51 protein-coding genes and 4 pseudogenes (1 of these 55 only partly in view) are annotated in these 57,671 nt (G+C 53.7%); 9 read left to right on the forward strand and 46 right to left on the reverse strand.

Translation table 11 applies throughout. From position 1 onward, the window contains the following. The first annotated feature begins 372 nt into the window (after nucleotides 1–372). The 6 genes from OCV80_RS11540 (at nucleotide 373) to OCV80_RS11565 (ending at nucleotide 6,492) form a co-directional block, all read left to right on the forward strand. Entirely contained in the window at nucleotides 373–741 is a 369-nt protein-coding gene (locus tag OCV80_RS11540; protein ID WP_136891421.1) for a helix-turn-helix transcriptional regulator, read from the forward strand. 244 nt (nucleotides 742–985) lie between these two features. Then, the gene (locus tag OCV80_RS11545) at nucleotides 986–1,315 is read left to right on the forward strand and encodes a plasmid mobilization protein (protein ID WP_136891420.1); all 330 of its coding nucleotides are present in this window, start codon (nucleotides 986–988) and stop codon (nucleotides 1,313–1,315) included. Further along, complete coding sequence (locus OCV80_RS11550) at nucleotides 1,276–2,616, forward strand: relaxase/mobilization nuclease domain-containing protein (RefSeq protein WP_136891419.1); 1,341 nt, start codon at nucleotides 1,276–1,278, stop codon at nucleotides 2,614–2,616. Before OCV80_RS11545 ends, OCV80_RS11550 begins: the two co-directional genes overlap by 40 nt. Before the next feature lie 69 nt (nucleotides 2,617–2,685). Continuing rightward, nucleotides 2,686–2,898: a helix-turn-helix domain-containing protein gene (locus OCV80_RS11555; protein WP_136891418.1), complete on the forward strand. Its 213-nt coding sequence runs from the start codon at nucleotides 2,686–2,688 to the stop codon at nucleotides 2,896–2,898. A gap of 45 nt (nucleotides 2,899–2,943) precedes the next feature. Beyond that, on the forward strand, nucleotides 2,944–3,939 hold the full coding sequence (locus OCV80_RS11560; protein ID WP_136891417.1) for an AAA family ATPase: 996 nt from the start codon (nucleotides 2,944–2,946) through the stop codon (nucleotides 3,937–3,939). A gap of 18 nt (nucleotides 3,940–3,957) precedes the next feature. Further along, on the forward strand, nucleotides 3,958–6,492 hold the full coding sequence (locus tag OCV80_RS11565; protein WP_136891416.1) for a S8 family peptidase: 2,535 nt from the start codon (nucleotides 3,958–3,960) through the stop codon (nucleotides 6,490–6,492). A 346-nt stretch (nucleotides 6,493–6,838) separates the two neighbouring features. Here OCV80_RS11565 and OCV80_RS11570 read toward each other — a convergent pair whose 3' ends face one another. The 39 genes and pseudogenes from OCV80_RS11570 to OCV80_RS11755 all read right to left on the reverse strand — a co-directional run bounded on the left by OCV80_RS11570 (nucleotide 6,839) and on the right by OCV80_RS11755 (nucleotide 42,651). Further along, on the reverse strand, nucleotides 6,839–8,698 hold the full coding sequence (locus tag OCV80_RS11570; RefSeq protein WP_136891415.1) for an antirestriction protein ArdA: 1,860 nt from the start codon (nucleotides 8,696–8,698) through the stop codon (nucleotides 6,839–6,841). Nucleotides 8,699–8,710: 12 nt separating this feature from the next. Continuing rightward, nucleotides 8,711–9,247, reverse strand: a complete 537-nt coding sequence (locus OCV80_RS11575; RefSeq protein ID WP_249390910.1) for a hypothetical protein — start codon at nucleotides 9,245–9,247, stop codon at nucleotides 8,711–8,713. A gap of 99 nt (nucleotides 9,248–9,346) precedes the next feature. Then, nucleotides 9,347–9,670 (reverse strand): DUF3795 domain-containing protein, encoded by a 324-nt coding sequence (locus OCV80_RS11580; RefSeq protein WP_346730096.1) that lies wholly within the window; start codon nucleotides 9,668–9,670, stop codon nucleotides 9,347–9,349. Between the two features lie 97 nt (nucleotides 9,671–9,767). Further along, nucleotides 9,768–11,837 carry a DNA topoisomerase 3 gene (locus OCV80_RS11585; RefSeq protein WP_136891413.1) on the reverse strand — a complete coding sequence of 690 codons (2,070 nt, stop codon included), beginning with the start codon at nucleotides 11,835–11,837 and terminating at the stop codon, nucleotides 9,768–9,770. Further along, complete coding sequence (locus OCV80_RS11590; RefSeq protein WP_136891412.1) at nucleotides 11,834–12,565, reverse strand: DUF4366 domain-containing protein; 732 nt, start codon at nucleotides 12,563–12,565, stop codon at nucleotides 11,834–11,836. The genes OCV80_RS11585 and OCV80_RS11590 overlap by 4 nt, the downstream gene beginning before the upstream one ends. Next, nucleotides 12,555–12,845 (reverse strand): DUF4315 family protein, encoded by a 291-nt coding sequence (locus OCV80_RS11595; protein ID WP_136891411.1) that lies wholly within the window; start codon nucleotides 12,843–12,845, stop codon nucleotides 12,555–12,557. The genes OCV80_RS11590 and OCV80_RS11595 overlap by 11 nt, the downstream gene beginning before the upstream one ends. Next, nucleotides 12,832–13,572, reverse strand: coding sequence for an adenine nucleotide alpha hydrolase family protein (locus OCV80_RS11600; RefSeq protein WP_136891410.1), 741 nt, complete (start codon nucleotides 13,570–13,572; stop codon nucleotides 12,832–12,834). Before OCV80_RS11600 ends, OCV80_RS11595 begins: the two co-directional genes overlap by 14 nt. Before the next feature lie 15 nt (nucleotides 13,573–13,587). Then, the gene (locus tag OCV80_RS11605) at nucleotides 13,588–15,477 is read right to left on the reverse strand and encodes a C40 family peptidase (protein WP_249390667.1); all 1,890 of its coding nucleotides are present in this window, start codon (nucleotides 15,475–15,477) and stop codon (nucleotides 13,588–13,590) included. Continuing rightward, entirely contained in the window at nucleotides 15,474–15,632 is a 159-nt protein-coding gene (locus tag OCV80_RS16680) for a hypothetical protein (protein WP_243423658.1), read from the reverse strand. The genes OCV80_RS11605 and OCV80_RS16680 overlap by 4 nt, the downstream gene beginning before the upstream one ends. Nucleotides 15,633–16,049: 417 nt before the next feature. Continuing rightward, nucleotides 16,050–16,532: pseudogene (locus tag OCV80_RS16685) on the reverse strand (DNA cytosine methyltransferase); the annotation flags it as partial. Then, nucleotides 16,492–16,815 carry a hypothetical protein gene (locus tag OCV80_RS11615; protein ID WP_136891408.1) on the reverse strand — a complete coding sequence of 108 codons (324 nt, stop codon included), beginning with the start codon at nucleotides 16,813–16,815 and terminating at the stop codon, nucleotides 16,492–16,494. The gene OCV80_RS11615 and the pseudogene OCV80_RS16685, both read right to left, overlap by 41 nt. Nucleotides 16,816–16,819: 4 nt before the next feature. Next, the gene (locus OCV80_RS11620) at nucleotides 16,820–19,222 is read right to left on the reverse strand and encodes a VirB4-like conjugal transfer ATPase, CD1110 family (RefSeq protein ID WP_136891407.1); all 2,403 of its coding nucleotides are present in this window, start codon (nucleotides 19,220–19,222) and stop codon (nucleotides 16,820–16,822) included. Further along, entirely contained in the window at nucleotides 19,188–19,574 is a 387-nt protein-coding gene (locus OCV80_RS11625) for a PrgI family protein (RefSeq protein WP_136891406.1), read from the reverse strand. The genes OCV80_RS11620 and OCV80_RS11625 overlap by 35 nt, the downstream gene beginning before the upstream one ends. 15 nt (nucleotides 19,575–19,589) lie before the next feature. After that, entirely contained in the window at nucleotides 19,590–20,444 is an 855-nt protein-coding gene (locus OCV80_RS11630; protein ID WP_136891797.1) for a VirB6/TrbL-like conjugal transfer protein, CD1112 family, read from the reverse strand. Nucleotides 20,445–20,523: 79 nt separating this feature from the next. Then, nucleotides 20,524–20,625 (reverse strand): annotated as a pseudogene (locus tag OCV80_RS16450) (Maff2 family mobile element protein); the annotation flags it as partial. An 87-nt stretch (nucleotides 20,626–20,712) separates the two neighbouring features. Beyond that, complete coding sequence (locus tag OCV80_RS11640) at nucleotides 20,713–22,320, reverse strand: recombinase family protein (protein ID WP_005933734.1); 1,608 nt, start codon at nucleotides 22,318–22,320, stop codon at nucleotides 20,713–20,715. 136 nt (nucleotides 22,321–22,456) lie between these two features. After that, nucleotides 22,457–22,648, reverse strand: coding sequence for a transposon-encoded TnpW family protein (locus tag OCV80_RS11645; RefSeq protein WP_005932101.1), 192 nt, complete (start codon nucleotides 22,646–22,648; stop codon nucleotides 22,457–22,459). 12 nt (nucleotides 22,649–22,660) lie between these two features. Then, the gene (locus OCV80_RS11650; protein WP_267288413.1) at nucleotides 22,661–23,500 is read right to left on the reverse strand and encodes an ATP-binding protein; all 840 of its coding nucleotides are present in this window, start codon (nucleotides 23,498–23,500) and stop codon (nucleotides 22,661–22,663) included. Next, entirely contained in the window at nucleotides 23,497–24,237 is a 741-nt protein-coding gene (locus tag OCV80_RS11655) for a phage replisome organizer N-terminal domain-containing protein (RefSeq protein WP_005933730.1), read from the reverse strand. The genes OCV80_RS11650 and OCV80_RS11655 overlap by 4 nt, the downstream gene beginning before the upstream one ends. Next, a complete protein-coding gene (locus OCV80_RS11660; protein ID WP_006573562.1) occupies nucleotides 24,227–24,421 on the reverse strand; it encodes a hypothetical protein in 195 nt (64 codons plus the stop codon). Before OCV80_RS11660 ends, OCV80_RS11655 begins: the two co-directional genes overlap by 11 nt. Nucleotides 24,422–24,595: 174 nt before the next feature. Continuing rightward, the gene (locus tag OCV80_RS11665) at nucleotides 24,596–26,215 is read right to left on the reverse strand and encodes a relaxase/mobilization nuclease domain-containing protein (protein WP_055155943.1); all 1,620 of its coding nucleotides are present in this window, start codon (nucleotides 26,213–26,215) and stop codon (nucleotides 24,596–24,598) included. Continuing rightward, nucleotides 26,187–26,585, reverse strand: coding sequence for a plasmid mobilization protein (locus OCV80_RS11670; protein WP_008818019.1), 399 nt, complete (start codon nucleotides 26,583–26,585; stop codon nucleotides 26,187–26,189). Before OCV80_RS11670 ends, OCV80_RS11665 begins: the two co-directional genes overlap by 29 nt. A 440-nt stretch (nucleotides 26,586–27,025) precedes the next feature. Then, nucleotides 27,026–27,451 carry a hypothetical protein gene (locus OCV80_RS11675; protein WP_055155944.1) on the reverse strand — a complete coding sequence of 142 codons (426 nt, stop codon included), beginning with the start codon at nucleotides 27,449–27,451 and terminating at the stop codon, nucleotides 27,026–27,028. A 42-nt stretch (nucleotides 27,452–27,493) separates the two neighbouring features. Next, nucleotides 27,494–27,691, reverse strand: a complete 198-nt coding sequence (locus OCV80_RS11680) for a helix-turn-helix domain-containing protein (protein ID WP_005946132.1) — start codon at nucleotides 27,689–27,691, stop codon at nucleotides 27,494–27,496. Then, nucleotides 27,669–28,127 (reverse strand): RNA polymerase sigma factor, encoded by a 459-nt coding sequence (locus tag OCV80_RS11685; RefSeq protein ID WP_023921375.1) that lies wholly within the window; start codon nucleotides 28,125–28,127, stop codon nucleotides 27,669–27,671. The genes OCV80_RS11680 and OCV80_RS11685 overlap by 23 nt, the downstream gene beginning before the upstream one ends. A gap of 158 nt (nucleotides 28,128–28,285) precedes the next feature. Then, entirely contained in the window at nucleotides 28,286–28,990 is a 705-nt protein-coding gene (locus OCV80_RS11690; protein ID WP_054324686.1) for a zf-HC2 domain-containing protein, read from the reverse strand. Then, nucleotides 28,983–29,495 (reverse strand): RNA polymerase sigma factor, encoded by a 513-nt coding sequence (locus OCV80_RS11695; protein ID WP_003533443.1) that lies wholly within the window; start codon nucleotides 29,493–29,495, stop codon nucleotides 28,983–28,985. Before OCV80_RS11695 ends, OCV80_RS11690 begins: the two co-directional genes overlap by 8 nt. 257 nt (nucleotides 29,496–29,752) lie before the next feature. Next, nucleotides 29,753–29,881: pseudogene (locus tag OCV80_RS11700) on the reverse strand (Maff2 family mobile element protein); the annotation flags it as partial. Nucleotides 29,882–29,883: 2 nt separating this feature from the next. Next, nucleotides 29,884–30,735 (reverse strand): annotated as a pseudogene (locus tag OCV80_RS11705) (VirD4-like conjugal transfer protein, CD1115 family); the annotation flags it as partial. Between the two features lie 41 nt (nucleotides 30,736–30,776). Next, a complete protein-coding gene (locus OCV80_RS11710; RefSeq protein WP_002593332.1) occupies nucleotides 30,777–30,935 on the reverse strand; it encodes a transposon-encoded TnpW family protein in 159 nt (52 codons plus the stop codon). 142 nt (nucleotides 30,936–31,077) lie between these two features. Beyond that, nucleotides 31,078–32,949, reverse strand: coding sequence for an AAA family ATPase (locus tag OCV80_RS11715; RefSeq protein ID WP_267288414.1), 1,872 nt, complete (start codon nucleotides 32,947–32,949; stop codon nucleotides 31,078–31,080). After that, entirely contained in the window at nucleotides 32,946–34,442 is a 1,497-nt protein-coding gene (mobQ, locus tag OCV80_RS11720; RefSeq protein ID WP_267288415.1) for a MobQ family relaxase, read from the reverse strand. Before mobQ ends, OCV80_RS11715 begins: the two co-directional genes overlap by 4 nt. Then, the gene (locus tag OCV80_RS11725) at nucleotides 34,408–34,767 is read right to left on the reverse strand and encodes a DUF3847 domain-containing protein (protein WP_002593329.1); all 360 of its coding nucleotides are present in this window, start codon (nucleotides 34,765–34,767) and stop codon (nucleotides 34,408–34,410) included. The genes mobQ and OCV80_RS11725 overlap by 35 nt, the downstream gene beginning before the upstream one ends. Nucleotides 34,768–35,149: 382 nt before the next feature. After that, complete coding sequence (locus OCV80_RS11730) at nucleotides 35,150–35,758, reverse strand: ATP-binding cassette domain-containing protein (RefSeq protein WP_002593328.1); 609 nt, start codon at nucleotides 35,756–35,758, stop codon at nucleotides 35,150–35,152. Next, nucleotides 35,755–37,719, reverse strand: a complete 1,965-nt coding sequence (locus OCV80_RS11735) for a DUF1430 domain-containing protein (RefSeq protein ID WP_002593327.1) — start codon at nucleotides 37,717–37,719, stop codon at nucleotides 35,755–35,757. Before OCV80_RS11735 ends, OCV80_RS11730 begins: the two co-directional genes overlap by 4 nt. Before the next feature lie 215 nt (nucleotides 37,720–37,934). Further along, nucleotides 37,935–38,279, reverse strand: a complete 345-nt coding sequence (locus OCV80_RS11740) for a TnpV protein (protein ID WP_267288416.1) — start codon at nucleotides 38,277–38,279, stop codon at nucleotides 37,935–37,937. Further along, entirely contained in the window at nucleotides 38,276–41,266 is a 2,991-nt protein-coding gene (locus OCV80_RS16690; RefSeq protein WP_267288417.1) for a DUF4368 domain-containing protein, read from the reverse strand. Before OCV80_RS16690 ends, OCV80_RS11740 begins: the two co-directional genes overlap by 4 nt. Next, a complete protein-coding gene (locus OCV80_RS11750) occupies nucleotides 41,263–41,751 on the reverse strand; it encodes a PcfB family protein (RefSeq protein WP_080906131.1) in 489 nt (162 codons plus the stop codon). The genes OCV80_RS16690 and OCV80_RS11750 overlap by 4 nt, the downstream gene beginning before the upstream one ends. A gap of 6 nt (nucleotides 41,752–41,757) precedes the next feature. Next, a complete protein-coding gene (locus OCV80_RS11755; RefSeq protein WP_136891396.1) occupies nucleotides 41,758–42,651 on the reverse strand; it encodes a DUF6017 domain-containing protein in 894 nt (297 codons plus the stop codon). A 698-nt stretch (nucleotides 42,652–43,349) separates the two neighbouring features. On the opposite strand from OCV80_RS11755, the gene OCV80_RS11760 reads away from it, so the two are divergent. Continuing rightward, nucleotides 43,350–45,233, forward strand: coding sequence for a coiled-coil domain-containing protein (locus OCV80_RS11760; protein WP_136891395.1), 1,884 nt, complete (start codon nucleotides 43,350–43,352; stop codon nucleotides 45,231–45,233). 72 nt (nucleotides 45,234–45,305) lie between these two features. On the opposite strand, the gene OCV80_RS11765 is transcribed toward OCV80_RS11760, so the two are convergent. The 7 genes from OCV80_RS11765 to OCV80_RS11795 form a co-directional block, all read right to left on the reverse strand. After that, nucleotides 45,306–45,515 carry a helix-turn-helix domain-containing protein gene (locus OCV80_RS11765; RefSeq protein WP_136891394.1) on the reverse strand — a complete coding sequence of 70 codons (210 nt, stop codon included), beginning with the start codon at nucleotides 45,513–45,515 and terminating at the stop codon, nucleotides 45,306–45,308. A gap of 580 nt (nucleotides 45,516–46,095) precedes the next feature. Further along, a complete protein-coding gene (locus tag OCV80_RS11770; protein WP_021751364.1) occupies nucleotides 46,096–47,352 on the reverse strand; it encodes an acetyl-CoA C-acetyltransferase in 1,257 nt (418 codons plus the stop codon). Between the two features lie 292 nt (nucleotides 47,353–47,644). Next, the gene (locus OCV80_RS11775; protein WP_119310449.1) at nucleotides 47,645–48,724 is read right to left on the reverse strand and encodes a peptidylprolyl isomerase; all 1,080 of its coding nucleotides are present in this window, start codon (nucleotides 48,722–48,724) and stop codon (nucleotides 47,645–47,647) included. 115 nt (nucleotides 48,725–48,839) lie between these two features. Further along, entirely contained in the window at nucleotides 48,840–52,364 is a 3,525-nt protein-coding gene (gene mfd / locus OCV80_RS11780) for a transcription-repair coupling factor (protein ID WP_267288418.1), read from the reverse strand. A gap of 268 nt (nucleotides 52,365–52,632) precedes the next feature. Then, entirely contained in the window at nucleotides 52,633–53,220 is a 588-nt protein-coding gene (gene pth, locus OCV80_RS11785) for an aminoacyl-tRNA hydrolase (protein WP_136891393.1), read from the reverse strand. Nucleotides 53,221–53,322: 102 nt separating this feature from the next. Continuing rightward, on the reverse strand, nucleotides 53,323–54,282 hold the full coding sequence (locus tag OCV80_RS11790) for a ribose-phosphate pyrophosphokinase (protein WP_021748686.1): 960 nt from the start codon (nucleotides 54,280–54,282) through the stop codon (nucleotides 53,323–53,325). Between the two features lie 73 nt (nucleotides 54,283–54,355). Further along, on the reverse strand, nucleotides 54,356–55,483 hold the full coding sequence (locus OCV80_RS11795) for a glucosamine-1-phosphate N-acetyltransferase (RefSeq protein ID WP_267288419.1): 1,128 nt from the start codon (nucleotides 55,481–55,483) through the stop codon (nucleotides 54,356–54,358). 314 nt (nucleotides 55,484–55,797) lie between these two features. Between OCV80_RS11795 and OCV80_RS11800 the strand changes: the two genes are divergently transcribed. Both OCV80_RS11800 and OCV80_RS11805 read left to right on the forward strand, forming a co-directional pair. After that, nucleotides 55,798–56,289 (forward strand): tRNA (cytidine(34)-2'-O)-methyltransferase, encoded by a 492-nt coding sequence (locus OCV80_RS11800; protein WP_119310447.1) that lies wholly within the window; start codon nucleotides 55,798–55,800, stop codon nucleotides 56,287–56,289. Nucleotides 56,290–56,516: 227 nt separating this feature from the next. Continuing rightward, nucleotides 56,517–57,671: the 5' portion of a phosphoglycerate kinase gene (locus OCV80_RS11805; RefSeq protein WP_119310446.1), read on the forward strand. Its footprint extends 39 nt past the window's final position; 1,155 of the gene's 1,194 nt are visible here — the first part of the coding sequence; the start codon lies at nucleotides 56,517–56,519; the stop codon falls past the right edge of the window.

Consider the following 57,671-nt stretch of genomic DNA (forward strand, 5'->3'; position numbering starts at 1 on the left):
ACATAAAGATAGCCCCCTTGCACATAGCTTTGCAACTCCTTGACTAGCGCATCGGGAAGAAGATCTTTTGCATTGATGTATTTCATGCAGGCTTCCTCCTTGAGATGATTGTCAAGTAGCAAAGCCAGCATATTCATTTTGCGACAATTTTTACTCCATGCAAATGTCGCAATCTACTGGCTTTGCATGGAGCCATTCTTCGTTGAGCTTTGTCATTAATACCACTTCTTTCCGCTCTTAAACATTGTAATTATATCATAGCGCTTGCCCATGTGCAAGAAATGAGTATGAAAAATAAAATGTAGTAATAAAGCATATAGCAACATTCCACAGACAAAATATGAAATATACAATGTAAGTGGGTGATGCTATATGGCGAATATTGAAGATTGCCCCGGTTTTGAAACTTTCGGTGCCGATGTAAAAGCCGCTCGGAGCGCAAAGCATCTATCGCGCAAGACATTGGCAGAGATCGTTAACATCGACTCCCGGTATCTCGCAAATATCGAGAACGAAGGTACGATTCCTAGCTTGCCGGTTATCATACAGCTTATCAAAGTGTGCGGACTTCCCGTGGAACGGTACTTCAATCCAGAGGTCATGCGGGAGGAAAGCGCACAGAGACAGCGTATCAGCCACAAACTGAAACTTTGTCCAGAGCAGTATTTGACCATCATCGAGGGTGCGCTTGACGGGGCGCTTAAAACTAAAGAATCAGCAAACGAAACGGAGGGTGTGTGAAAGTATCCTCCGTTTTCGTTTCCTCTGGGCGGCTCTGCCGCCCTTTTCTTTTGAAAAAATCCGGGATTTTGTGGGCAGACGAAGGTGGTTCCGGCATTGTATTTACGGGGGAAGGAGCGTAGAGCAAGCACAGCAAGTGTGGCCACACTTGCGAATTTTGCTTTAGGGAACCCCTTCCCCCTAAATACAAAATTGCTTGTTGGGATAGCCCCAAACCCTTATGCAGAAAGGACGGTGCCACCCTATGGTAAATCGAAAACGCCCCATCATCCTGCGCTGTCCGGTGACGGCAGAAGAACGGAGCCTGATTGAGCAGAAAATGGCCCAGCTCCAGACAAAGCGGATCGGTGCCTACTTGCGGAAGATGGCAATCGACGGATATATCATCTATGTGGACACCAGGGACATCAAGGAGATAAACAAACTCCTGTCCGCCATTGGCCGGAACATCAATCAGATCGCCAAACGGGTCAACGCCGGAGGACCTACCTATCAGGCCGACATGGAAGAAATCCGGGAAAGGCTGGATCAGATATGGCAGTTACAAAGACGCATCCTATTAAGTCAACGCTGAAAGCGGCCATTGACTATATCTGCAATCCCGACAAGACGGACGGGAAGCTGCTGGTGTCCTCCTTTGGCTGCGCCGCCGAGACCGCCGACATTGAATTTGAATGGACACGCCGCCATGCCATTGACAAAGGCACGCACCTGGGCCGCCACCTGATTCAAGCCTTTGAGCCTGGGGAGGTATCGCCAGAGGAAGCCCATGAAATAGGGTTGCAGTTGGCAAAAAAAATATTGGATGGTAAGTACGAGTTTGTACTTACCACCCATATTGACAAGGGACATATTCACAATCATCTGATTTTCAATGCGGTCAGCTTCACCGACCACAAGCACTATCATTCCAACAAGCGTAGCTATCACGAAATACGCCGGGCCAGCGACCGTTTGTGCCGAGAACACGGCCTATCCGTCATCGTCCCTGGCCGGGACAAGGGCAAGAGCTATATTGAGCATCAGGCCGTACAGAACGGCACTAGCTATAAGGCAAAGCTGAAAGCCGTCATTGACCGGCTGATTCCCGTGTCCACCAGCATAGACGATTTGCTTGCCCGGTTGCAGCGGGAAGGATACGAGATCAAGCGGGGAAAGTATATCTCCGCCAGGGCACCGGCTCAGGAGAGGTTTACCCGGCTCAAAACCCTGGGTGCCGATTACACGGAAGAAGCCGTTGTCTCCCGCATTGCCGGAGGCATCCGCCCCTCCAGACAGCCCCAGCAGCGCAGCGGGAAGGTCAGCCTGCTCATTGACATTCAGAATAATATCAAGGCCCAGCAGAGCGCCGGATACCAACGGTGGGCGACCATTGAGAATCTGAAACGTGCGGCCGCCACCATGAACTTTCTTACCGAACACGGCATCGACAGTTATGAGGAATTGAAGGAACGGTGCGACGCCATTGCCGCCGCCACCATCCGCACAAGGGAAAGCCTGCGGGATGTGGAACAGCAGCTCACCGACCTTGCCCTCCTGGGCAAACAGATTGACACCTACCGCAAACTGAAGCCTATCTATGACCGTTACAAAATGTCAAAGGACAAGGAAAAATTCCTGCGTGGGTTTGAGAGTGAGATCATCTTATTTGAGGCGGCGGCCAGGGACATCAAGGAGGCCGGGATCACCAAACTTCCTTCCGCCAAGAAGCTGAAAGCAGAACTGGATGAACTCTCCTCCTGCAAGACCGCCCTGCAAGCGGAACTTCGTAAAATACAGCAGGAAGAAAAGGAATATGATATGCTCCATAGAAATGTAGATTTATTACTACCCTCACACAAAAATCTTCAAAAAAGCAAGGAGTATATGTTGTAAATATTTACGTTGATACTTGTCGTCTGCTATAGCACATGCTATAATTTACAGTAACGGAGGTGTACTCACATGCCCTTTTCTGAAATTTTAAAATCTATCCGAAAGCAAAAAAAATATACTCAAGAGCAGTTTGCTAGAGAACTAAATGTGAGTTTCTCCACAATAAATCGATGGGAAAATGGACGTACTGAGCCTAGTGTACTGGCAAAAATGCGACTTCTCGAATATTGCAAAAAGAATGGTATCGAGGAAATGATCATAATGGAACTCAGTAAATACTAACTGCTTTATTCGATTCTGATTGCAATTTGGAAAGGAGACGCTACCATGGCGAGGGCAGATTTGTTGAAAAAGCTATTTAGTAGCTTTAATAATAATGATAGAGAATCATTTTTGAAAACCGCTCATGAGATTATTGCAGATGAGCGAAAAAAGAACCATGCAATTTTAGCAGATGACTTGGAAATGGTTCTTAACGGTGCACAGAAGAGTTTTGGACACTCGATGTCCACAATGAAACCCACATATTTGTCCAAATCAGGCAAAGAAGAACGGCTAGTTGAGATTATATATCCCGATAAATATTTTGATGATGTTATTCTTCCACAAGAGAAAATGCTTCAACTGTCGGAAGTAATAAAAGAATTTCAGAATTGGGATATCTTAATTAGCAACGGAGTTGCACCAATAAATAAACTACTTTTTTATGGCCCTCCTGGCTGTGGAAAGACATTGTGCGCAAATGTGCTTGCGGCTGAAATTGGAATTCCATTAATGTATGTAAGATTTGACGCATTAGTATCGTCGTATTTGGGAGAAACCGCTAGTAATATTAGAAAAGTTTTTGATCTGGCAAAAAGCGATAGTTTCGTGATATTGTTTGATGAGTTTGATGCGATAGGCAGAAGTAGGAGCGACACAAGTGAGCACGGCGAAATCAAACGAGTGGTCAATACTTTTTTACAGCAAATTGATTGCTTTAGGGGACGCTCAATTATTATTGCTGCAACAAACTTTGAACAGTCCTTGGATTATGCAATATGGCGCAGATTTGATGATACGATTAAATTTGATTTGCCGTCAAACGAAGAAAAGCTAAACCTTTTTATTTTGCGGCTAAAACAATTTAATGGGCCAGCGCATGTATTCGAGTCCTTTTTGAATGAAACCAATTCGTTTTCTTATGCGGATGTCGAAAATATATGTAAAACAATAATGCGAGGGTGCATCCTTAATGGGAAACGAACATATAGCAAAAAAGACATTGAATTTGCAGTCGAAAAACAAAAGAAATTAGTTTCTTTGAGAAGAAGCCAATATTAACTAAGGGGGGGTTATGAGATGGCAAATTATGATCATATTCAAATTGAGCGTCAAGAGACCGTCTCTACCTACCGCGGTCGGCCTAACCCTGCAGCCCCAAAACCTCCAGTTCGTGATAGAAAGCGGCATGGGCAAAAACTATCAGAAGAAATCTCTCAAGCATCAAAAAATGTTCTTGATTCCAGAAAGAACATTGGAATTCAAACAGATAAACTGATGGTGTTGGAACTATCTGGAGAAGCTTTATCGGGTGACCTTCTGGAACTGCTAATTAATAAATTTAGGTTGTCTCTAGTTGAAGAAACGGCAGAACCTGGATCAAATCAATCGAAATTGATAGTGCAATTTGAGGATCAAGAGGCAATAGCCCAATTTAATGCCGAACGCGCTCTTTGGGAAGATGATTTACCCGATGAAGTTCTTTTAACGCATGCACAACGCCGTAATTTGTTTTCCTGTATAGATGCTGTCCGAAGTTTAACTCCCGAGGACAGAATGGGACCGCATCTTAAAGATTTTATAAAGGCAATCCCAAAAGACATGGGGTTTTTTATAGTTAATATTGATGTCTGGTATAATAACAATCCTTCGGAAATATTGTCGACTGAGAGGCAAATCCGAAGCGTTTTAGGCACTCAAGGCAGTCAATTGCTAGGTGATCTGTTTGCGATTTCTGGTTTGCTACTGGGGCGCGCCAAGGTTAATGAGTTTTCCTTAAATGCACTGCTTAGCATGGATATTATATCCTCAATTGAATTACCTGCGGAGATAGTTACCCAGGAGCCCCACGAACTTTATCAATATGATTATGTCCCTATTGTAAATGATACACTTGACGAAACGGCGCCGCTTGCTACTGTACTGGATTCTGGTATTTTTACAGGAAATCCTTTGCTTAAATCTGTAGTCGTTGCAGAAGAAGATTTTGATACTACGGAACACACAACAGCAGATATGAACGGTCATGGAACTGGTGTTGCTGGCATAGTAGTGTATGGTGACTTTTCCACCCCCGACGAAAGCAGAATTTTTACACCCTTAGTACGAATCTGTAGTGCTAAAATCATGCATGATGAAGATGGCGATCCCTATTTCCGAGAAGATGTTCGTCCTGAAAGACTTGTTAGAGATGCTATTGTATATTTCTATGAAACGTATGGATGCCGCATCTTTAATCTTTCGGCGGGCGATGCAGGTAGCATGTATAATGGCGGACGCCAATTGAGTTGGGCGAGCATGTTGGATGATCTAGCACGGGAATTAGATATTGTAATTATTGTGAGCGCCGGAAATGTTTCCGATCCTGAAATACCAGAATTTGAATCCCGAGAAGAAGCGATGGAAAAAGTTCGCGATCAGCTATTTGCTCAAGACCATCGTCTGATTGATCCTGCTACTTCTGCTCTTAGCGTTACCGTTGGATCAATATCACGTTCTTCTGAGCCAGCAGTTTTACGAGGTACTGGAATTAATCCCATCTCTGTAGGTTTAAAAGACCATCCCTCGGTATTTACAAGGATCGGAAAAGGTGTCAACAAATCTATCAAGCCTGATTTTGTTGATTACGGAGGTAATTTTTCACTTCGACAAATATCGAGAGGGGCCAGCCGGTGGCTAAAGACAGATCAGAATCTTATGGAACCTACTTTGAACCATACTAATGATCGAGTCTTTAAAGGATATTGTGGAACAAGCTTTGCTGCTCCACATGTTACTCATATTGCGGCCCGGCTAGAACGCATTTTGGAAGCTCAAATTGATGGAAGGCCTTCAGCAAATTTAATTCGAGCGCTGCTTGCAAATTCAGCTAAGTGCTCTAATGATATGCAAACCTGGGGCGAAATGTCGAAAGACGCAGATTATACTGGAAAAGATAATCCAAAACATGATCGATTTATGCGTTTATACGGGTATGGGAAAATTTCAGAACAGATACTTACTTCGACGGATAACCATGTTACACTTTTTGCAGAAGATAGACTTCCGTTACGAGATTTTCATCTTTATAAGATACCTGTACCCAAACAGTTTCTCAAAGTTCGAGCGGCAAAATCGATTACTGTTAGTTTGGCATATAACCCTGTAACAAGAATAAGCAGGAAAGAATACTTAGCCAATAATTTGTGGATTGAGATTTTTCGTAGGATTGATGAGGATACGCTAATCAAATATAAGGCCAAAAGAGAAGCTGGTACAGATACAGAAGATGATTTTAAGAAGCTTCCTGATGAATACAAAATTAAAGACTTTATCCCTGGTTATGATACTGTACAGAAATCAACCCTGCAACAGAGACGTTGGCAAAAGAGTCCTACGGGCGGTGCTGACCTCCTATGGCCTGGTAATGATGAACCATATATATACATATTAATATCGGGCAAAGAGCGGTTTAAATATGCTCAACAAGAGCAGCCTCAATCTTATGCATTATGCGTAACTTTTGCATATGAGTCTGAAGAAAACATCGATTTGTACAACCAATTACGTAATAATGTAAAATTGAAAGCTGTGGAAAGAGAACGGGACAAAGTTCAGCCAAGAATCAAAATATAAAAAAGGGCTCGCCGCCACCGGACAACATCCGATGGCAGCGAGCCTTTCTGTTTGAAAAAGGTGAAATACGAACGTTTTCCCTGTGCAGAAATGCCTTACCGCCCCACATGGGAAATCATACTGCCCCTACACAGAAAAGCCGCCACAGGCGGTTTCTTCGCCTATTTTGAACCCTAATTCCTGCGTTTTTTGGAACGGCGGGAAAGATAGTACGGGCAGGACACTACTACTGTCCGGAAACTCTGCTTGCAGGGATGGGCGCAGCCTTTGCAGAGCTTGTTATACTGACGCCTGCCGTTCTCGCCCAGGAAGAACGCCCATTCCAGACGCCATTTCTTGCTCCGGCTCATAAGTCGCCCAGCTCCGGGGGCTCCTTCTGCGGGGTGGGCTTGTCCGGGCCTTTTCGCGACCCACACTCCCGCTTTGCGTCCTCCAGCCGCTCCCGGATGGAAGGCTTTTTCTCCGGCGTGGTCCTGCGCGCCTCGGCCTGGGCTTTCTCCAATTCCTCCCCACGGCGGCCGTTGTTGATGATCCCGTCGATCATGCCGTAGTCATCCTCTAGGGTCATTTCCGCCGTGCGCAGCGGGTTTTCCGGCTCCACGGGAACGGATACGATCTGCCCGTTGATGCTGGCGAACAGCTCCGGCCGCTTGAATTGCTCAGTGTACTTCTGGATCATGTCCGGGGGCAGGGACGCGAAACTCTCCGGCCCCAGGCCCACCACCAGGAAGGTGCCCGCCACAATGTCGTAAATCTCGCCATGCTCGTCCCGGAGGGAACGGTTCAGGTCCAGACCGATGAGCTTGCCTTCATCATTCAGCACCAGCCCCACCGGATCGTCAAAGGGATAGGAGGCGGCAATATCGCCGCCCACCTCCGCTTGCAGCGCATGAAGGCCGGGATCGATCTCCTTCACATAGGGTTCCTTCATAGGCTCCACCACCAGAACAGTCAGCTTCTCCGGCGCGGTATGTTCGGGGGCGGCTCCGCTGGGGATGGCAAAGGCACGGCTGCCATTGGCCATGATGAGATACTTCCCGTCCTCGGACTCATGGTGAAAACCGTATCCGGCCGCCTCCATCTGTTCCCGGCTCATATCCGTCACATGGAAGATTCCCCTGGGAGTCCGCACCGTTTCGCCGGTCTCCCGGTCATCCGGGGTGGGCGCCGCTTGCTGCCCGTACAACTCCGCCTCATACTCCCGATTTGCCTGCTCCGCAAAGGACAGCATCTCGTCCACATGGGACTGGTCCGGGTTTTCAATAGCTTCCCGAATCGCCTGCGGGTCCACATCCAGAAATTCCTCATAGCCGGTGGCGTCCTTGAACTTCTCAATCTCCGAAGGCAGATAGTCCTCCTGGGTCTGCCCCAGAGCGGCCAGCTTCTCGTCCAGAGTGGAGATGCGCCCGGCCATCAGATTTTCGTAGATTTCTTCCTTCGCCGCGTGTTCCTCCGGGTGCTCGGCGGCATACTGCGGGTCGTGCTGCCGGAAAAACTCGTCCATATCGTAGGCAAGGTCCATGGCCCATTCCGAAATTTCTTCTTCAGGGATGTCGTCCTGGAAGGTCATCACCTGGTATTCCTCCGGGATGCTGCCGCGCTCGCCATCGTAATACTCATGGAAGCTGTCCCCGGTGTCCCGCACATAGCCCAGGTCGGTGAACTGGCCGCTTTCCTCCAGGGCAATGTCCCGTCCGTAGGCCTCATAGTCGATGTAGTTGCGCAGATGCTCCGGCACCTGCATGGCGTCCAGTTCCTCGATGTAATACCGGCCCAGATCGTCGTGGTCGTGGATGTCAGGGTAGATGTCGTAACAGTCCAGGTTCTCCGTCAGATTGATAAGCTCCTGGATGCTGCCCGTGTGGTCGCCGATCTCCATGGCCGCCTGGAACCGCTCGTATTCATCCTGGCTCATATCATCCAGTTTGGAAGCCAGGTAGTTCAGCTCGTCCAGGTTTGCATACTCACCCAGCAGGTCATAGAGGCCGTCCACATAGCAGTCGTAGTCCGTAATGAACCATTCCTCATAGGTCTGCCCGAAGTCGTCCTTCGCGCCGATCCCGATGCGCTCAAAGACCTTTTTCAGTTCCTCCGCCGTGGTGGGAAATTTCACCCATTCACCCACAAGGGCGCCCTCGTTGTATTTGCCCAGGTTAGTGATGAAAGCGGCAAAGGGATACTCTTTGTCATAATCATAATGGGGCATAGCGACACCTCCTTACAGTTCCGGCGCAGGCTTTTCCCGATGGGGCTGCGCCTTGCTCTGATTGGCACATTCCTTCCGGCCCTGCTCCAGCCGCTCCTTGATGGAGGGCTTTTTCTCCGTCTGCTTCTCCCTGGGGCGCTCGTGCTCCCACTCGTCGCCGGAGAGGGTGAGATACCCCTTACTGGTGAAACACCCCTGTTCCTCCTGCATGGCGTGGTTGCCGAAGGGAACGGGATCAATGGCGTCCAGCAGCTCCGGGGGCAGAAGGACATCCAAATGCTGCGCCAGATAGCGCCAGCCCACATCCTCCACCTTGCTGATGTTGGGCTCCAGGACAAAATACTCGGCGTTGGCGGGAAACTCCCGGAACTGCTCCAGGGTGGTCAGACGATAGGGCGACTCCTGGACAGCGGCCAGGAGGTCACGATCCTCCAGGGAAAGTCCGGCAAGCGCCTGGGCCGCTGCCTCCAGCTCGCTTGCGTCACCGCTTGCGGGGAGCAGCGGTTTCAAATGCTCCATGAAATTAGGTTCGGTTTTGCTCAAAGACATCATCCTTTCTGAAAATGGGTAAAAGAAAAGCAGGAAACCCGGAAAGGTTTCCTGCTTGATGCCGTCACTGGCGGCTTCTATTTTGTTGTGGTATGTAGTCTATCCCTTCAGGTTGTCCAGCGCAGCGGGGTTGTTGGAAAGAATTGCGCCGACTGTCTGGCAACTTTCCAATTCAGGACAGTCACCGCAGGTCGTCACGCCTTTTTGTCGGGCGCATTGACGAATACCGCAAAGGCTTTCACAATACACCGTTTTCACTCCATCCACGCGGCAGCCTTGACAGTTGATATGCTCCGGCAGAATGGGCGCATGATTTAATTCAGACCATAGTTTTGCAGTTTTCTCGCGCAATGCCTGATCGTCGTTGATCGTTGCAAGATAAGCGTCGCACTTCTCACAGTCCAGCCCACAGTATGCGATCATATCCCTCACGGCTATTTACCTCCTGAAAGATTTTGGCCTTATTATACAGCAAATCGTTACTCTTGGATAGAGCCGTGAAGGAAGAACGACACGATACTTATTTCTCAATGCGGTAATTCACATACTTCCCGCCGGTGTCGGCCAGAACGATTGTCCCGTCATAGGTTTTCCCAGTACGCAGGGAGCGCAGTCCCTTGACCTTTGTCTTTCCGTCTTTGAGCAATGCAGTGGCAATTTTGGAAGTAAAGACCTTTCCGCGCTGCTCGAAAAAGCGGTCATTCTTCCACATGACAAACTGACAGGCACGGTCCGAACAGGCGAAGTTCTTCTTACCCTCATAAACCGGCTTACCGCAGCGGGGGCAGAGCCCCACCGTCTCCTTCTCCGGCTGGAACAGCTTTTGCCCATCCTCGGAAATGTGGGAGTATTTCCGCACCAGCTCCGCCGTCATCGCCTCGATCCCGTCCATGAAAGCCTCCGACGCCGCCTGACCCTTTGCCACCTCGTTCAACCGCTGCTCCCAATCCGCTGTGAGTTTGGGAGAGGTCAGCAGTTCCGGCAGCACCGTGACCAGGTTGACGCCTGCCTTTGTGGGGATTAGGTTCTTGCCCTTGCGCTCGACAAATCCGCCGGACACCAGCTTTTCGATGATGGCCGCCCTGGTCGCCGGGGTGCCCAGGCCCTTGCGTTCTGCCTCGTCCGGCATATCTTCCTTGCCTGCGTTCTCCATGGCCGACAGAAGGGTATCCTCGGTGTAGGGCTTGGGGGGCGAAGTGAAGTGCTCAGTGACGGAGGCGGCGACCGGCTCAAAAACCTGCCCCTCGGTCAAGGCGGGAAGAACACCCTCGGCATCTTCATCCTCCGGCTTCTCCTTCAGGGAGGAACGGAACACCTCCTGGATAGCCCGCCAGCCCTGGGAAAGCACCTGTTTTCCTTTGGTCGTGAAGGTATGTCCGCCGCAGTCAAAGATAGCCGTGACCGCCTCATACACGAAAGGCTCCGCTGCGGCACACAGCAGCTTGCAGCAGACCAGCAGAAGGATATTGCGCTCGCCCACAGGCAGCGCAGGGACATCCTCCTTTTCCAGCTCCAGGGTGGGAATCAGGGCGTGGTGGTCGGATACCTCCTTGTCGTTCAGCAGCGCCAGAACATCGGGGAAAAACTCTGGGCAGGCGTCGAAGGGAGGCACCCGCGCCGCCAGATGCAGGACCACGGAGGCGGTCTCCGCCATGTCGCCGGTCAGATACCGGCTGTCCGTGCGGGGATAGGTCAGCAGTTTCTTTTCATAGAGGGATTGGGCGTAGTCCAGGGTTTGCTTGGCCGTGTAGCCAAACACCCGGTTGGCCTCCCGCTGCAAGGTGGTCAGGTCGTACAGTTTGGGCGGTTTCTCCGTCTTTTTCTCCTGCGCCACGGATACACAGGTTGCTTTTTTACCATCGCAGGCATCCCGGATGGTCTGGGCGTCCTCCGGGGAAACAATGCGGTCGCTGACCGCCTCGGCGCTCTCCAGCGCCAGCCGCACATGGTGGTATTTCTCCTTGCGGAACAGGACAATCTTGCTGTCCCGGTCGGCCAGCATCGCCAGGGTGGGCGTCTGCACCCGCCCAATATTTAACGTTCGATGATACAACACCGAAAAGAGCCGTGAGGCATTGATACCAACAAGCCAGTCCGCCTTTTGGCGGCAAAGTGCCGATTGATACAGCGGGTCATAGTCCTTGCCGGGGCGCAGGTCGGCAAAGCCCTCCCGAATCGCCACGTCCTCCATCGAAGAAATCCAGAGGCGGGAGAAAGGCTTGGAACATCCGGTAGCCTCATAGACCAGCCGGAAAATCAGCTCACCTTCGCGCCCCGCGTCGCAGGCGTTGACCAGTTCCGTCACATCAGGGCGTTCCATCAGGGAACGGAGAATGTGGAACTGGTCAGCCTTTTCCTCGGACACCACATAGCGGAAGGGGGCGGGCAGGATGGGAAGGTCCTCATACCGCCACTTCTTATAGCGGTCATCGTAGGCGGCCGCGTCCGCCAGTCCCACCAGATGACCAATGCACCAAGAAATCAGCCAGCCGCCGCCTTCAAAATAGCCATCGGCCCTGGATGTGACACCCAGGGCCGATGCGATACTCTTTGCTACACTCGGTTTTTCACAGATCACCAATTTGCTCAATTCTGGTCCTCCTGTTCTTCCTGTTCAGGAACGTCCTCGTTTTCATATTCCTCGTCCTCGAACTCATAATCGTCCGGGTCGGCGCTGACCTTTGCGCCCTGTTTGGGCTTGATGAACTTGATGTAGGCGAAGGCTCCGCCGCCGCCCAGGACCGCCAGCAGCAGGATCAGTACCAGGGCGCCGCCGCTGCCGGACTCCTTCTCCGGTTCCGGTTCAGGCTCCGGCTCCACCTCCGGCGCTTTTCCGGCGCACTCGCTCATATTCACCGCGCAGACCGGACAGGCGGTATTCACCGCACCGGCCTGGCATTTCTCGACGCAGGTGCAGACTGCGGGTTGTTCCTCCGTCTGCCCATCTTCCATCAGCGCCATCAGGTCGGCTTCGTCCACCTGGTTCAAGAAGTGAACGGCGATCTCCTTGTCCTTGTTTGCCCGGTCGATTAAGATGTAAAAATAGTTGCCCGCTTTCGTGGTCACGGTGATAAGCTGCTTATCGCCGTAATAATCGTCCACCAGCGTGGCGTTGCCCTCCGGGGTAAGGGGCTGGTCCTCCGGCTCCATGCCTCCGGTGGCGGGTTCCTCGGTGGGTTCCGGGGTCGTCTCGGCGGGTTCCCCGGTGTAATAGTCGCCATCCCCACCGCCCGCAAAGGCGGTGACGGAGAAGGCGGTCATGCACAGGACCACCGCCGTCAGGGACGCCAAAAGGCGGAAAACTCTGTTACGCTTCATCTTCGCCGTCCTCCATTCCTTCCATATCCTCGTCATCGGGGTCCGGCGCCGCCTCCGCCTCCATCATCCCGTCGGGCAGGGTGATAAGGCCGCTGGCGTAGGCTTTCAGAAAGGCGGTCAGCTCCTTGTTGTCCATGCGCACCGCCTTGACCATGCGGACGATCTCCAGGTTTTCTTCCTCGGTGAGCTGCGCCTCCAGCTCCCGAAGGCGCTTCTGCTGGGCGGAGATCTTCTCCTTCGTCTTTTCGATGTCCTTGCGGATCTTCTCAACCGTTGCCATGTGTGCAAAACTCCTTTCCAAATCGTTCTCTCCAGGAATAGTTCCGCCCCAGGCCCTTGACCGTTTTCAGATTTTGCCGGGCGTTGTCCTCCAGCGCCAGGGCGCGGCGGAATAAATCGTGATACTGCTCCCGCAGGGCGGTGATCTCGTCGGGTTTCATGCTGGGGCAGAAAAAACAGGACGATTTTCCCGGCTGGGGCAGCCCTGCCGCCTCGATCTGCCGGATGCAATCGTCCCGCGTCCATCCCCATTCCATCAGGGGATACCACTTGCTGTATTTTCGGTCGGCCAAGTCCCCCAGCAGCACCTTATTGCTGCGGTAGCCCTCGCCCGCGTCGTAGCCAATAAATTTGACCACCCGCTTGCCCGCCTCCCATATTCGGCGGCATGGCGGGTAATGGTTGCAGAACTTTTCCTGCGGCCCGATCTTGTGTTTCAGGGAACACCGCTTGAAGCCGTAGGCGATAGACGGAAGGCTGCAACTTTGCAAACATTCATCTTCCAGCGTCAGCCGTTTACCCTCACGGGTGGTCTTATATACTCTGGTAATGGACGGCATCCCGTGATCCTTCAGCCAGGAATCCATCACCTCCAGATAGGCGTAGGTGTGGGGATGCTCTGCCCCCGTATCCGCAAAGAGGATCAGGTCCACCGGGATACGGTGCTGGTGCAGCCCGATCAGAAGGGCGGTGCTGTTGGCGCCGCCCCCATAGGAAACCATATTGATACTTCATCACCTCCATCAGTTGTACGGCGGTCTGCCGTATGCGTAGAAATGGGACTGCCAGTAACTTGTATTCAGGTTGGAATACTGGATGGGGGCGCCGCAGTGCAGCATCATCCCGTCGCCCACATAGATGCCTACATGAGATACGCCGGTTGTATCGTAGGTCCCCACGAAGAACACCAGATCGCCGGGCTGGGGGTCGGATACCGGAGTGGAAATATTGTAGAGCCCCTGTGCGCCCAGCCGCCCGGTATTGCACAGGCCGCTGTTGGTCAGCACATAACTGACGAAGCCGCTGCAATCGAAAGAAGCGCTGGGACTGCTGCCGCCCCACACATAGGGATAGCCCAAATACTTTTCTGCCTCGGTGATAAGGGTATTGAACCGCTCGTCCGTCAGGTATTCAGCGGGAATCTCCCAGGCGGTAGGTGGGTTGTCGATGTACTTGTTCACATACCCGGAGGACGGGAACAGGTCGGGGCGGTTGCCCAGGGTGGACATATAGGTGGCGTACAAGGAAAGCTGTTCCTCGCCCATCATGTAGACCGGCACATGGGAGAGGTCGAAGTTTTCCAGCGTGACGGTGCAGATGGTCCAGGTGTACGGCACCTGGACCGTATAAGGATTGCCCTCGCTGTCCGTCCTTGTTTCCGTCCGATAGCGGGTCTCCGTTGTCACGGTTTCGGTGAGGATATATTGCTTGTCAAAGAGGTTTTGAAGGTCGTCCTGTACCTGGTCGATGGTGAACACCCCTTCATGGATTGCCGACAGAATGGAGATCAGCACATAGGGGTCGTGCTCAATTTCATCCAGGTCGAAGTGATACTCGTCATAGTCGTGGGTGGCCTCGTAGGTATCCAGGTACTCCCGCAATTCATCCTCTTTGGCGCAGTAGGCTTCTTCCGCCGCCAGCATATCGGAATCCTCGGAGAGATAGGAGGACGCCATGATGTTGGACACTCCGCCGCCGAACATGGAGGAACAGGATTGCAGGGAGCCCAGCAGCATCACCAGCAGAAGGCCGATGCCGCCCACGATCAGCGCGCCCTTCCAATGCCGTTTCAGGAAAAGGGCGGTGCGCTTGGACTCCTGGGCGGTTTTCTTGGCCGCCTTTGCCGTGGCCTCCGCTGTTTTCCCGGCCTGGGCAGTCTTGCCCGCTGCCCGATATGCCGCCGCATATTGCTTTTGCAGCTTCCTTTTCTGCCACAGGCGGGAGATGGGATTGGATGCAAGCTGGGGGTTCTCCGCCACGGCTTTCCGATAGCAGAAATCCGCATTGGCCTTGACCGCCGCCTGCTCCGCCTTTGCTACGTCTCGCCAGGGTTTCAGCTTGCGTTCCGCCCGCCAGTTCTGGACACGGCGGTTTCCGTAGCCCACAGCCTTCTCAAAGCTGCGTTCCCCCAGGTGGCCCGACTGGACGCCGGAATTTTCTTGCTCCACCTCCCGGACCTTGCCGTGGATCGCCGCGCCTGCCTCCTGAATAGGGCGGGACAGCGGATTGGTGTGGGGCTTTCCCGGACTCTTATTGGGGATCGCGTCTCTGGCGGCATCCAGCCGGTCCGCCGCCTTGTCCGACTTGCGGATAGCACCTTGCAGCTCCGGCTTGGCCTGGTCCGCCTCGGAAAACTGCAATCGGGAGGATGGACGGCCCGCTGCCGCCTCGCCCTCCCGATAGGCTCTGCGCTGTTTCCGGCGCTTCTTTTTGGCTGCTGCCTGTTCCCGGTGCAGTTCCGCACGGTCCACCGCTTTTCCAGCGGCGCCCGCCGCGTCGCCGGATGTGGAATAGTCCTGCTCCGGCGTCCGATCAGAGGGATAGGTAGTCTCGCCCGTGACCAGATTGACGGACACCGACCCGTCACGGGTCATCTTCTGCGCCTCCTTTTCGGGGGCTTTCCATTCTTTCAAGGTGCGTCACCTCCTGTTCCATAGGGGCAGATGTTGACACAGGCCCCGGTTTCGATCATGGCGATGTACTGGAAAATGGGATAGGCCTGGGGAGGGCAGACCGCATTCCCCAGGGTTTTCAGCCGCAACGCCCGGTTGTCCGTGTCCTCGGTCATGCGGGGGACTCCTTCGGGCTCGGCACGCCATAGGATGCGTCCGTCCATTTCGGGGGGAATCCCATGAGCCATTCCACCCAGTCCGGGTTCAGCGCCGCCTTTTCGGAAAAGGGCTGCTCCTGCCGGATCACCTGGGCCGACAGGTTGGAGGTCGGGGATTTGTCCCGGAAGGCCGCCGGTTTCAGGGTGGAACGGTAGTCCTCCGACGCTGCCGGGGTCAGGTAGAACACCGCCGCCGACAGGGACAGGCTCCAGATGGACCCGTCCTTGTTCCGTTTGCGGAATATCCCATTGTCCGACAGGAACACATCCAGGTTGGCAGCGTCTCGCCCCGTGGATTTGTCGGAGGCAAGGGGTGTGGGAAACATCAGCCGCGACGATAAAAGTTCGCTGGCGCTCATGCCATGCGCCGACGCCGCAAGCCGGAAATACGAATGGGAGAACAGCGTATCCCGCTTTTGCCAGGTCAAAAATCGTTTTGTCGAGCCCCATATTGATGAAGCCAGCAACATTTTCCCCAAGCACCCAATGGGGTCGCAGTTCGGCAATAACGCGGCACATCTCCGGCCACAGGTAGCGTTCATCCGCAAAGCCACGCCGTTTTCCGGCGGTGGAGAAGGGCTGGCACGGGAAGCCACCGGAGAGGATGGTGACGGTTTCAAGTCCTGTTCTTTCAAAAAACGCCTCCTTCGTGAATGTGGTGATGTCCCGGAATTTCGGCACATCCGGCCAATGCTTTTGCAGGATGGAATAGGGATAGTCCGCCCACTCGCATTGGCAGACCGTTTCAAAGCCTGCCGCCTCCGCCGCCAGGTCCAGCCCGCCGATACCGGAAAAGAGGCTCACATGGGTGAGGCGGTCAGGCATGGAGCTGGTCCTCGTCGTCCTCGCAGTCCACATAGAAGGCGTCCAGCTCGCACAGCTCCAGGGCCTTCAGCCGGGCAAGGTCGTCCTTGTCGCCGAACACCAAATAGCGGCCGGGGATGCTCCAGCGGTCAAACATCTGGTCGGCAATGTCCCCATAGTGCCGGGCGGTGTCGATCAGGTTCTCCATGTCCCGGCGGTCCTTGATCTTCCCGGCAAGAAAGGCCAGTTGGTGGAGCAACCCGTAGAGGTGGACCTCCTCGTCGATGTGCGCCTCGTAGGTCTTTTCCTCAATGACATACAGCTTTTCCTGTTCCATATCCTTATCCCATCCTTTCCTCATGTTCCACCTCGCTGGGCTTGGTGGTGAGCAGCTTATAAAGTTCGGTATCCTTCGGGAAGTCATCCGCAAAGGGCAGGATGACATTGTTGAAGAACAGCAGCCCGTGGCCCGGCTCGGAGTTGGTCACATAGGCAAGCTGTTCAGAAGAAATGTTCAGCCGCTCCGCCAGTATCTTCCGGTCGCCCGCCGCCTGGTTGAGCATATAGATGAAATCGCTGTTTTCCAGGATGTTTTCAATCTCCGGAGAGGAAAGCAGGTCTTTGGGGTTCTGGGTCGCCCCGGTGGGGATACCGCCCCACTTTCTGAACCGCTTCCAAATCTCGGCGCTGTACGCCGCAGTCTGTTCCTCTTTCAGCAGAAGGTGGAACTCGTCCACGAAATACCAGGTAGACCGGCCAATGGCCCGGTTGATGGTGACGGTGTTCCACACCGCATCCTGGACAATCAGCATGCCGGGCTTTTTCAGGTTCTTGCCCAGGCCCTTGATGTCAAAGCAGATAAGGCGGTTGGAGATGTCCACGGTGGTGCGGTGGTTGAAGAAGTTCAGCGAACCGTTCACATAGAGGTCCAGTGCCTGGGCAACCCGGTCGGCCTCCGGGATGTGCTGGGACAGCAGGGCGTTCATCAGGTCGCCCAAAATCGGCATATTCTCCGCCCGGGGATCGGCAAAGTAGGGCTGGTAGATCATCTGCACCGCCCGGTCGATGACCGTCTTTTCGATGGCCTCCAGCCCCGTCTTGCTGCCCATGATGAGCTCGCAGAAGGACAGCACGAAGTCGGATTTCAGCGCCAGCGGGTTTTCTTCCTCGGAATAGTTGAGGTTGATGTCCAGGGGATTTACATAGTCGGTGCTGGACGGGGACAGCCGGATTACCTGGCCGCCCAGCCGCTTCACCAGGGGCGAATACTCGTCCTCCGGGTCGCAGATGATGACATTGTCCTGGGTCATCAGCATGATAAAGGTGATCTCCCGTTTGCAGCTCATGGATTTGCCGCTGCCAGGCGTGCCGAACACAAGGCCGTTGGGACAGCGGGATTGCTTGCGGTCCAGCAGGATCATGTTGTTGGAGAGGGCATTGAGGCCATAGTACATGGCGTCGCCGCCCATGAACACCTCCTGGGTGACGAAGGGGACGAACACCGCCAGGGCCGAAGTGGTCAGGCTCCGTTCAATCTTGATGCAGTTGAGGCCCAGAGGCAAAGAAGACATCAGCCCGTCCTCCTGCTGGAAGTCCAACCGGGTCAGAAGACAGTTGTAGGTCTGGGCGACGCTGGCCGCCTGGGACACGGCGATCTCCAGCTTTTGCCGGGTCTCCGCCGTGTGCAGAACCAGAAAGGTCATGTTGAACATTCTCTCGTTGCGGGATTGCAGGTCGGTGAGAAGGTCCTTTGCCGCGCCGCCGTAGGTGGAAAGGTCGGAGGGAAGAATGTCCATATCGTAACCGCTGCGTACCGCCCGCTTCTGCTCCTGTATCTTCATGGCGTCCAGGTCGGTGATCTTTCGCTTGACCATTTTGATGGCCTCGTTCTGGTTGATGCCCCGGATGTGCATGGTCACCATGATATTCCCGTCCGCCTCCATGAAGTCGGTGAGGATGCGGTCGTGCATCTCCGGCGCCAGGATTTGCAGAAAGGACACCGCCCCGTACCGCCTGCCGATGCGGAAGGTGCGGGTCTCCCCGAAGTGGAAGGAGGACGGCGAAATGAAGTCCTTCACCGAAAGGCCGCTGGCCGGGAGCCAGTCCCATTCAAAGGCGAACTGCCCACCCTCCGGGTGGAGGATGTTGTAAAGCAGCTCCAGCCGTTCCTTTCCGTCCAGCACATGAGCCGCCGCCCCCATGACCTTAAAGCGGTTGAGGGTGTCGGTCTCGATGCGGGCAAACCGCGCCCGTGCTGCGGGAAGGTTCTCCGCCTCGATGGTCAGGGTCACATACTTGGTTTTCACATAGCCGTTGTTGCCCCGTTTGTACTGCATCCGCAGGATGTCCACCGCCTCGTCCCGGATGGGGTCCAGGTCGTTGCCCTGCCGGGTAATGCCGAACATTTCATCGGCGGCGCTGCCTCCGCTGCGGCTGTCCAAAGTGACCTGGACGCCGATGGAGGGATCGTAGCCGTTGTAGAAGTCACAGAGGCTTTCAAAGATGCTCCGCTGGTCCTCCGGCCCAGCCAGGCGGTAATTCACATCCTCAAAGGCAATGGTCTTGGAAAAGGTCCCGCCCTCCAGTCTGCACAGACCGTCGGGGAACATATTCTGAAACGGGATGCTGTCCTGCACCGTATGGGCTTTTCCGTCGCCCTTAGCCTGCCGGATCACCGCCTCGATCTGCTTGCGCTGGTTACGGGTGAGCTTACGCTTCGCCGGTCTTTCTGCCTTTTCTCGCAATCCGCTTCACCTCCTGTTCCAGTTGGGATTGCCGCACCAGGGCGGAATAGAGATTGTTGGTCTGGTAGATACGCACCTTCGGCCGGATGAATTTGTTCTGGATCAGATGGCCCAGAAATACTTCCAGCGGCTGCCCGTTCTTCTCGTACATGGCGAACAGGAAAAAGGGCAGCATCACCAGGATCATGCACAGCGCCGCCGTGGTGGTCCCCAGGCTCGCTTTTGCCAAAAAGAAAAGCGGCACACCTACCAGCGCCGCCGCTCCGAAACAGATCACTTGTCGTTTGGTCAGCCCGAACAGAACCTTGCTCTGTATCCGGCTCAGGTCCTTCGGGATCGTTACATAAGCCAATGTTTTACACCTCCTTTAGTGGGCGCCGAACAGGGATTTTGCAAGGCTGCCGGTCTTGAACAGGGTGTAGCACAGTAGAACCGTATAGCCCATGCAGCCCCAGATGGCCGCGGATATGTTGTCGCCGGATGTGGAGATGCCCTCCACCAGCACTGCGTAGATGCCCACGCAAATCATAATGAGGAAGGCCTGGAAGCCCAGGGCCAGCAGGGAGCGAAGGTAGTTCTGCCCCGTGGAGCCCCATTCCCGGTTGACCATCGTGGCAAAGGGGATGGGGCCTATGGAGGTCACCAAATACACCTCAATCATTCTGCCGTAGATCACCAGGAAGATGCAGATGGAAAGTATCTGCGTACACAGCCCCACAAACACGCTCTGGAACCACAGCCCCAGCAGGGCGCCCACGCTCCAGTCGGCAAGCTGGGTTTCCAGATCGCCCACCACGCCAGAGATGTCGATGCCCGCATCCGAGATGATGACCCCCGCCGACTGACTGACCACATTCTGCGCCACATCGAACACCGCCATGACGATGTTCCAGATGTTGGTGACGATCAACACCGCGCAGAAGGTCTTGAAAATCCACTTGAAGAAAATCCAGGTGTCGAAGTCGTGGAGGTTGTTCTTCTCGATGATGAGCTGGATCAGCTCGTAGCACATGACGAAGGTGAGGATGATGCCCGCGATGGGGACGATCACCGTCTCCGAGAGGTTGCGGATCATGTTGAAGATGCTGCTGTTCCAGGCGGCGGGTGTCATGCCGACCTCCCCGGCGATCTCGCCCACCTTTGTGTTCAGGGTATCAAACATCCCGGTCAGGTTTGAAATGATACCGTCAATGAGCAGTTCCTTGAACCACTCCTGGATCATATCCAATATCAAGGGAGATCACCTCCTTTGCGGGGGCTCCCGCTATCAAGCGAAAGCCCCCACCGGTTTTAGAGAAACATCAGGTGGTGGACAGCAGACCGGAGAGCAGGGGAATCAGGGTGATGCCGATGAGGGCAACGCCGCCGCCCGCCATGAGCTGCTTGATGCCCTGGCTCTTTGCTTATGTGTGATAAAGAAGTAATAGAAGTGTAAAAAATTTTGCCTTTCCTATCCGATACTTGTCTTTGGTATCGGATAGGGCGGGCGGTCATTCGGGCAAGTCCACCTTGCCGACGAAAGAATAGTAAATCTCAATATCCTGTCTGCGTGTGCCGTTTTCATCGTAGCTGCACTCATGCACAACGATTTTCTCTACAAACTCACGCAAGAGGGTGTGGGTCAGTTCTTCAAAGTTCATGTGCTTGCGGACAATGTTCATAAACTTTTCTGCGTTTACGGTAGCTTCCTGTGCTTTGGAAAGCTCCGCCTGTATTCTGGCAACACGCTCTTTCAATTCCTGCTGTTCGGCTTCATAGTCTGCCGAAAGCTCCGTGAAACGCTCGTCAGAAATGCGACCGCTTACGCTGTCCTCATACAGCCGCTTGAAAATAGCGGAAAGTTCACCGATACGCTTTTCGGCAGCTTCCAGTTCCTTTTTCTTGGCGGCGTTCCGGCGTTTGCCGCCGTCCTCGTTCTGCTCGATCAGCAGCTTCATAAACCGGGCTTCATGCTTTGCCGCATAGCTCGTCACTTTCCGTAGATTGGAGAGAACGCCCGCAGTCAAAAGGTCGGTGCGGATAAAATGTGCGGTGCAGTCATGGGTGCGCTTCTTGTAGTTCCCGCAGATATAGCAGTCCTGTTTCCGCTTATCGGTCTGGTAACGCTGCTGATACATGACGCTGCCGCAGTCCGCGCAAAAGAGCATACCAGAGAACAAGCCCACTTCATCATAGCGGTTCGGACGCTTGCGCTGTTTGCGTAATTCCTGCACACGCTCCCATGTCTGGGTGTCGATGATAGGCTCATGGTGGTTCTCGAAAATTGCCTGTTTCTCAATGGGATTTTCTATGCTGTGCTTGGTCTTGTAGGACGGTTTCTCCGTCTTGAAGTTCACCAAACAGCCCATGTACTCCCGGTTTTCAAGGATATGCACCACGGTATTTGTCGCCCATTTGCACTCATAGCCGGGGTGATAGCGGCGTGTGCTGCCCGTCCTGCGGTATTCCAGCGTTCCCGGCGTTGGGATTTCCTGCTCGGTCAGCATACGGGCTATCTTGGTCGGACCGTTCCCGGCAAGGCACAGACGGTATATCTGCTTGACTACGGGTGCGGCTTCCTCGTCAATGATGAAATTTTCGTCCTCGTCCATGAGGTAGCCGTACACGGGTTTGCTCGTAACAGGCTTGCCGCTCATGCCTTTTGACCGTTTTACGGCTTTGATTTTCTTGCTCGTATCTCTCACCAGCCATTCGTTGAAAATGTTCCGCAAAGGGGCAAAATCATTGTCGCCCTGTGCGCTGTCCACTCCATCGTTTATGGCGATAAAGCGGACGCCTTTTTGTGGGAAAATCATCTCGGTATACATTCCCACCTGCAGGTAGTTTCGCCCTAACCGTGACATATCCTTTACGATAACAGTAGCCACTTTCCCGGCTTCAATATCCGCAAGCATGGATTGAAAGCCCGGTCTTTGGAAGTTCGCACCAGAATAACCATCGTCCGTGTACCAGCGCAGATTGGAAAAACCGTTCTGCTTTGCGTAGGTTTCAAGAATACGCTTCTGGTTGGAAATGGAATTGCTTTCGCCTTGCAGCTCGTCCTCATGGGATAGTCTTGGATAAAGGGCAGTGATTTTCTGGGTGGTCTGTCTTAACATAAAATCCTCCGTTTCCGACAGCCAGCCCCACTATTCCGTATTTCGATTATACCACATGGGGCGGCTGTCTGTATAGCGGCTTCTGCTTCTTTACCGCCTGTCAAAATGACGATTTTTTACTGTGCGGCTTGTAGCGTTAGGGCGAAAGCTGGGCTTTGTGTCCTGCGGCGGCTTCCGCCTCCAGCACTTTCATCATCTTATCGGCTGCGGTGTCGGTGGTATCTTTTTTGAAAAAGCCGGAAACGATAAGGACGGTGTTGCCCATGCGGATCTCTGTCACGCAGTCCGGGCGGCGTTCCGGGGTGGTGTTCTGCTTGTTCTCTGCCATAGGCAACTCCTTTCATTTCATCAATTCTTTTAGTCTGTTCAGCTTGGCTTGCGCCGTTTCACGGCGGAAGTTCTCTCCCGTAAAGAGGATAGGGGCGCACATTTCCAAAAGGCGGTCATAAATCCGGGCATGGGCGGTGTCCAGCGGATTTTGCAGGCTGTCCAATGTCAGATTGGTGGTAACGATTAAGGGCTTGCGGCTGCGGTAGCGGCTGTCAATCACATTGTAGACCTGTTCTAAACCGTACTCTGTGCCGCGCTCCATTCCAAAATCATCAATGATAAGCAGAGGAAAACGGCAAAGACGCTCGATATACTCGTTGCGCCCCTCAAAGCTGGCGGTCAGGTCATTCAAAATCGCAGAGAAGTTCGTCATGCGGACAGTGACTTCCTGCTCCATGAGGGCATTAGCGATACAACCGGCAAAATAGCTTTTTCCTGTGCCGACCTTGCCCCATAGCAGATAGCCGATATTTTCCTCGCGCATGATTTCCCAATGCTCCACATAGAAGTGTGCAATCTCCATTTGCGGGCATTTCCCGTTGTCGTTGGCGAAAGTCCATTCCTGCATGGTAGGATTGGTAAATCCCCGGCGTTTCAAGTCCTCCACGGTGTCAAGGTGCTTTCTGCGCTGTTCGGCGGCTTCACGCTCCAAACGCTGGGCTTTCTGGCAGTCACATTCTGCCGGGTGGCGGTCACGCCCAAACAAGGCGGCTTGCTTTTCCGGGAAGTAGGCTTCTTTCGGAGTGTGACACTTGCCGCAGTAAAGCAGTCCGTCCTCGCCCATGTAGTCCTCCGGCTGTGGGGTAACAGCCGTCATATTCAAAACTCGTTCTGTAAACAGATTACTCATAAGCTCTCGCCCTCCTTGCAGGTGTATTCGGGTATGCCCTGTTTCGGGGCAGCCTTTGCGGTATCGTCTGCCGCCCATCTGCGAATAGTGGCGGCGTGGTTTTTATATTTCTTGCCCGTGGACGCGATATAGCCGGAAAGCCGCTCAATATAGTACGCCCATTTTTCGGGCAGCTCCGCTTGCAGTTCGGAAAGCTCCGTATCAGTCAGAAATACATTCTCATATCTGCCATAGCTGCGGGCGAGGGCTTGTCCCTTTAACTCTTCCTCTTTTTCTAACTCTATATCTATCTCTTTCTTTATCTCTATCTCTGGTGGACGAATGTCGGACAAATGTCCGCCATTTGTCCGCGGCGGCAAAAGTGCCTTATTTTCAAGCCTTGCGGCGCGTTTCCGTTCCGCTTCGGTAGAGGATTGACCGATCATCAGCTCGATGTCGGTCATATAAAGCAGCCCGCAGTCAAGCTGCTCCACAAGCCCTAACTGCTGGAAGATGGCTAATGCCCGTTCCACCGTCCCGATTTGGTGACGGGTCAGCGTGGCTATCATCTGGGCGGTATAGGGGATATGCTCGTCAAGCTGCAATCTGCCGCCATTTTTCAGCGATTTTAAGTACAGCTTCAAGAGGATATTGGAATACAAAATCCCGTCTTTCATGTCCTCCAACAGCACAATGGAATCGCTGTCGAAGAAGTTTTCTTTCAGTTTGAGGTAGTAATATTTGCGGTTATCTGCCATTGGCGGTGTCCTCCCTGTGTTTCCATCTCTTAGAGAAATACCGGGGGCAGAGGACGATAATCGCCCGGAAGCTCTGCTTGCAGCCGTGTGTGCAGCCCCGGCAAAGGTCATTGTAGGTAATACGGTTTCGGTGGTTGAGGAAAAAGCTCCATTCCAACCGCCGCTTTTTGCTCATACGTGGCATTTCTCGCTCCTTTCTGCCGTTTCCGCTGGTATAAGCGGATAGGTCGGTAAAAATGTAGTTTCTCGGTGTCATTTTCGGGGATTTCCTGCGCTGTGCGCCCCGTTTCAAAGGTGGGCAGTATTGCGGATAGGGTGCAGGGCATATCCCTGTTTTGGTATCGTTTCGGGGCGGTTTTTAACGCTCATGTTCGTGCTTTTTCTCTCTGTCTTTCTCGCCTTGCAGGATTTGAGAAAGATTGCTTTTCACGGTATGCAGCTCCTTGACACGGGCTTTTTTCTCCCGGTATTCGTTGTAATGGGCGTTCTTTTCGGCGGTAAGCTGCTCGATTTCCGCTTGCAGGGCTTTATGGCTTGGCAGCTTGGAAACGCCATGCGCCCGGAAATAACGGGTGGCTGCGTCCGCTATGATAAAATCGCTTTCGTGCCGTTCCCGATAGGTGCTGCGGGCTTTCTCCGTTTTCTGTGCTTTCAGACCGTCACGGGCAGGCTTGGTCTTGGCATAGGCAAGCACCTGTGTCTGAAGCTCCTTTTTCTCCCGGATAGCAGCGTCCAGGGCTTTCAGCTTGGCGGTGCTGTCCTGTAAATCCGCATTGGCAGATACCAGGGCTGCGTCCAGCTCCTCCGGCGAATAGCCGTACTGCCCGTAGGCGGCAACGGTAGCCGCCATTTGTTTCAGATTGTGGACTGCCGCCCAGCGGTCATAGCCCGCGCCCTTTCCCTCCGCTCGCTTCGCTGCCCGGTCAACCATGCGCTGAATACCGTCCTTTTCCGGGGTGGTTTGGACAGCTTTTTTGCCCTGCAAACGCTCCCTTATGTTGCGGGGGTATTCGGGTACGGTTGCGGTCTGCTCGGCGGCTCTGTGGGCGTTCTGTTCCAAAAGGGCAAGAACGGCAGCGCGGTCAAAATCATCTCCCAGCTTGCGGGCGGTAATGGGCTTTGTCCTGTCCGGCGTGAGGTAGGATAGCCGCCCTCGGCTCTCCTTGACAGTCACGCCCTGTTGCAAGAGAACGGCGGCGAACTCGCCATAGCTTGTGGCAGAGGACAGCGCGGTGCGTATGGCCTGCCGCAATTTTTCCTTGTCTGTTTCAAACTTCGTGGGCTTGGCTGGCTGCTCCTCGGCTGGCAAGGCGGCAACTTCCTTGTCCAGCTTTGCCTGCCCTTTCCGCTGCGCCCAATACTCACGCTCGGTAATGCGGTTTTTGCTGCCATGCAAAAGGTCGATTTGATAGAGATTTTCCCGGTGGCACAGCTCCATGACTTCGGCTTTGAAGTATTCCATCGCCGCGTCTGTGCAGCGGTGTTTGCACCCGGCGCGGGTGTCTGCCGGTCTGTCCATGTAAGGCAGGAACGGAACTTCCTCTATCCGCAGAGAATTGATAACGATATGCACATGGATATTGCCGCTGTGGTTGTGTCCGTCCGGGTGGGTGCAGACAATGGCTTGGTGTCCGGGAAACTGCTTCCGGCAAAATTCCTCGCCCAACGCCTGCGCCCGGTCTACGGTCAAACCGTTGTCCACCGCGTCCCGTGGGTCAAAGCTGATAATGTAGTGGTGGCTTTTTACATCTTCCCGCTTCTGGTTCTTCCCATAGCGGAGATTGGAGCGCATACAGGCAACGGCAAAATCCTCGTCGCCGCAGTTCAGCGTGGCTATTCGATAGTCCTCTCTGAGCATGAGCCGCCCGTTTTCATCAAGGGTGGGCTTCATGGTAAACTCGTCATGTTCAAAGGTGAGGTACTGCTCGGCTGCGCCATAATCCGCATTTTTAGAGCTGATATGTTTGAATGTTGCCAACAGCGTCACCTACCTTTCGCAGGACTTCAAACTTCAAGGCAGCAAGGTCAGAAATGGCGGCGCGGACTTCAACGGACAGGGCGTTGTATGGTGTGCCGTACTCGTTGAGGGCGCGGGCAATCTGATTGAGGTTGCCACCGATTTTTCCGTATTCGGCGGTCAGCCTGCCAACGGCGGACAACAGTTCATCATTGACCGGGGAAACGGTAACGATGGGACGAATGGTCGCCCGTGTAATGGCTTGCCGGATAAATTCGGATTGGCTCATGTCATAGTGTTTCAGCCGCTCGGTAAAGTCGGCGTATTCTTCCTCGGTCATGCGGGTTTTGACCACATGGCAGCGGTGGGGTGTGTTATATTTTTTCTTCAAGCGTTGACCTCCTTTCTCGCCCGACAGGGCGCATGAGCAGGGTTTGGGGAAGGCACTCCCCAACAAGATTTACCAAAGGGGGCAAAACCGCAGATATGCGGATTTTGGCACCGTGGTAGAATCTTGCTCTAAAAAACTACCGCTTTCCTCGGCGGCTCTGGTTTGCGGATATACTGGCTTGCTCCACCAATATAGCGATTGCGGTGGCGTGTTCTGCCCGCTGTTCACCACTACAACGGTGAAAAGGGGGCGTTTTGGCAAACGCAGCGGAAATTTTTTTGTTTTCCCTGTCTGCTCCCTACAACAATCCGGCGGTGTGGTTTGCCAAAGATTTTTGAAAATGGGCGCAAAAAAAGCAGTAAACCTTTTCAAGATTTACTGCTTATCTGCCGCTGTGATGGGTGGCGGTATTAAATTGTCAGCCGTTTTTCAAATGGAATTTATCTGCAATCGCTTTCTTTCTGCTTTCCAATTCCTTTTCTGTAATCTTCCATAATCCTAACGCAATGATCTGCTATCTTTTGCATTCCGAGTTCTTCAAAAAAGGCAATTTGTATTTTCATCAGTTCTTCACAAACAGTCAACTTCTGCTCATCCATATTGCTAATAGCAAGCCATGGGAACGCTTTATATTTCTTAGTGTCCCCAATGAGAAAATTGTACCCTATCAACTCATTTTCACGGAAAACGAAATAGAATTGTGGGCCTGAACCTGGAACTGACTTTTCCATAATTTGCTGCATTGTTCTCACGCCGCCGTATGCCGGAAAAAAACCTATTCGCTCAAGAGCATTTAATATGTCAATCCTTTTATCTGTGGGTATGTCTCTATAATTGATAATCTGTTCCATTTGCTCTACCCTCATTGAAGTTTAATTTGTCAGGCTCTAATTATACAACTTTTCTGTTTAGCGGTCAAAGCGGAACTTCAACAGGCTTTCTATCAGTTGCCTGACGATATGCTCCTGCATATCCGTGTTAATCTGTCCGTCCATTTTCGCACAAGAGCGGATATATCCCGCATAATGGGATAGGACGGCGGCAACAGCTTCCGGGTCGCCCTCGCTTGCCTTAACGATTGTCTCATAGGGAAGTAGCTGGCTCATAGGACAAACCCTCCAACTCTGCCCGTAGCCGCCGTAAAATCATCTGAATACGCCGCCCGGTTGTGTTGCCAGCCCGTCCATATCTCCGTCCAATCTCCCTATGCGTCAATCGTTGGAAGTAGTACAAGAAAATGATTTCCTGTTCCATCTGTGATAGTGCGGACAGGGCTGCGGCAAGCTCTGGACTTTCCAAAAGCACCATCTGACCACAGACGAAAAGCGGATAGCTGGTCATGCCGGATTGCTCCGCAAAGTATTTATCTGTGGTACTGAATGGATAGTGTTTTTCTTCTATCAGATATTCAAGCGAGATTTCCCGCTTGCGGCGGCTCCGTATGCTCCGGGCTGCGTCTATGGCAGCGTGGCGAATAACAGTCTTGCAAAAGGCATCGTGTGTATGCCGGATATGTTCTTGATACTTTTCGTGTTCGGTCATGGAAAATCCCCCTTTCTGAATAATGGCAGAGGGCGGCAGCATCTTGTGCTGTCGCCCTCTTGATTACCGAACAGCAAAGACGGGCGGGGCTGTCAACGGCGGCGCATTTGCGCCGTTCATCTTGACCGTTGACAGGCTCGGCTGGGTTTGCTATCTGCTCACGGCAATTCACTCTCATTGATAGGAATTGCCTCAAGTTCCGTATTCAAATTGTTCCAATAAGAGCCGATATCCGCACTTGTGAAATACTTAAAACCGCCTGCTGCTGACTTCAATTCGCCGTTTTTAACCCCATAGCAGGCGTAAATCAAATCGTAGCTTGTTCCATCTGAGAGGTTAAATCTAAAGCTGGTCACATCTGCTCCGGCAGTTTCCTCAGTCGTTTTGTCTTTTAGGGATAAGCCCTTGAACTTATCATACAGGGTCTTTATATCATTTTCAGCAACAACTACTTTCTTTTCTGCTGATGCAGGCACTCCGTCATAGTGGTACATTTCAACGTTTTCGACATCTTCAACCTCAAATGGGAAGTTGATTTTGACAGGCTCATAAGCAATGTTTATAGGTAACAGAAAGAGAGCTGTAAAAATTGCAATGATACAAAGAGCGATGGAAACGAGAACAGCAATCGTTATCTTTTTTCTGCCTCTCTGCTTTTCTTTTGCCTCATGGCGCATAATAACGCTTTCGCTTTCTTCGTGAAGAACATCTTCGCTCGTGTGAGAAAGCAATTTCTGATAAATTGCGTTACAGTCAGCACAGGCGTTCAAATGCTCTTTTACCATCTCTGCGCTTGCTTCGCTGCAAGCACCGTCAACATACAGCGGAAGAATATCTCGAACAATATCGCATTGTTTACTCATGCTTTTCATCCATCCTTTCTTGAATTTTTAGCTTTGCACGATGATAAGTAACTCTCGCCCATGATTCTGTTTTTCCAAAAATTGCAGCGATTTGTGAAAAAGATAGTTCCCCGAATACGCGAAGCTGAAAGACTTCTTTGTATGGTTCTTCCAAACGGTGAAGAACGAGGTGTATGCGGAACGCCATGTCAGAATCTGCAACTGAGTTCTCAACATTTTCATTTGATGGCAAGTCATTGATTTCACTCACATCAGCTACTCGCTGACGGCTTCGCATTTCATCATGGTAAAGGTTTTTTGCTATGGAGCAGAGCCATGTCAATTCATCTGACTTACCTTTGAATTGTGATGTTGTAGAAACAGCCTTATAGAATGTGTTCTGCGTGATTTCCTCTGCTATCTCACGATTTTTGGCAAGAGAAATAGTATACGAGTATACCTGTAAATAGTAGGCTTTATAGAGCTTTTCATAGTCCATACTTGTCATCACCTCCTTCAGCTTCATAGGTTAGACGGAGAAATCGGAATTTCGTTACAAAGAAGTTTGAAATTTTTATACCTTTACGCTACTCTTGCTTTGTGCGGACTATTGGTAGACGCGCATTAACGGCAAGTAAAGAGATTGCTGTGTCAGCTTGATATGTTCAAATGCTAATTAAGTATAGCATACAGCTATGAATTTTTCTATTGCGTTCCCCTGACTTCGGAATAGTGGCAGGGCTGGCTATCCTTGTTTTGCTTTGTGCTTCTCTACCGTACATGAGCATTGGAGGCAGGGTTGTCCTGGCCGTAACCTTCCAGAAGGTTGATGCCGCCCCACACGCACAGACCGCCGCCCAGGGCGATGACCAGAGTCTGCAAAACGTCGATAGCGTTAGTAAAAAAGCTCATATTCACATTTCCTTTCGTTCAGTTGAATTGTTGGGTTGAAGGTCGGTCGCTTTCAATTCGTACAGATCGAAAGGCTCGTCCGGCTTCACGATGGCCGGTCTGCGTTTCATGTACCGTTCAATGTCAAAGGTGTTTTTCTTGTCGGCGTCGGCAAGGTACTTGTAGCGGGGATGCTTCGTTATATCAAACTTGTCGCTGAAAAATGGCCGCACCCCTCGAAGCTGCAAGATGCACTTGCCTCCGTCCATCACCGCAATTTCGTCCTGAGTCATCAGCTCCTTTCCTAATTTCTGATAATTGAGGCCGTGGGAAACCTGGCTGCCCCGGTTCTCGGATTGATTGAAGCTGTCGATGGTCTCCTTGCCCAGCAGCTCCGAGATTTCTTTCAGGGTGGATTTCTCCTTGCCTCCCAAAAACAAGGTGGTGTCGCAGTTGCCCACAATGGTATCTGCGGCGTCCTTGTAGATGGTCTTTAACTGGCTTTGGGACTGCAAAATAATAGAAGCCGAGATTTCCCGGCTCCGGATGGTGGCGATCAGTTTGTCGAAGTTGGGTATCTGCCCGATGTTGGCAAACTCGTCCAGGAGGCACCGCACATGGACGGGCAGCCTGCCGCCGTACACATCGTCCGCCTTGTCGCAAAGGAGATTGAATAGCTGGCTTTGCAGCATGGCGATGACGAAGTTGAAGGTGGTATCCGTGTCGCTCATAATGAGGAACAGCGCCGTTTTCCGGTCGCCCAGGGTATCCAGCTCCAGTTCGTCGTCGGACATGATCTCCCGCAGCTCCGCAATATCGAAGGGAGCAAGGCGGGCGCCGCAGCTAATGAGGATGGATTTCAGGGTCTTGCCAGAGACGAAAAGTCAAGGACTTTTTCATCAAATTCAAAAAGAAGTCACATTTTGCGGACTTCCTCACGGAGCAGACGCTTGATTTTGTCCTCCATTGTCTCCTTGGCGGTCTCGCTGAAATGCACACGGACGATATAGGTTGTCTTGCCGATCTGCTTTCTCACAGTCGGGCAAGGGGTACTGTTGGTTGCGGTATTGTTCATTCAAAATCCTCCTGTAAATGAAAAATGCCCGGTGACTGTTCATCATCGGGCGGTGTCAGTATGAGGGAACAAGGCAAGGCGGCAACATTAAGGTATCTATAAAACCCTTGCCGTCTTTGCCACGCTTGCCGTGTTCCTGTTGTCAGTTTCGGAGATAGCAGACCCATGCGGTGCCGTCTTTCTCGGTCACAAGTCTGTCCCCGATACGGCTCTTTGCCGTTCTCATGGTGCGTGAGGAAATCCCACGCTCATTGACTGCCTTTTCCAGCTCTGCGCTCGGCATACGCTTTCCATCTGCAAGCAGTTCCAGAATGAGCATTTGCGCCTGTGCGGTCTTGCTTTCGGTCTTGGCGGTGTCCGTCCCGGCAAGAAGCTCGTCAGCGGTAATGTCATAAGCTCCTATCCATTCAAAGCCTTTCTCGTCTCCCAGAGAAAAGGCAAGGGACTGTCCGGGCGGCGCAAGGGAGCTTTTCTCATGGATAAGCACCCTTGTTGTGGGGCTGTCCTTCAGCTTACCGATAAAGAGCAGACTGCGGACTGCCGCCGTAATGTCGATAGACCCCAATCCCCGGTAGGTGCTTTGCGTTCCTGCGGCTTTGTTCAGGTGTCCAATCAGCACGATAGCGCACCCGGTAGCCTGTGCAATGTCTCCCAGACTGCGGAATATCGGGCGCACCTCGTTTGCCCTGTTCATGTCCACATCTGTGCCCAGAAACGCCTGTACCGGGTCAATGATAACCAGCCTTGCGTTGTTTTCCCGGATTGCCCTTGCTATGCGCTCATCGGCAAGGGTCAGCGGTGTGTCCCTATCGTCAATGACAAGCACTCTTTCAAGGTCTGCTTCCGCTTCCATCAGTCGGGGCTTGACGGTATCGCCCAGACCGTCCTCTGCGGTCTGGTAGATGATGTTGAAAGGCTCAAGGGTCTCCATACCGGGTAAAGGCTTTCGGTTGGTACAAGCCGCCGCAAGACGCATGGCAAAGTAGGTCTTGCCCTCGCCGGGGTTGCCCTGTATAATCGTCAGCTTTCCAAAGGGGATATAGGGAAACCATAGCCATTCCACGCTCGTCAGCTCCACATCTGCCATACGGAGCATTGGGACAGGCTGGGCGGTGGGCAGCTCTCGCAGCGTGATTGTTTCGGCTATGAATTTGCGGCTGGGAATGTCCCCTTGCTGACGGAGAACATCGTTCCAGTCTTTCCTTGCCGGGACAAGGCGAATGACGGCGATCTCGCCGGGAATGGACTGTGCCAGTCGGGTACAGGCTTCGCTTCCTGCGGTGTCGCTGTCAAGGCAGAGGAACACTTTTCGGGTGTCCTTGCGTTCAGAAAGAAAACGGTCAAGGGCTTTGCCCGAAACGCCGCCCAGGGCAAGATAGCTCCTTGTCTGCCAGTCCTGCGGATAAAGGCAGATAAAGGACAAAAGGTCTATCGGCGCTTCAAAGACAAAGAGCTGGTTGCCGTTTCCCTCATAGCGGAACGGATAGGACTTGTCAGACCCGGTAATATCCTGTCTGAATGTGTCTGCCGTTCCTCGCACATGGGCGTATCTCGGTGTGCCGTTTCGGTCTCTGCCGACAAAGACAACATTGTGCCGTTTGCTGTCCTCATAAATATCCCCGGAAAGAAGAAAAGTCTCAACCAGTTTCGGGTTGAGACCTCGGCTTTCGCAAAGATATTGAATTGCTCTGTCGGCTGTTCGGTTGTGCAAGGGCAAGTGGAACGCTGTGGGCGGTGCTGTGGTGGCTTCGGTCTGTCCATCGCCGTTTTCGCCTGTCAACATCTGGACGGCTTCGGGAAAGGACTTGCCGTAAAACTCTATGACAAAATCAATGGGATAGCCGCCCTTGCTCTGGCTGTGGCGAAACCACTTGTTTCCCCGAACGGTCAGGCTGTCATGTTCTTTCCAGCGGTATTCCCGTCCGCTTTTGATAAGCGTCTCTCCCTGTGTACGGAGAAAATCTTCCAGACTGACGGCGTTTGCCCGGTCAATCTGTGCTTGGGTGTAATTCATCGGGATAGTTCCTCCTTTTTCTGTCGTGTTTGGGGTCGATTTTGGAGCTTTTGTTCCTCTGTGCGTTCGTTAAATCGGGCGGCAGTATCTACGCATGACTTGACCTTCCAAAGGCGGTGTAAATCGTCTCTGACGGTCTTAAACTCGCCATAGGTGGTGTTGTGCGCCTGTTCCAGCTCGTCATACTCGTCGGACAGCTTTTTCATATCCACCTTGCCGTCTGGGAACTCCCCGGTCAGCTTTCGTCTGGCGGCGTAGAACTGTTTCAGTTCCGCTTCATGCTCTGCCTTGTACTTGGCTCTGGGCTTCTCAAACTTGATTTTCTGCAAGCCGTCGTAGACAGGCTTCAAGCTCTGGAAAGCAGCGGAGCTGTCATAGAGCTGCTTAATTGCTTTCATTCGGGCGGTCTGTTCGTCCAGCGTTTTCTTCAAGCTCTCTGTGGCAGCACTGTGTTCGCTGACACGGTGTTCCAAATCTTCAAGGGAGTAAATGCCGTTTGCCCGGAGATAATTGAAAGTCTCGTTCATCTCCTTTAGATTGCTTACCTTGCCTTTCTGCGAATACGCCCCGGCTCTGCGCTGGGTGTAATAGGCGTTCAGCAGAGAAACAAGGTCGGGTGCCTGTGGCTTGGCAAGCTCGGCTTTCATATCCGCTATCCATCCCATAAGCGAAGTGATTTTCTTCTTGATGTCTCGAATAACGGCATTGGTGGCTTTGATCCAGCGGTTGAACTCGCCCTTTTCGGTGCGTATGCCTTTCTTCTCCATCGCCCGGACGGTTGCGCCCTCATGGACGGTGGGAAGAAGCTCCACGCCCTGACGCTCATAGCTTCGGTGGTCGATACGAACGTCAAGCCCCTTTTCCGCAAACTTGGCGTTGCATAACTCTGCCCATGTCTGCCGCCAGTATTCCAGCGTTTCGGGACTGCCCCAGTCGGTAGTGGGAACGGCGTTGAAAACAAACTCGCCGTTCTGGTCCCGGATACGGTTGCCGTCCTCGTCCAGCTCATACACCCGGCGTTGCTTTAGCCCCCATTTGCCGTTCTGCTCGATGGGGCGGATAGGGCAAAGCACATGAAAATGTGGATTGGGTATGCCGCCGTCCTCCCGGTCTGGCTGGTGTACGGCGAAGTCAACCACCATGCCCCGGCTCACAAAGTTCTCCAATAAAAATTGCCTTGCAAGAGCGATGTTTTCCTCAAGGGAAAATTCATTCTGCAAGGCAATGTCAAAGCTGTATGCAAGCTGGGCGTTCTTTCCACGCTCGGCTTTTTCCACGGCGTTCCATAGGGTCTGGCGGTCTGCGTATTCGGGCGGTGCATGGGACGGCAGGAGAATGTCAGAGCAGATCACGCCGCCCTTGCGGGTGTAGTCGCTGTATTCGCCGTAATACTCGCTATACAATCGCTCCCCGGCACGGTAGGCGGCAGAAGCAATAGCGGACTGTCCTGCGCTTCGCTTAGTCTGCGTGACGCTCAGATGAAATAGTGCCATCGGCTTTCAGCTCCTTTTCTCTGTTCGCTTGGTTGGTGTGAGTAATCGCCATGTGCCGGACGGCTCGCTGGACTTCGGACAGAGAAAAGATGTGTTCCATCAGCTCTGTCATTTCGGTGCGTGTGAGATCTTTGACCTCCGGGGCAAGGCTCTCAATCGTGCCGCCCAGATTGCAAAGGCGGTGGGTGCGCTTGGTGCGTTCGCCTTTCTCCAGATACTTCTTTCTGTTCTCCAGACGCTCCAGCTTGTGCTTCTCCTGTGCAAGCTGCGTCTCAGCTCGTTCCTTTTCGGCTCGAAGCTGATCGAGGGTTTTCGGTTTTGTCATTGTGATTGACCTCCTTTTTTGATTTTTGGGATAAAAAAAGACCGTCAACTTTTCGCACATTGCGACCAGTCAACGGTCTGATTTTCGGTATTTATTTTTCCAAACTTGCTGGCGGCGAACAGCATTTCATGCTGTTTGCGGACGGCAAGTCCACAAGGGATAGACGCACAAGCGTCGCAAGGGAGTGTAGCTCCCTTGACGGAACGAAGTGACGAAACATTTTCGGTCAAGCAGTTTTTCTCTGCTGACCGGGAATGAAGCTCCGCAGGACGCACATACTCCCGATAGGAGAGTATAGAAGTGCGCCCTTTAGTTCCTAAAGGGATTTTCTTCTGACCCAAATTACATAAAATGTAGATCAAGACATTTCTAAGAGGTACTCTCAGATTTTCACAACATAAGGTTCATCTTCAATAATACCCTGATCGTGGGTAACAATGATAACCGTTTTACCTTCTTCATTGAGTTCGTGCAATAACCTCATAACAATATCTCTATTTTTCTTGTCAAGTGAGCCAGTAGGTTCATCTGCCAAAACAACAGAACATTTTTTCATCATAAGACGAGCTAAAGCAACTCTCTGTTGTTCACCACCGGAAAGCTGATAAACTTTTTTGTTAACTTCCTTTGATAACCCCACACGATTAAGAGCTTCTTTAAGTGATACTTTAGTTCGGCTTGATTTTTTAATCAAACTTAAATTTTCTTTAACTGTCTTATTTTCAAGCAGTGCAAAATTCTGAAAAAGAAACCCCACTGTATCCGCAAAAAAACTGTTTTTATTTTTAAGCCGGGTAATATTCAGCCCTTCGATTATGATACTGCCGCTATCCGGCTTTTCGATACCACCAATCATATTGAGCAAAGTGCTTTTTCCACTGCCGCTATCCCCGCTGATTACTACAAAACTTCCATCCGGAATTTCCAAATTAAAGTTGGAGAAAATTATTTTCTCTCCAAATGCTTTATTTAAGCCACGAATTATAATCATAAACATCCACCTTTCAAGGACTTTGAGATATTTGTTTTTTCAACCCACATAACATTTGTGAAAATGATTGCCATTTCAATAATGGTGAGCAATGCTCCAACCAGTAAAGCAATCCCGACACTTGCGTTAGATATAAAAAGCGAAACAATGCAAATCAATATCACAACGGCTATATTTTCTAAGAGATTAACGGAAATAAATCTTTTGTGCCTTTCATAAAAGCGATAGCCCAAAACCTTTTTGAGGGAGATTTCCATCGCATTAAGTCTAAATTCCATTTTCACTTCAGATATGATGATAGCGATATCTAACAGCAATACTAATACGCAAAGAGAGCTTATAAAGCCAATCAGTTTCACGAGGAAACTATGACTATAAGTATAATCCTCCCCGACATTCGTCAGCATAAAATAGTGTGGACCAAGCTGTTCTGCATATTTTTTCGCAGCATTACGAATTGTGCTTTCATCGCATCCGTAGATCACCTCACCATTATATGTTCCTGTTTCGATATAACTTCCATTCAAAGCAACAGCCTCATTTGCCTGATAAATAACAATCGGATTTGTTGCTCTTGACAATCCGTCAATAGCCTCTTCTCTGTTCGAATTGAGATAATAAAATTGCTCTCTGCCAGAATATTCTTTATAAACAACACGCAGTTCTTCTGCATTTTGGGTAAGAGAGTCAATTTCCTCTTTTGCGATATCTTTGTATGATTCCGCATTTTTTCCCTTTGGCACGAAGACCACGATATCCTCTTTTTCATCATCTTCAGTAAGCATATCAGAAAACCCTTGCAGCATATCTCTGGCATTATGATTTACAAAAATATAATTATCCGTATCGCTTATCCGGCTGCCTATGCAGACCACCGGATTTATAGTGTTGTATTCATTTTCGTAAAGGTCATTCCAAAATTCGCTCTCTTTGGATTCCTCCTCATTTTCTTCAAAAGGAGGTTCAATCTGCATAACTCCAAAATAGTAATCATTATAATGATTTTCTAAAAGAGTAGTGTTTGTAAGTAAATTACCTTGAATGCTACTGAGATTTGTAGTTATTGTAAAAATCGTCATAGCAGTAGCAAATACTTTAAGACCGTTCAGAAGATAAAACATACCTTTTTTATCTGAAGCATTGGCAAAGGCTTTTTTTACATCAAAGCGGACAAAAGCAGCATAAGGAATTACGGAAAGAACTGCTCCGGCACAATACACTGCCAAAATGAGATGATCTTCATACGCTCCCGATATAAATTGAGAAACAAGCAACTTTGCTAAGACGAATAATGCAGCATATGAAATCATATCAGCCACTACAGCTTTTAGAGCAATCACAGCAGCATTTTCGCCCAGAGAAGCTCGTACAACTACTTCCTTTTGTCTGCGTATCACCTCAATCATATTAAGTACAATCATCAATATGGCAACCAGGCCCCAAACAATGAACATCATATCAGTTTCGGTTGATTGCCAAAACTCTGGCTGCGATATAGAATATTCTTTTGCCAAATCTTGATATGTGGCAATAATGTCATCATCGTCACCGATATAGCTGACCATTATTTCCTGTCCATTGCCTGTGTTTTTTGCTTCTCTAAAATCTTCAAATTCTATTACGGTGATTCCGCCTATCAAAGCCGTATATGTTTTTTCCTCAATATCCATTGTGCTTTTAAGACTATCCCGAACAACGGTATCATCACCATAAATATAAAGTCTTGTCTGATAATTAGAAACTCTCTGATTAAAAGTCGAAAAAATATGAACACCATGCTTCTCAGCTGTATCTTCTGCATTGGCTAAAAATGAATCCATATCGTCATTAGTAGTTGTGTATCTGGACGATAAATAATAAGCACCATTAAAGTTCCAGAGCATATTTTGATATACTTCAGCTTGCATAACAAAAGCAAAAATAATCGTAATCAACAGCAATATATTTCTTATATGTTTCATTTAAAATTCTTAAACCTCCTTTGAATAGGTAACAGACACACGATTGCCCAAAATACTAATATGGATTTTTTCATACAACCACATTCTCTTGTTAGATTCTAATTTTCCGTTTTCTTTATTCGCATAAATTGTACCATAAAACTCGTGAACAATTCTACCGCAACTTTGGACTACATGAGAAAAGTCCGAACAGTTTTCTGCCCGGACTTCCTCGCTCAATCATAAATCAATTCCGCTTTCACAACTTCCTCTGCCTGTACCTTGCAAGCGTTCATCTGCCGCACCCATTCCATTTGGTTTTCGGCTTTCAGTTGCTCGGTCACGCCGTTTTGCTCTGCCAGTGACCGCACGATCAGCTCCATGCGATTTTGTGCCGCTTCGTCAATCTCGGCGCAATGCTCAAAGAGCTTGTCGGATAGCACCAGCTCATTGAACAGTATCGGGCGGTGCATTTCCAGATACGCTTTGCGGAGTCTGCCGTAGTGCCCGAGGGGCTTGGTCTTGCGGATAATGATGTTCGGGATAAGATAATCGCCGTTCTGTGTGTAAGTGATATTCATGCTGTTTGTACTCCTTTCATCGGCTCTCTCTGCGGTAAACTGCTGACCGGGACGAACACGCCCTTTGCAATATCCTCCGCACGAATGGCGGCTTTCTTGGCTTCGATTTCTGCCTTTTTTCTCCCCTTGATTTTGTCCTCGTATCGCTTCTGCGCTCCGCTGGCTTTCCGCTTCAAGTAGTTCTGATGAAGCCTGTCCTTGCGTTCCTCACGCTTGCGGATTTCCTCTAATTCCTCCGGGGTAAGCTCCACTTCGCCAAACGCCGGTGGAACGAATCGCCCAACAAAATTGAAGTAAATCTCGACCTCCTGTGTGGTCTGTATACTGCCTTTACGGTCACGCTCATGCACAAGGATTTTCTCGATAAACTCGTTGAGCATGGCAATGGTCAGCTTGTCGAAGTTCTCATACTTATCAATCAGAGCGATAAAACGGTCAGCGTCCTTTTCGTGCTTCTCATAGCTCTTGACAGCCTTTTCCAGAACAGAGATTTCGGCGGTAAGCTCGGTCTGCTCCTTTTCATATTGAGCGTCCAGAGTGGCATATCTGCTGTCAGACAGCTTGCCTAAAATGTTGTCCTCATAGATTTTGCAGAGCAGGACTTCCAGCTCGGAAACTCTCTGCTTTGCTGTGGCAAGGCGTGTTCGCTGTTTTCTGACCTCTGCTGTCTGCTGGCTGGACTGCGCTTCCTGCACCACACGGACAAACTCGGCTCGGTCATGCTTGGCATACTCGGCAATAGCTTTCAGCATTTCAGAGACAAGGGACAGTACCACATCTTCATTGATACGGTGCTGTGTCGTGCAGAGCTTTCCAACTGGGACTTTGCTGTATTGGGAACAGGTATATTGAGAAATACGCTTGCCGTTGTTGGTACGGTGGACATACATCTTGCCGCCGCAATCGGCACAATAAAGCAAGCCTGTGAGGGGAGCCGCTTCGCCCCAGCCGTCCGGGTAGCGTCTGACATTCCCACGGATTTTCTGCACAAGGTCAAAGGTCTGCTGGTCAATGATAGGCTCATGGGTATTCTCGAAAATTGTCCATTCGTCCTCCGGGACATAATGGCTTTTCTTGTCCTTGAAGTGCTTTCGGGTCTTGAAATTGATGGTGTGTCCCAGATACTCACGCTTTTCAAGAATGTTGCAGATGGTGGAAGAACCCCAGCCGTACACATCTTTGAAAGTCTTGTTTTTGTTCACGCCCTCGCCGTGTTGGGCAAGGTAAGCGGACGGAATGAGGATTTTTTCTTCTTTCAGCTTGCTGGCGATCTGATACGGACCGTAGCCCTCAATCGTCATGGCAAAGATGCGCTTGACCACATCAGCGGCTTCGGGGTCAACCAACCATTGGTCTCTGGCTTCGTTCCAGAGATAGCCGTAAATGACCGTGCCTGTAAGGTGCTTGCCGGACTTGCCTTTTGACTGGAAAGTGGAACGGATTTTACGGCTGGTGTCTCTGGCGTAATACTCGTTCATAATGTTGCGGAAAGGGGTAAAATCATCGTCCCCTCTGGCACTGTCCACGCCGTCATTGATGGCGATAAGGCGAACGCCACGCTGACGCAGGATTTCCATAATCTGACCGACTTTCAGATAGTCACGACCCATGCGGCTCATGTCCTTGATACACAGGTACTCCACATTCCCGGCTTCAACCTCTTTCATCATTGCCAAAAATCCGGGGCGATCAAAGCAGGTGCCGCTAATGCCATCGTCTGTGAAATGGACAATGTTTGTAAAGCCCTGCCGTGCGGCGAACTCCTCCAACATAGCTTTTTGATTGGAAATGGAATTGCTCTCACGCTGTTGGTCATCATCTTTGCCAAAGTCATCACGGCTCAGTCGTTCGTACAGAGCAGTGATTTTCTCGTTTTTTCTCATAACTTGCGCTCCTTTCTTCGGTTTTAGGTTGTGTGTTCTAAGAGACTTCCCAACCGCTTGATTAAGAAGTCTTTTAGAGCATACAACACCGGCGGCCAATTTGAATTTGCGGTACTGCTTCACGGCGAAGTGGTCCGGGTGCTCTTTCTCCAACTTGGCAAAGAGCAGGTCAACCGGGCTCTGAAATTCCTCGTCATCCTCTCTGGCCTCGGATGCGTTGATGAGCTCCAGCAGCGTGAGGAAGTTCTTTTCCTCCGGCTCCGCCTCGTACCAGATGTACCCAATCAGGGCACAGTACAAAAGGCGCTCGGCCTTCACCCAAAAATCTTCGGAGGATTTTTCCCCGTCGCCTTTGGTGTTGGCGATGATGACATTGACCAATTTGAGGACGTCTTTCTCTGACCGAATGTAGGCGAAGGGGTTGTATTTCATGCTCTTTTTGAAGTTGATGGTGTTGAGGACCTTGATGTGGTACGGCTCATAGATGACCTTCCCGCGGGCGTCCCGCATGGGCTTTCCGTTCTCGTCCAGCTTGGGGGCGCCCCGGCGCAGCATGGTTCCCACCTCGGACAAAAGCTGTCCTTTGGGATCGGTGACCACATAGCTGCTGTGCATCTGCATCAGGGAGGGCTTGACGAAGAAACGGGTCTTACCGCTGCCGCTGCCTCCGATGACCAGGATGTTTTTGTTCCGGGCGTACTTGGGATTTTTCGGGCGGCTGGACATGGTGAGCTTTTCCGTCTGGGTCAGAGGGATGTTCCAGTCGGGGACCGGATCGACATAGGGGGCAATATCCGCCGCCGTGCCCCATCGGGCGCTGCCGTACTCAATGCCCTTGCGGTATTTGCGGACGTTTTTCCCTTTGGCGTATACCGCCAGCCGAACGATGACCGCCCCGACGATACCCGCCAGCAGGTCCAGCGGATGCAGGCTGGGCAGCCCAGAAGAAAACGCCTCCGTAAAGCTCTGGCTCAAATGCAGGAACTTTTCAGAGGCGTCAAGGCCGGGTGCAAAGCGCACCGCCTGGCAGAGCTTATCAAAGAGATAGACAAACAGCAGATACGGGAGATTGAGGAAGAGAGCCTTTTTCCAGGTGTCGGTCATAATTCCACACCCCGGTCTTTGGTTTTGACTTTCTCCCGCTGGCGGTGTTGGGCTTTGGCCTGTTGCTTTGCCTGGTCCAGCTCCTTGCGGATGGAGGGCTTTTTCTCTTTCTCCAGGTTCTTTGCAGAAAACTCCCGAAAAGCCGCCGTGATAACGTCGGCATCCCGGCCCTTGAAGAACACTAGGTAGCGGGGTATCTCGCCGCTGGTGTCCTTTTTCAGCGCGAAGTCAATGCCGTACTTCTTGGCGGTGGCGGAAAAGGCCCGGATGTTCTGGTCAGTGATCTCGATGTTTGAAACGCCGGTATTGTGCTTCATCAACTGCCGGAGGGTCTGCTTGCCGTGGTGCAGCTTGGTCTTGTGGCCGGTCACTCCTTTCTGCATCTCGTCCAGCACTTTTTTCATGGCCTGTTGCAGCATCCCGGCGGAGAGCTTTGTAGCCTCCACACAGAGGGCAACGGTGCGCTGGGTGACTTCTTCCTGCATGACCTATCATCTCCTTTCTCCGCTGCCGTAGAGGTCGTGGTTCACCAGGGACGCATAGTAGCTGTCGATGGTGGCCGGAGCGTTATACAGAGCAGCCAGCAGATATTTCTTGATATTGCGGACATAGGTGGTGTTGTCCCGCATCCGGTCCAGCACATACTCGATGTGGGAACTGTTCAGCTTCAGAAATCGGGATTTGACCACCTCCGCCGGGTAGTCGTCCCCGGCAATGCGGATCGTCTCCCTGCGGGAACAGACGGTATCCACCATGAGCTCCACCAGCTCATTCAGCATATCCCGATCCAGCCGGTCATCCCGGCATAGATAGTCATACTCGATGTTCTCCAGAATCAGTTCCCGATAGCTCTCTCGCTCCCGCATCCAGTCCCGTCCGGTCCGGTTGGCCCCTGCGGGGGTTTGGGGGCTTGATTGGATTGGATTTGATCCTTCCGTACTTGATGAATCAGTATTTTGTTCTTCAGGATTTCTTTTCTCTTTATTTAATTGCGGCCGGTTTTCCAGACATGGGTTATCCATATCCGGGTTTTCCGTATTTGGACAAGCCGTATCCGGCTCATCCTCACACGGCTGGCCCGTGTCCGGGGGATGGGGTGTCTCGTAGATGACATACTCCACATCCACGATCTTGCCCTTGCTGTCCCGGAGCCGATTGCGGACTATGTACCCGGCCCGCTCCAGCTCCTTCAGGGCGGAACCGATGCTGTCCGTACCCTCCTTGCAGATTTTGGCCAAGCCTCTGGTGGTGTAGTTCCAGTCCTCTGGCAAGGACAGCATCATGGAGAGCAGCCCTTTGGATTTCAGCGACAGCCCCGCATTCCGCAGGTGGTGGTTGGACATCACCGTGTAGTCTCGGGTTTTTTCAATGCGAAATACCGCCATGTTATCACCTCCTTTCAGCGGTTTGGAAAAGTGTTCGTTTTTGGGAGAAAGGCGGTATCTATGCCGCCCGGATACCCCGGAGAGGAAAACCTATGGGCGGGGACTTCCGGCTGACTGTGGGAGAAAAAACATGGGATTTTCGACTCCTTTCGTGTCAGTTTTGACTTGGTAATCAGAATATCGTTGTGGTAATCTCAGAGCCAGAATAAATGATACAAAGATACAAATGGATATGAAAAAAGGCCATAGGACTAAACCTATGACCTTTAAACTGCTCTGTTCTTGAGATTTACAAGGAAAGTCGATTTATGTCAGAAATCAATACTCATAGAATTGAAATTTACCTGAATTGGATTTATACTTTAAAATGAAATTTACCCCAAAATAGATACAGAGAGGTAACAGCCATGAGCTCATTTTCGACAATAGCCTGCTATGCTGCTCTAAGTTCCTGTTCTAGAGAAGATATACTCCACGCTTATGCCAGAATGATTGCGGCTCTCATACAGAGAAATAGATACAAAACATGCGATATAGACACTCTATGTAAAGATTTCAAAGCCTATTATGGCTTTTCAGTTCCCTATCATCCAATGCAAACAATTCTTTCTACATGTATTAACTTTGGGTTTCTAACATATAATTCCTCTATACATCAGTTTGTCCCTGACTATGCCCATATTGATGAAGAGGACTTTATGGATATTGTTGAAAAAACAGACCAAAAATATCGAGAAATCCTTGCTCGATTCAAAGTTTTTTTGCAACAAGAGTATAACATCTATTCTTCTGATGAAGATATGGGTGACAAAATACTTGCATTTATTGAGCGATATGGCATTAAAACTAAAGTAGATAGAAGGGTGTTAAGAGAAGTCAAAGACGATTATTTGTTTGCAGCTTTTTTGGTCCATTGTGAAGAAACAGGTCAGGCCGACATTTTGGACTATTTGAACGATTATACCATTGGCCTAGCATTGTCGGAAGTCTTTGCATATTGTGAATCTCCTCAATCTTATACAGCTAAGGACGCATGTGTGTATTTGGATACTGGCTTACTGTTTAAGCTATTTGGTATTGATAGCTCTGACCGTGCTGATAGCTATGAACTATTTGTCAGAAATATCCAAAAACTAGGCATGCATGTCAAGGTATATGATCATACCGTTAGCGAAATGATCGGCATCATCGAAGGTTCAAAGTCGTGGATTAACAATCCCAATTATGATGCAACGCTTTCTTCTGAAGCAACTTATTTCTTTGTACGCAATCAGTGGAGCATAGATGAAATTGATGAGTTCTCTTGTAATGTACGAACTCGCTTAAAAGAAGATTTTAATATCGTTATAGACAATATGCCATATCCCAAAGTGGAAGATATACAGACTCCGACAGAAGCAATTATTAAAGAAATGATTGTCTCGGAATACAAAGAATCGAACCCTGATGTCCAAATTGATGATAAGGATTATAGTATTAACCAAGATGCTAAATCCATTTTCTTTACTCAACATAAAAACAATACAGTTGTTCCGTATCATCTAAATGAGGTCAAAAACATTTTTATCACCGGAAATAGATCATTGGCACGGGTTGGATATAAGATTTCTCTAGAATTTGCTGGATCAAAGGATTTCTTTATACCAACCGTTATGACCGACATTAAATGGGGAACTCTTGTCTGGTTTAATAGCCCGTCTACACTATCTTCGATTAATAGGCCCCGGCTGGTTTCTGCTGCATATGCTGCATTTCGACCTTCTAATGATGTTACAAAAAAATTAAATGATGCGCTAATAAAGTTGGAGAAAAAAGGTGATATTACTCCGGAGCAATGCTATTTCTTGAAAGTTAGCCCTGTTGCTCAAAGAATTCTCGGAAAACTAACGGCAAATGCTTCTGATAAGATTATAGACTCCACACCGCTAGAAATTCTAAAGGAAATTCGTCAGAGTGCATATACGGAAGGAAGCATATCGCGCCAAGAAGAAATTGATAATTTAACAAGGAAAAACGAAACGGCAGAGTTTGAACTTGCAAAAGCTAAACAACAAAGGATTATTTTTGAGTGCCAGCGGAATGTTGAGGTATTAGAGAAAGATAGAACGGACGTAAAGAAAGAGATAGAAGATGTTTCTGAATTTCTGAGTGAACAAGATCAGGTAAAAGATGCAATTGATAAGTCTGTCAACAAACAAATTTTAGGGTTAAAAATAATAATAACAATAGCATCGTTAATAGCAATAGGACTTGCAGTTTACATTGGCACAAATTATTCTGAAGTATTAGGCATTATTACGGCTGTAATTTCAATATTCATAATAATTTTGACGATTTGGAATAAAGACGAAATCAAAATTCTTTCTCTAATATCAAAAGCGAGAAAAGCACTGTTTAACCGCCAAGCGAATTTGCGGCGCTATTCAGCGGAAAAGGTGGAATATGCTGTGCGCCAAAAAGAGAGTGCCGAAGAAAAACTTGCACTCATAGAAGAAAAATTAAGAGCGGCTCGCAGAGAGTTACATCAAGAAAGCGCAAAACTTGATAGATTTTCTGCAGATATTTCAATACTGCAAAGCTAAAAAACCAGGTCCTTTTAAATTGTCTACTATATTAAATTGCCGCAGACTAACAGCCTGCGGCAGTTTAAGCACTTATTCCGTTTCGTCGTCCAGCCCCTCTGCCTTTAGCCAATCCTCAAAGGACTTTCTGGAGATGCGAATCATGTTGCCGATGCGGATTGTCTTGAACGCTCCGGAGTTGGCTAGTTTATAGGCCGAGGCGCGGCCGATACCGAGAATGGCTGCGATGTCATTCACGGTGTATGTTCTGCTTTGGGGCATCCCTTTTTCGTTGGTGCTCATAAAATGATCCTCCCTTGCTAATAGCATTTTCAAACGGCCCCTGGAAGCCCTCTGTCACAAGGGGTTCCTGCTAATACCTTGCTAATACGACATTTGAAAAGCCGTTGTAAGGCAGCATATTTCAGGGGAATTTGTGCAAATTGACCTGCCTCCAGGCAGCACAATTTGCGAAGAAACAACACGGGAAGATATGATATGAACAATTTACGAAATGGTACGCCGTACTCCTAAGCGGTAGGCCACCAGTTAGAGTCTGGTCAGGGGTGCCAAGTCAGCCGCTGTAAGCCAGTTTTCGGCTTACAGCGGCCTTCTTATCCGTTCCACCGCATTCCAGCGGCTGCCAGGTGCCTTTCATAGCGCGGTCCCTGCAAAAACTCCGGCTGATGTGCGATCCGCAAACTGCTGGGGCATCCTCTCAGGCCGCCTCCAGGCGCTTTTATACCCTCGTCCTCCTGCCGTTCTGCTGGATGGCGGCCCTGCGGCACGCCGCTTCCCGGCACAAAAAAAGAGGCGCCCCCGGCTAATGGCCGGGGACGCCTTTTCACATCCAGCGGAGACGGTGCTCTGCCGGAAGATCAATTCAGCACTTCTCGAACACGGTGGCAACGCCCATGCCGCCGCCGATGCACAGAGTAGCCAGGCCCTTCTTGGCCTCGGGCCGCTTCTGCATCTCGTGCAGCAGGGTCACGATGATCCGGGCACCGGACGCGCCGACGGGGTGGCCCAGGGAGATGGCGCCGCCGTTGACGTTGACCTTGCTCATGTCAAAGCCCAGCTCACGGGCCACGGCGATGGACTGGGCGGCGAACGCCTCGTTGGCCTCCACCAGGTCGATATCGTCGATGGTCACGCCGGCCTTGGTCATGGCCTGACGGGAGGCGGGCACGGGGCCGACGCCCATGATCTTGGGATCCACGCCGCCCTGGCCCCAGCCGATCAGCTTGGCCATGGGCTTCAGGCCGTACTTCTCCACAGCCTCACCGGAGGCCAGCACCAGTGCGGCGGCGCCGTCGTTGATGCCGGAGGCGTTGGCGGCAGTCACGCGCTGCTGACCCTTGTCGTCGGTCTCCTGGATGCCGGTGGGCTCAAAGGTGTGGACCACCTGGGGATTGGGGGACTCGGGGCCCACGGGGAAGGCGCCCTTCAGCTTGGAGATGCCCTCGGCGGTCACGCCGGCACGGGGGAACTCGTCCACCTTGAACTCCACGATGTCCTTCTTGACCTTCACGGGCACGGGGACGATCTCAGCCTCGAACTTGCCAGCCTTCTGGGCGGCCTCGGTCTTCTGCTGGGAGGAGGCGGCGAACTCGTCCATCTCCTTGCGGGTGATGCCCCAGATGTCCGCGATGTTCTCAGCGGTGGTGCCCATGTGATAGTTGTTGTAGGCGTCCCACAGGCCGTCCTTGATCATGGTGTCGATCATCTGGGTGTGACCCATCCGGGCGCCGTAGCGGCCGGTGGGAACGGCGTAGGGAGCGGCGCTCATGTTCTCAGTGCCGCCGCAGACAACCACGTCGGCGTCGCCGGCCAGGATGGAGCGGGCGCCCTCGATCATGGACTTCATGCCGGAGCCGCAGACCATGCCCACGGTGTAAGCGGGGACGGAATAGGGGATGCCGGCCTTGATGGAGGCCTGGCGGGCCACGTTCTGGCCCTGGGCGGCGGTCAGGATGCAGCCAAACATGACCTCATCCACCTGCTCGGGCTTCACGCCGGCACGGTTCAGAGCCTCTTTGATGACGATGGCACCCAGATCGACGGCAGGGGTGTTCTTCAGCGCGCCGCCGAAGGAACCAATCGCGGTTCTGCAGCAATTCACAACATAGAGCTCTTTCATGATCTTCCTCCGTTTTTATAAAAATATGGGATTGGCAGCTCCGACGGCTCTTCGTCAGGCGCTGCCGCAGACGCCAATCACAAGTTGAGGGTGGCGGCGAGAGTTTGTCAAAAGAAAAACATGATTGCCAAATTTTTGACAAATGCTCATACACCAACCGCTTGCTGATTTGATTATACTGGGTTTTTCCTGCCCCGTCAATGCAAATTTCTGTGAAATTCGAAAATTTGTTAAAACTTTATCAAAACCTCTGCGAATTTCGTCATTTTGCCAAAATTGGCACAAACACCCATCAGGCAACCTCTCCGCCGGAGGCATCCAGCTCCGCCCGGGCGGCGATGAGCTCGTCGTAAAACCGGCTCACATCCAGGTCCGCATAGGTGCGGGTGGTGGAGATGTCCGCGCTGTCCGCCGCAGCCTGGAGCAGGGCGTCGAAGTAGTCCGGGGCCACGGCCTCCAGGTCCACGTGCTTGCGCAGAATCAGGTAGAAGCCGTCATCCGCCTCCACCACGCCGCTGAACTGGCCCTCCTCCAGGGCCTGGGCCGCCTCCTCGCAGGCGGCGGGCAGCGTGCCGTCCCCCACAGTGAAGGTGTATCCGGACGGATGCTGGTCCCGGTCCGTCTCATCGCTGTAAGTGGCGGCCAGGACAGCAAAGTCATGGGCAGGGTCCGCGCTGCCGTTCAGCTTGGAAAAGGCCTCCTCCGCCCTGGCCCGGCAGGCGGCCACGGCCTCCGCGTCCGCCGGGTCCGCGGCGGCGGTGGAGAGCCAGATGTGGTCCACGGTGAGGTAGCCCTGCTCCTGGGCAAAGGTCTCCAGGTCATGCTCCGCGGGGGCCAGCTCGCTGCCCTCCGTGCAGTAGAGGTCGTACAGGTGCTCGTAGAGATAGTAGTCCCCGGAGATGGCCTCCGCTTCCGCCCGGTCCAGCCCCATGCGGGCCAGCACGGCCAGATAGGCCTCCTCCCCGCCGTACTGGGCCGCCCGGGCCGCCCACTCCCGGTCCATGGCAGTCCGGTCCTCGTCGGTGAGGGTGCAGCCGTAATCCTCCGCCCAGGTCTCCACTGTGGCGTACAGGGCGGCGTTCTGCAGCGCCTGGTCCTTGGCGTAATCCTCCAGGCTCTGGCCGGAGACAGTGTCCCCCCACTGGATCCCCTCCCCGCTGTCGTAGTAGTCGGCAATGTAGTCGCAGGCGTAGGCCAGCCAGTAGAGGTATCGCTGGGCGGACACGTCCCGCCCGTCCACGGACAGCAGCACAGTGTCCGGACGGATGCCGGACGCCTCGCAGAGAAGTCCCCCCTCTGTGTCTCCGCCCCCGCAGGCGGTGAGAGAGATGGCGGCCCCCAGGGCCAGGCAAAAAGCGATGCATCGTTTCATCACGGTTCTCCTTTGTCATTCCTCGCAGATTCCGTGGAAACGCCCCGCACAGGACAGGCGGGGGACGTCCCACCGCCACCATCCTATGCGGGGCATGGCAAAAACATGATGAAACTTACGGGGTCCCGCCCGCGGCCTCCTCCGCGGCCAGCTTCAGGTCCTCCACCAGGTCCCGGGCGGCCTCCAGCACATCCTCCCCGGGCTTGAGCTTCAGGGTGAGGGCAGGGATCTCCCCCGCCGCCAGCGTCAGCCGCTGGCGGTACTTGGCGTGGCCGCACACCGCCACCAGGGCCTGTGGGTGGAACACTCCCAGCTGCAGCCGCAGGAGGCTGCCCTTCTGGGAGATATCGGACACGCCGGCCTTGGCCGCGGCAGAACGCAGCAGGGCCACGTCCAGCAGGGCCAGAACGGACTTGGGCGCCTCGCCGTAGCGGTCCAGCATCTCGTCCAGCAGATCCGAGGCGTCCTCGTCCGTGCGGATGGCGGCGATGCGGCGGTACAGGTCCATCCGCTGTTCCGCCGAGGGGACGTACCGGTCCGGGATATGGGCGTTCACCGTCAGGTCGGCGGCACACTCCGTCTCGATCCGCTTCTCCTCGCCACGCTCCTCCAGGACGGCCTCCTCCAGCAGCTTCAGGTACAGGTCGTAGCCTACGCTCATGAGATACCCAGACTGCTCCGGCCCCAGCAGGTTCCCCGCGCCCCGGATCTCCAGGTCCCGCATGGCGATCTTGAAGCCAGAGCCGAACTCCACATACTCCCGGATGGCCGCCAACCGCTTGGCGGCGGTCTCCTGCAGCACCTTGCCCCGGCGGTAGGTGAGATAGGCGTAGGCCCGCCGGGCGCTGCGGCCGATGCGGCCCCGGATCTGGTGGAGCTGGGCCAGCCCCATCTTGTCCGCGTCCTCGATGATGAGCGTGTTCACGTTGGGGATGTCGATGCCGGTCTCGATGATGGTGGTGCAGACCAGGATGTCCGCCTCCCCGTCCACCATGGCCTGCATGACGGAGGACAGCTCCTGCTCCGTCATCTTCCCGTGGCCGGTGACGATACGGACCTCCGGCCCCAGCATCTTCTGGAGCCGGGCGGCGGTGGCGTCGATGCTCTCCACCCGGTTGTGGAGGTAGTATACCTGGCCGCCCCGGCCCAGCTCCCGGCGGACGGCATCCTCAATGATGGCCCAGTCGTGCTCCAGCACATAGGTCTGCACCGGCTGGCGGTCTGACGGAGGCTCTTCCAGGGTGGACATATCCCGCAGGCCCGAGAGAGCCATGTTCAGTGTCCGGGGGATCGGAGTGGCGGAGAGGGTCAGCACGTCCACCTGGCGGCTCATCTCCTTCAGCCGCTCCTTGTGGGTGACGCCGAACCGCTGTTCCTCGTCGATCACCAGCAGGCCCAGGTCTTTGAACGCCATGTTTTTCTGAAGCAGCTTGTGCGTGCCGATCAGCAGGTCCACGCCGCCGTTTTTGGCGGCCTCCAGGATCCGCTTCTGCTCCCTGGCGGGGGTGAAGCGGGACAGCACCTCGATCTTCACCGGAAAGTCCCGGAACCGGCTGACAGCGGTGGCGTAATGCTGCTGGGCCAGGACGGTGGTAGGCACCAGGATGGCGGCCTGCTTCCCGTCCAGGATGCACTTCATCACGGCCCGGAGTGCCACCTCCGTCTTGCCGTAGCCCACGTCGCCGCATAGCAGCCGGTCCATAGGCCGTGGCTTCTCCATGTCCGCCTTGATCTCCGCGATGCACCGCAGCTGGTCGTCGGTTTCGGTGTAGTCAAAGGACTCCTCAAATTCCCGCTGCCAGGGGGAGTCCGGGGAGAAGGCGAAGCCCGGCCGCTTCTGCCGCTCGGCATACAGCGCGATGAGGCCCCTGGCCAGATCCTTGGCGGCCTTCTTGGCCTTGGTTTTCTGCCGGGTCCACTCGGCGCCCCCTAGCTTATTGAGCTTGGTGCGCTCGGTGTCCTCGCCTCCGCCGATGTACTTGCTCACCAGATCCAGCTGGGTCACGGGGACGTACAGGCAGTCCCCGCCGGCGTAGTCGATCTTGATGTAGTCCTTCTCCACGCCGTCCACCGGCATCCGCTGGATGCCCACGAACCGGCCCACGCCGTGGTGCTCATGGACCACCAGGTCTCCGGGGGACAGGTCGGTGTAGGACTGGAGCTTCTGCCGGTTGGAGTCCTTCTTCACCCGCTGGCGCTTGCGCATGGCCGGGGCCGTCAGCTGGCCCTCTGTCAGCACCGCCAGCTTCAGCGCCGGCCACTCGCTGCCGGCGGACAGGGCCCCCAGGGAGAGGCGCACCTCCCCCGCCGCAGGCATGGCGGCGCCGCTTAGATCCAGGGTGGCCGGGATGCCCTTCTCCTCCAGCAGCCGGTGGAGATTCTTCGCCCGGGTCTCCCCACCGCAGAGCACCAGCACCGCGCTGCCGGAGGAGCGGTAGTGCTCCAGATCCGTGACGGCGGTCTCCAGGCTGCCGCCGTAGGAGCTGAGCTGCTTTGCATTCATGGTCAGGAGGCCCCGGGGCCGCAGGGGGTGCCGGGAGGTGGGCAGAGAGTCCTCCAGGATCACGGGGAAGTCCTCCAGCGCGGCGTACAGTTCCTCGGCGGTGAGGGTCAGATGGGCGTACTCCCCCGCCAGCACCCCGGCGGACAGCAGCGCCTCCACGTCCTGCTTCTGCTGGAGGACCGTGTTCTTCACCCGCTCGTCCACCCGGCCGCTCTCACTGAGGAACACCACCGCGTCCGGAGGCAGGTAGTGGACCCCGGCGGTGACAGTCGGATAGATGGCTGCCAGATACCGGTCCGCCGCCCCCGGGGCCGCGCCGCTGCGCAGCCGCTCCGCGTCCTCCCGCAACGTCTGGACGATGGCCTCCGTCTTCTGCTTTTTCGCCAGCTTCTCCGCCAGGGCGGTCAGCTGGTCCGCAAGACCGGGCAGGCCTCCGGGGGCGCAGTGGGGCAGCACCTCCGCCGCCGGCAGGATCCGGGCGGAGGACACGTTCCGGGTCCGCCGCTGGGTGCCGGGGTCGAAGGCGCCCATGGAGTCGATCTCATCGTCAAAAAACTCGCACCGCACCGGCTGGTCCATCAGGGGAGAGAACACGTCCAGAATGCCGCCCCGCAGGGCGAACTGGCCCACGCCCTCCACCTGCTCGCACCGGGTATACCCGGCGGAGAGCAGTTGCTCCGCCAGCGCGCCCAGCTCTGCCTGCCCCCCCACCTCCAGGGTGATGGCCAGGGACCGCAGGGTCTCCGGCGGCAGGGTCCGGGCCATGAGGCCGTCCGCGGTGGCCACCACCACCGGCGCGTCCCCCTGGGCCAGGGCGTACAGCGCCGCCAGACGGCTCCGCTCCCAGTCCCGAGAACCCACGGCCCCGGGGCGGAACTGCCACTCCCGGCCAAGCAGGGTCACGGGGCGGCGGCCCGTCAGGGTCTCCAGATCAGCGGAGAGGACCTGGACCTCCCGCTCGTCCCCGCAGAGGAACACCGCCGGACGGCCGCAGGCTGCCGCCACCGCCGCGCCCACGCAGGCCCGCTGCACCGGCTGGAGGCCGCTGACCGCCGCGGGACAGCCGCCCTCCTCCACCCGGCGGATCAGCTCCGCCGCCTCGGGGATAGTCTGCAATTGTCTCAGAAACTGTTCCATAGGATGTGGTCCTTGTCAACATGAAAAATTGGGAAGACTCTCTGGGCGCCGGGCCGCTTCCGGGCGCATGGCCCGGTGGGCGTTCTCCGCCCGGCGCCTGTTTGGAGGCAGGGGCTGTAAAGCGGATGGACATGATTCTCCCACCCAGGTCATATCCACCGGCACGATCCGGGAAAATGGATCCGTCCTTAGTGTATTCCCCTTTACCGGGCGCCATGCCCGGCGGCAAAAAGAGGCGCGGCGAGCCGCCCTATTGGACGGCCCTCATTCAATTGAAGTCATTCATGGCCTTCTGACAGCCATGTTCAATGATACATTCCGCCGCGTCGATGGCCCGGCGGAAGCTCTCCACCAACACCTTCCGCTCCGCCTGGGAGGGCACGCCGATGACCCAGTCGATCATGTCGCCCCCTTCGCCCGGCGCGCCGGTGCCGATCTTGATCCGGGGGAAGTCCTGGGTCCCCAGGTGGGCAATGATGTTCTTGATGCCGTTGTGCCCCCCAGCGGAGCCGGTGGGCCGCACCCGCAGCTTCCCCACCGGCAATGACACATCGTCATAGATCACCAGCACGTGGTCGGCAGGGATCTTGTAGAACTGCACTGCCTCCCGCACCGCCTCGCCGGAGAGGTTCATATACGTCTGGGGCTTCATCACCAGGCACTTGGACCCGGCGAAGGGGATGATGTTATAGGCGGATTTGAACTTGACCTTGTTCAGCTTCACCCCCGCCTGCTCCGCCAGCAGGTCCACGGTGAGAAAGCCCATGTTGTGGCGGGTGTGCTCATACTTGGCCCCGGGATTTCCCAGGCCCACCACCAGCCAGTCCACGGCGGCGGATTTGGCGCCTAACAGCATGAAAAAAACTCCTTTGCAACGTCAGCCAAGGCGGGAAAGTTCCCTTCCCCGCCTTGACCAGTCCATTATTGATACGCAGAAATGCCGGAGCTCCGCCGCTTCTCAGCGGAACAGCTTGGAGATGGAGATCTCCTGGTAGATACGCTCGATGGCCTCTGCAAACATGGGGGCCACCTGCAGGTATTTGATCTTGCTGCTCTTTTTGGGATCAATGGCGGGGATGGTGTCCAGCAGGGCCAGCTCGGTGATGACGCTGTCGTTGATCCGGTCAATGGCCGGGCCGGAGAGCACGCCGTGGGAGGCGCAGGCCTGGACGCTCTTGGCGCCGCCCACCTCGATCAGGGCCTTGGCGGCGTTGCACAGGCTGCCGCCGGTGTCCACCATGTCGTCGAAGAGGATGCAGTCCTTGTCCCGCACGTCGCCGATGACGTTCATGACCTCGCAGCTGTTGGCCTTCTGCCGGCGCTTGTCCACGATGGCCAGATTCATGTGCAGCTTCTGGGCAAAGGCCCGGGCCCGGGACACAGAGCCCACGTCGGGAGAGACCACCATCATGTTCTCGCACTCGGAGCCGTACTTCTTGGCGTAGTAGTCCACAAAGATGGGGTTGCCCGCCAGATTGTCCACAGGAATGTCGAAGAAGCCCTGGATCTGGGAGGCGTGCAGGTCCATGGTCAGCACCCGGTCCGCGCCCGCGGCGGTGAGCATGTTGGCCACCAGCTTGGCGGTGATGGGGTCACGGGCCTTGGCCTTGCGGTCCTGCCGGGCATAGCCGTAGTAGGGGATGACCGCGGTGATGCGGCCGGCGGAGGCGCGCTTCAGCGCGTCGATCATGATGAGCAGCTCCATGAGATTGTTGTTCACCGGGGTGCAGGTGGACTGGACCACGAACACGTCGCTGCCGCGGACCGTCTCGTACAGGGAGACGAAGATCTCCCCGTCGGAGAAGGTACCGACCTCCGCCTCGCCCAGTTTGGTTCCCATCAACTTGCAGATCTCCTCCGCCAGCTTCGGATTCGCGTTGCCGGAAAACACCTTGATGTCCTTGCCGTGAGAAATCATTGTTTGAACGCCCTCTTTCTATGTTCTGAATGTTCTTGGTTTCTGTCAGTAGGATCGATCAGCCGAAGGAGCATCAGTGCTCCTGCCCGTACAGCTTCCGCCGCCGTTTGGCCCACCCCTCCTTGTTCTCCTGCTTGGCCCTGGCCACGGCCAGCGCGTCCGCGGGCACATCCTTGGTGATGGTGGCACCCGCCGCGATATAGGAACCCGCGCCCACAGTCACCGGCGCCACCAGATTGGTGTTGCAGCCGATGAAGGCGCCGTCCTCAATGGTGCAGCGGTACTTCTTCACGCCGTCATAGTTGGTGGTGACGGTGCCGCAGCCGAAGTTGACCTTGCGGCCCACGTCGCTGTCCCCCACATAGGTCAGGTGGGAGATTTTGGTGCCGTCACCGATGGCGGAGTTCTTCACCTCCACAAAGTCGCCCACCTTGATGTCGTCCCCGATGGCGCAGCCGGGGCGCACGTAGGCAAAGGGCCCCACGTAGGTGCGGCTGCCGATGGTGCTCTCGTTCACCTGGGAGGCATTGATCTCTGTCTCATCGCCGATGACGCAATCCCGCACCACGGCATTGGGACCGATGGTGCAGCCGCAGCCGACGGCGGTCTCCCCCCGCAGGATGGTGCCTGGCAGGAGCATGGTCCCTCGGCCGATGGTGACCCGGGGGTCGATATACACCGCGTTCGGGTCCAGCACCCGGACGCCGGCGCGGATGTGCCGCCGGACGATCCGCTCCCGGAGCAGGGGCTCCAGCTCGGCCACGGTCTCCAGACTGAAAACCGGCACCCAGCCGGGGATCAGCTCCGCCGCGGAGACGGCATTGGTCATCTTCTCCTGCCAGACCGCCTGGAGCTCGTAGCCGGCGGCGCCGTAGACAAAGCCGGGGCCCGCCTCCTCCATGGGAAGGGCGGCCCGGACAAACACGGCCACCGGGTCCGGCGTGTTCAAAAAGTCCAGCAGCTCGCTGTGCTGCTCAGAGATGGTCACGTCTGCGTCCTCCGGGAAGCAGGCGCGGACCTCCTGGGCAAAGCGGGGGCTGGAGACAGCAAAAAACCGCTGCACGCCGTCGGCCAACAGCTTGTCACTCATCCATTTTAGGATCGGGCAAAATAACACGGCTTCCAGCATCAGCGGTTTGGAGTGCGCCGGGAGGGAGGAGTCCTCTTCCAGAAAAAACACGGCGCGCTGCGGAAAATCCATGGGTTTTCTCCTCCTTGTTCGTTCGTATTTTTTATTATAACAAATATCTTGGGAAAATCCAGTATTTCCGGCGAATTTATAAAAGAAATTTCCTCCAGATTTTTCTTGTACAGGGACGTTTTTTTGTGGGAGACAACAGATCCGCTCCTGCGGCGCCCCCTCCTTCTGTCATTTCCGGCATTTTGCAGAAATCCAGCTGGATTTGTCGTGATTTTTTCTAAAAATCCGGTTTTCTTCACACATTACAGTTGAATTTGCCGGGGCGACGCGGTACAATGTGTTTTGACTGCATGAAAAGAGGGGGACAGCTGTCTATGCTTCATATCGTACTGGTGGAGCCGGAGATCCCACAGAACTGCGGCAATGTCGCCCGCACCTGCGCCGCCACCGGCAGCCAGCTGCACCTGATCCGCCCCCTGGGCTTCGACATCTCGGAGAAGGCCGTCCGCCGCGCTGGCCTGGACTACTGGAACCTGGTGGAGGTTTTTGATTACGAGAATCTGGAGGACTTTTTCCGCCGCCGCCCCGAGGCGGAGCGGGACCTGTGGCTCACCACCACCAAGGCGCCCCGGTCCTATCAGGAGGCCCGGTTCACCGCCGACAGCTGGCTGTTCTTCGGCAAGGAGACCGCCGGACTGCCTCTGGCTCTCCGGGAGCGGTACCGGGACCGCTGCGTCCGCCTGCCCATGGTCAGCGAGGCCCGCAGCCTGAACCTGAGCAACACCGTGGCCGTCTGCGTCTACGAGGCGCTGCGGCAGAACGGGTTTCCGGGCCTGCTGGGAACCGGCGAGATGGCCTGGGGCTGAGCCCCGCCGGGCGGCGCCGATTCCGCTGGGGAGGCCCGGCTGCTTTTGCAGGGCGCGGAGCGGCCTTGCATTGCAGGGGGGGCGGCCGGGGGTGAATTTCCATCCTTCGGTCCATACTAGTCCCTGAACGCGCTGACACCGCCGCCGAACGCCTCTGCGGCTTCGGCTGCGTTGGAATGAATCATGAGGAATCCAATGGAACGAGATCAGATAGGAGGACATCTCAGATGAATACCCATAAAAAGACGGTCCGGGATGTGGAGGTACGGGGCAAAAAGGTCCTGCTCCGCTGCGACTTCAACGTCCCCCAGGACAAAGAGACCGGCGCCATCACCAGCGACAAGCGCATCGTGGCGGCGCTGCCCACCATCCAGTATCTGCTGGAGAATGGGGCGGCGGTCATCGCCTGCTCCCACCTGGGCAAGCCCAAGAACGGCCCCGACCCCAAGCTGAGCCTAGCCCCGGTGGCGAAGCGCCTCAGCGAGCTGCTGGGCCGGGAAGTGATCTTCGCCCATGACGTAGTGGGCCCCGACGCCCAAACCAAGGCGGCCGCCCTGCAGCCGGGACAGATCCTGCTGCTGGAGAACACCCGCTTCGAGCCCGGCGAGACCAAGAACGACCCGGAGTTGGCCAGGAAGCTGGCCGACATGGCGGATCTGTATGTGTCCGACGCCTTCGGTGCCGTGCACCGGGCCCACGCCTCCACCGCCGGCGTGGCGGCGTACCTGCCCGCCGTCTCCGGCTTCCTGATCCAGAAGGAGCTGGAGTTCCTGGGCGGTGCCATCGCCGATCCCAAGCGGCCCCTGGTGGCCATCTTAGGCGGCAGCAAGGTCTCCTCCAAGATCGGCGTCATCAACAACCTGCTGAACATCGCCGATACCATCATCATCGGCGGCGGCATGGCCTATACGTTCTCCGCCGCCCAGGGCGGCAAGGTGGGCGACAGCCTGCTGGAGGCCGACTGGGAGAGCTACGCCAATGAGATGGTGGAGAAGGCAAAGGAGAAGGGCGTAAAGCTGCTACTGCCGGTGGACACCGTCTGCGCGGACGCCTTCGCCCCCGACGCCAAGAGTCAGGTGGTGAAGGCCGGGGAGATCCCCGACGGCTGGCAGGGCCTGGATATCGGTCCGGAGACGGTGAAGCTGTACTGCGGCGCCGTGGCGGACGCGGGCACCGTCATCTGGAACGGCCCCATGGGCGTCTTTGAGTTCCCGGCCTTCGCCAAGGGCACTGAGGCTGTGGCCGAGGCCCTGAGCCGTACGGACGCCATCACCATCATCGGCGGCGGCGACAGCGCGGCGGCTGTGGAGCAGCTGGGCTACGCCGACAAGATGACCCACATCTCCACCGGCGGCGGGGCCTCCCTGGAATTCCTGGAGGGT

Source organism: Oscillibacter acetigenes (assembly GCF_025567605.1).
Lineage (GTDB): Bacteria > Bacillota > Clostridia > Oscillospirales > Oscillospiraceae > Oscillibacter > Oscillibacter welbionis.

Bases quoted from the DNA above. Each gene is read 5' to 3' on its own strand.
- OCV80_RS11555 (WP_136891418.1), top strand. From the start codon at position 2,686: ATGCCCTTTTCTGAAATTTTAAAATCTATCCGAAAGCAAAAAAAATAT.
- OCV80_RS11740 (WP_267288416.1), bottom strand. From the start codon at position 38,279: ATGAATATCACTTACACACAGAACGGCGATTATCTTATCCCGAACATC.
- OCV80_RS11795 (WP_267288419.1), bottom strand. From the start codon at position 55,483: ATGGATTTTCCGCAGCGCGCCGTGTTTTTTCTGGAAGAGGACTCCTCC.
- OCV80_RS11650 (WP_267288413.1), bottom strand. From the start codon at position 23,500: ATGAGTAATCTGTTTACAGAACGAGTTTTGAATATGACGGCTGTTACC.
- OCV80_RS11685 (WP_023921375.1), bottom strand. From the start codon at position 28,127: ATGACCGAACACGAAAAGTATCAAGAACATATCCGGCATACACACGAT.
- OCV80_RS11540 (WP_136891421.1), top strand. From the start codon at position 373: ATGGCGAATATTGAAGATTGCCCCGGTTTTGAAACTTTCGGTGCCGAT.
- OCV80_RS11770 (WP_021751364.1), bottom strand. From the start codon at position 47,352: ATGAAAGAGCTCTATGTTGTGAATTGCTGCAGAACCGCGATTGGTTCC.
- OCV80_RS11615 (WP_136891408.1), bottom strand. From the start codon at position 16,815: ATGGAACAGGAAAAGCTGTATGTCATTGAGGAAAAGACCTACGAGGCG.
- OCV80_RS11710 (WP_002593332.1), bottom strand. From the start codon at position 30,935: ATGAACAATACCGCAACCAACAGTACCCCTTGCCCGACTGTGAGAAAG.
- OCV80_RS11800 (WP_119310447.1), top strand. From the start codon at position 55,798: ATGCTTCATATCGTACTGGTGGAGCCGGAGATCCCACAGAACTGCGGC.
- OCV80_RS16680 (WP_243423658.1), bottom strand. From the start codon at position 15,632: ATGACCGAGGACACGGACAACCGGGCGTTGCGGCTGAAAACCCTGGGG.
- OCV80_RS11590 (WP_136891412.1), bottom strand. From the start codon at position 12,565: ATGAAGCGTAACAGAGTTTTCCGCCTTTTGGCGTCCCTGACGGCGGTG.
- OCV80_RS11630 (WP_136891797.1), bottom strand. From the start codon at position 20,444: ATGATCCAGGAGTGGTTCAAGGAACTGCTCATTGACGGTATCATTTCA.
- mfd (WP_267288418.1), bottom strand. From the start codon at position 52,364: ATGGAACAGTTTCTGAGACAATTGCAGACTATCCCCGAGGCGGCGGAG.
- OCV80_RS11580 (WP_346730096.1), bottom strand. From the start codon at position 9,670: ATGATCGCATACTGTGGGCTGGACTGTGAGAAGTGCGACGCTTATCTT.
- OCV80_RS11570 (WP_136891415.1), bottom strand. From the start codon at position 8,698: ATGCCCCATTATGATTATGACAAAGAGTATCCCTTTGCCGCTTTCATC.
- OCV80_RS11545 (WP_136891420.1), top strand. From the start codon at position 986: ATGGTAAATCGAAAACGCCCCATCATCCTGCGCTGTCCGGTGACGGCA.
- OCV80_RS11640 (WP_005933734.1), bottom strand. From the start codon at position 22,320: ATGTTAAGACAGACCACCCAGAAAATCACTGCCCTTTATCCAAGACTA.
- OCV80_RS16690 (WP_267288417.1), bottom strand. From the start codon at position 41,266: ATGACCGACACCTGGAAAAAGGCTCTCTTCCTCAATCTCCCGTATCTG.
- pth (WP_136891393.1), bottom strand. From the start codon at position 53,220: ATGCTGTTAGGCGCCAAATCCGCCGCCGTGGACTGGCTGGTGGTGGGC.
- OCV80_RS11655 (WP_005933730.1), bottom strand. From the start codon at position 24,237: ATGGCAGATAACCGCAAATATTACTACCTCAAACTGAAAGAAAACTTC.
- OCV80_RS11595 (WP_136891411.1), bottom strand. From the start codon at position 12,845: ATGGCAACGGTTGAGAAGATCCGCAAGGACATCGAAAAGACGAAGGAG.
- OCV80_RS11675 (WP_055155944.1), bottom strand. From the start codon at position 27,451: ATGAGGGTAGAGCAAATGGAACAGATTATCAATTATAGAGACATACCC.
- OCV80_RS11690 (WP_054324686.1), bottom strand. From the start codon at position 28,990: ATGAGTAAACAATGCGATATTGTTCGAGATATTCTTCCGCTGTATGTT.
- mobQ (WP_267288415.1), bottom strand. From the start codon at position 34,442: ATGGCACTATTTCATCTGAGCGTCACGCAGACTAAGCGAAGCGCAGGA.
- OCV80_RS11765 (WP_136891394.1), bottom strand. From the start codon at position 45,515: ATGAGCACCAACGAAAAAGGGATGCCCCAAAGCAGAACATACACCGTG.
- OCV80_RS11575 (WP_249390910.1), bottom strand. From the start codon at position 9,247: ATGTCTTTGAGCAAAACCGAACCTAATTTCATGGAGCATTTGAAACCG.
- OCV80_RS11790 (WP_021748686.1), bottom strand. From the start codon at position 54,282: ATGATTTCTCACGGCAAGGACATCAAGGTGTTTTCCGGCAACGCGAAT.
- OCV80_RS11695 (WP_003533443.1), bottom strand. From the start codon at position 29,495: ATGAAGCTGAAGGAGGTGATGACAAGTATGGACTATGAAAAGCTCTAT.
- OCV80_RS11775 (WP_119310449.1), bottom strand. From the start codon at position 48,724: ATGAAACGATGCATCGCTTTTTGCCTGGCCCTGGGGGCCGCCATCTCT.
- OCV80_RS11680 (WP_005946132.1), bottom strand. From the start codon at position 27,691: ATGAGCCAGCTACTTCCCTATGAGACAATCGTTAAGGCAAGCGAGGGC.
- OCV80_RS11550 (WP_136891419.1), top strand. From the start codon at position 1,276: ATGGCAGTTACAAAGACGCATCCTATTAAGTCAACGCTGAAAGCGGCC.
- OCV80_RS11660 (WP_006573562.1), bottom strand. From the start codon at position 24,421: ATGCCACGTATGAGCAAAAAGCGGCGGTTGGAATGGAGCTTTTTCCTC.
- OCV80_RS11760 (WP_136891395.1), top strand. From the start codon at position 43,350: ATGGATATTGTTGAAAAAACAGACCAAAAATATCGAGAAATCCTTGCT.
- OCV80_RS11645 (WP_005932101.1), bottom strand. From the start codon at position 22,648: ATGGCAGAGAACAAGCAGAACACCACCCCGGAACGCCGCCCGGACTGC.
- OCV80_RS11730 (WP_002593328.1), bottom strand. From the start codon at position 35,758: ATGATTATAATTCGTGGCTTAAATAAAGCATTTGGAGAGAAAATAATT.
- OCV80_RS11750 (WP_080906131.1), bottom strand. From the start codon at position 41,751: ATGCAGGAAGAAGTCACCCAGCGCACCGTTGCCCTCTGTGTGGAGGCT.
- OCV80_RS11715 (WP_267288414.1), bottom strand. From the start codon at position 32,949: ATGAATTACACCCAAGCACAGATTGACCGGGCAAACGCCGTCAGTCTG.
- OCV80_RS11755 (WP_136891396.1), bottom strand. From the start codon at position 42,651: ATGGCGGTATTTCGCATTGAAAAAACCCGAGACTACACGGTGATGTCC.
- OCV80_RS11725 (WP_002593329.1), bottom strand. From the start codon at position 34,767: ATGACAAAACCGAAAACCCTCGATCAGCTTCGAGCCGAAAAGGAACGA.
- OCV80_RS11560 (WP_136891417.1), top strand. From the start codon at position 2,944: ATGGCGAGGGCAGATTTGTTGAAAAAGCTATTTAGTAGCTTTAATAAT.
- OCV80_RS11735 (WP_002593327.1), bottom strand. From the start codon at position 37,719: ATGAAACATATAAGAAATATATTGCTGTTGATTACGATTATTTTTGCT.
- OCV80_RS11565 (WP_136891416.1), top strand. From the start codon at position 3,958: ATGGCAAATTATGATCATATTCAAATTGAGCGTCAAGAGACCGTCTCT.